Here is a 55,960-nt window from a genome sequence, read left to right as displayed (position 1 = left end):
AGGCCTGCGTGAACTCGACCTCGGCGATCGGATCGACGAGCCCGGCAATGCGTCCGCCGTTGATCGTGAGATACTCCGCCCGCCCCGCATCAGGCCACCCGCGCAGCTTGGCGCCGTAATCGGTCGGCAAGAACATCGCCGGCACCGTGACGATCGCCGGCGCTGATATCCTCGCCCTCATGCCGGCGAGCGGCAGCCCAAGTCCGAGGCGGCTCATTCCAGCTCCGACACGTCGACCGCGACGTCAGCATCGCCGACGCGGATGATCGCGATATGCGTATCCGTCGGCCGCAGCGCAACTACAAGCCGCTCGCCTGCGGCGAGGAGATGGGAGGTCGCCAGGACCGCAACGATGCTGTCCCCGCCGACTTCGTACCGAATGTCGGCCGGTGCGTAGATCGAGATCACAGCCGTCCCACTCTCGAAGGGACCGATGCGGGTAGAGGACGATCCAGCCGTGCCCTTCTTGGCGCCGCCGTTCCGAGCACGCAGAGCCGGGATTGGTGCATTGTATGAGTCGCGCGGCATCATCGGTTTCGGTGAAATGGTCATGTTCTATCCCAGCCCGCTCTATGCGGTTCTCATGATGAAGGCGAGCGCGACGTATGGCGGCAGAACGCTCGGGATGGTGTGGGTGTGAGTACCAGCGGCCGCGATTGAGTGATTATGTGCATCGGCCCCGCCGCTGGGTGAAGTTCGGCCAATGGTTGGCTCTCCAGCATCAGACCGCGATACCGTAAAATAGCCATTGTTGTCGAACCCGAGCGTTGCCGCGAAGGCCGGAGCATTGCCCGCAGCAAGGCCGAGAGAATTTGAGCTGGTTGCCGTGACGCTTGAATATTGAAGGTGCCTGTGGCTAGGCATCTCATTCAATGTGAGGACGTGCGATCCGGTGAACCCAGCATGATTATGCTCGCCGCCCCCAGCCGTCACGCCGGAGACAGATCCTCCGGACTTGGTGAGCGCCCCGGTGATGTTTGTTTTTGCCGTGCCGTCATGGTCGGAGCGTGCGCCGACGATGAACTTATCGCGCAGGTCCGGAGTTCCATTGGTGCCATCGCACAGCCGCCACGGCAGCGGAATGTCGGCGATCAGCCCTGAATACATGATGATGCCGCCGACCGGAGGCGCCGTATCCTGCACGAACGCCGTGGTCGCGAACTTCGTGGATTTGTCGCCGGCCGCCGGCGTCGGGCCAGCCGGCACGCCGGTAAACGTCGGAGAGTCAATCGGCGCGAACGTCCGGTAGGTGTTCTGGACGTATTTAGTCGACGCGATCTGATCGGTGTCGGTAGCGTCCGGCGCGGTCGGCGCGGTCGGGACTCCCGTCAGCGCGACGTTCGTGAAATCCGTTCGCTCGAAATAGGCGTTGACGGCGTCGCAGAATATCGGAGCCGACATCCCACGCACGACCTGGACGCCGGACCCAGCCGCAGTTTTACAGGTTATCGTTCCGGTTCCCGTCGTGGCGTTGACAACCAGCCAACGGTCGCCGCGGGTCGGGAATACGACATTCAAGTTCCCCGTTTGCGCGCCGATCAGGATGATCGTTGAGGCGCCCCATTTCGCGGCCGTCAGCGTCACGTTGGAATTGCCGCTAACGTCGACCGTCACCATGCCCCCAACGGCCGTCTGCACAAACGCCGTGGTCGGGATTTTCGTCGTGTCATCGCCGACGGGCGGCGTCGGGGCAGCGGGGGAGCCCGTGAACGAGGGGGAGTTGATAGGCGCGTAGGTAACGGGAATATTTGAGCCGGATTCCAGCGCATCGACGTGCTGCTTCAGCCATGCCGTCCGGTTGGCGAGATTCAGGAGCGGCTTGTTGTCAAGACCGCCAAGCGCGCCCTGCACCGGATCGGTAATCTCGATCTGGTAGACGCCCTCGTCATATACTGCTTCTTCAGGCTGGTTAGCCACGGCATTCCTCGACTTGCTAAGAGTCGAAGTATCCCGTCACGACGATGCTGCGCGGTGGTTGAGAGTTGATGGTTACTCAACGACCCAGAACGTCTTCCATCCGCTCAACGGCGTTCTCAGCAGGCGCATGTTGGGAATGCCGAACATTTCATCAAGCGCCACCGTTTCACCTGGATAGCTCGGGTTCAGAACCTCGTCGAAAGCGAGAACCGAGCCCTTGACGAGCCGCCCCTTGACCTGCTGCAGCACCGCCTTTGTCGGCTCATAAAGGTCGAGATCGAGGTAGCAGAAGGCGAACACCGCATGCGGGTTGTTCTTCATCCAGCGCGGCAGGGTCTCGGTCACGTCGCCCTTTACAATCTCGAACTTTTTGACGTGTGCCAGGTGAGCGGTGTTCTGGTGGGCGCTCAGGATGTCGGCCAGCGTCTTCTCGTAACCGGCCGCTACGCCGTAATCGCCCGCGCCGTGCATCCCCTCTTTAGGCTTGTCGCCGTGATCTTCCGTCGTCGTGCCAACGAACCCCGCGAAAGTATCGAAACCGACGATCTTCCGGGTGTGATTGTAGGGCTCGAAGCATTCGCGCATCGCCATCAGCAGCGAGAGGTTGCGGCCCCACATGACCCCGAACTCCGCGATGTATCCGGGCACGTCGACGATACGCCGGTAGAGGTCGGCCATGAAAAGGATATGAGCCAGATCCTTCTGCCGAAGGAATAGTCCGATGTTTCTCAGCAACTCGCCGGCGGGCAGGAGGTCCGACCTGGCGATAGCTTCAAGAAGGCCCTGAGCCGCGTCCTCGGCGTCGTTCTGGTTGGAATAGGCCGCGCGATCGCTCATCTCTTAGGCCTCCGTCGTTTGGTGCGAGAAGGCGCGGTCTTTCGGGAATACGATCCTCGACTTCTCACGCCCGGTTGGGAGCGAGTAGTAGTAGAGCGCAATCGACCGCCGGTATACCCCGGCGGGCAGCTTCATCGGTTCCGGGTGCCCGTGATAGCTGGTATCACTGGTCTCGAAGATCGCGGCCCGGTTCGCCACCGGCAAGAAACTGGCGACCGGATTCAGGTCGAGGTCGTAGAGAGAGAGCGCGCCGCCATACTCTGGCAACCAGCCCTCGTTCAGATAGATGATCAGGTTAAGCCGCCGCTCCAGCCCGAGCGCGTCGTGATGGCTGAAATCCGCGTGGATGTCGAGATAGCCGCCATCCTCACTACAATGAAAGCCGCCCTCAGCCAGGTATGGGTCTCCGATGAGGCCCTTGATGCCGGTCAGCAGCTCCAGAAAGCGGAGGAAAGGCCCGCTGTTCAGTTCCGCGAGAACCTGCCGCGCGGCATCGTCGAACAGAAGCTCTTTCAAATCGTCATCGCCGCGGCGAGTGACGTACTTTCCCTTGGTATGGATGTTCTCGGGCTTCTTCCAGACATCGCTCGTTGGGTCCGGGAAGCAACTGGCGATCACTTCGTACTCGGACGGCTCGAAAAGCCCGTCGAGACAGACGCTCGGGAAGGGCGATGCGGTCCTGAAGGCTCCCGCATGCTCACTCCCCATGTCGAACAGGCGCTGATAGTTGATCCGCACGACGGCACCCCCGCAAAAACGCCACAGTGGCGTCAGGGATGGCCGCCGTCAAGCCGCCGTTCAGAGGTTATTGTCTCTCCAACCCGTTGCATAGAGACCAGCCCTGCTATCCCCGCTCGAAGCGTAGTAGATGTTGGAACTTTCGAGGGCAAGGCAGAACTGCCCGCTGGTATCGGTTTCTTCCTTTGCTGGAGCGGCATTGGTCGTGGAGTTATAGGCGCCGTATGTGTTGTTGGGCGCCACCAACGTGATACCCCCGCCGCCGTTAACGATGCCGAGGATATGGCTTGCAGTAGGCGGAACATAATCCGCCACAGCCACCGCCATTCTTGGTCCGGTCGATACATTCCCGCTCGACCCCGAAATCATCTTTGGCAGCGGCGTCGCGGTGCGATATCCCATATTGCCGTAGTGGATCGACCCGACCAGAACCGCCGATCCGCTCTTCGTCAGAACAGCCCCGACATAGGCCTTGTAAGTGTAGCCGGATGGCATGGTCGGCGCGGTCGACGACAGTGACCCCAGCACGTCGACGGTCCCGTCAGCCTTACCGATGATCCACTCATAATACCAATTGCCAGAAGCCACAGAGCCAGTGTCGATACCGCCGTCGCCGGAATTCGCCAGGTTGAGGGTCTTATTCACAGAATCGAACCGCTTTCCGACCCCCCCTGCCCCCTCAAGCGTGATCGCGGCACAGGTGATGATGCTCGACGTGCCGCCATCCGCCGACACGATCTTGAGGTTTCGGTAGCCGCTGACGATCTGCGTTATGACCGTCGCGTCGACATACTGCTTGGTCGCCGCACCGAGCGCTGCGGTGGGATCGGTCGGGAGAAGCAGCTTGCCGTCCGCTCCAAATGTGTATTGCTGAAGCACTGCATCGGCCGCCGAAAGGAACGTCAGATAAACGTCTCCAACCGCGTTTGTCGCACCCCGCACAGACCGAAGCGCCGCCCTGACGCCGGCACCGCTGCCGCGCAGAAACCGCGTATGTTCGACTACTGAATCCGCCGTGTTGTTGCTGTTCCGCAAGGTCAACTGCAGTGCTGAGAGGGCGATCACGAGCGCCCCCGTCATTGTGTCCCCGCTCTTTCCCAGCTTTCCAGCCAGCGCGGTTGCCATCGTCGTGGCAAAGTTCGGATCATCGGCAATGGCAGACGCCAATTTTTTAAGCGTGTCCAGAGTGCCTGGGGCGGCGTCTAGCAGCGCGTCGGCCGCAGCTTTCAACGCGGCCATTGTCGCGATCTGGTCCGTGTTGGTGCCTATCGCTGCCGTTGGGGCGGTCGGCGTACCGGTAAGGGCGGGAGAGTTGAGGGGAGCTACGGTTGGTGGAATAACTGTTCCCGCTTCAAGCGCATCCATGTGCGACTTGAGGTAAGCGGTGCGGTTGGCGAGGTTGAGCAGCGGCGTATTCGCCGGGCCACCGACTCCGCCGAGCGCCAACGTCGACGTCTCAAGCTGGAATACGCCGGCGGCGTATACTGCTTCTTCAGGCTGGTTAGCCATCACCAATCCTCAGAAGGTTATCTGCCAAGTGCCAAGCAGGCTGATGTCGCTCTCTTTATTGAGAGCAGCGGAGCGCACCTTGCGCGCGTAAAGCGTGCCGGCGGCGGTGAAGAGGCCGAATTCCAGAATTGCCTTGCCGTTCGCCTCGCCAGTGCCGAGAGAGAACGCGAACTGGACGGTTCCCTCGACGGGATACGTCACGGCGTCGACAGCCTTGGTGTAGGCGCTCGTGAGCACAGTGTTTCCGCCCGCCGGTGCGGTGCCGCTCGTCCCGAACCCAATCTGCGTGATGCTGCGGTTCGTAACGTCACCACCGATCAACCGCGCGTTTACGGCCTTGCTGCCGTTAACGATCAGGTTCTTGTCCTCGAAATGCTCAATGAGCTTTCCGTGACGGAAGACGTCGAGTGAAAACAGACCGTTCGGTGCCCTCGAATAGTCTTCAAACCGAAATGGGTTGTGCATCGGAATCCTCGGATATGTACCACCCGAAGTATCCCGTCACGACACGGTCAGAAGGCTACAGCGCCTCGGTCACGGCATCTCCGCCTGAGGCAAAGTATATCGACCCATCGTATGACCGGAATCCGTCGAACGTCGTCGAGAACGACAATTCGAGCGATGCGTCCTCCTCAGTATCCTCCTCAACAGTGTCCACCAGCGGCTGCATAGACACTGGCAGCGACGACAGAAGTTCGCTCGCCTCGTCAACGGAGTCGGAAAGTTCCGGGGACACCTGCATTGTGTGGAACGAGTCCACCGCCACCCCAACCGCGTCTGAAAGGTTGCTCCCCTTGAGCACAAGACTGCGCAAATGCGTGCCGGCGGCGCGGAATTTGTTGATCGTCTCCGTCACCCGCGCCGCGAACGGCCCAATATCCTCAGTCCCCTCCAGGTCGAACTGGTACTCGACATCGAAGAGGTTGTAGCTCAGCTTCGCCGTGCTGTTGTGGAAGTTCTCTCCGTCATAGGAGATCGACGCATCATGCCTGGGAATGGCGTCATCATAGAGCGGAGCGTCGACGACGCGCGCCTCCTGCCCGCCAGTCGCGGCCTTGATCGCCATCTCAAGCGCGATGTTGTTGCTGCGCGGCCGCAATACCTCCTGAATGATCCGCGGACCATATATCCAGTCAGGCTCGGGAACGACCTCGGAACTGACGACGACGCTTGACCGCAACACGCCGTAATAATCGCCGAGAACGTCGAGCCAGTATCCGCTCGCATCGTTGACGTTCATTTGCTGCGGCATCGCCGCTATCTGTTGCTCGGCAAGCGCGAGTTCGACGGCGTTCGCCTCAAAATACGAATACAGGAGGCTTTCGAAGCCGTAGAGATGGCCGCCGTTTGTGACAGCAAGGTCTCCAGAGCCGTCGAGCAACATGAGCGCGGACAGGTTTTTCTTCGGACTGCCGTCGATGTAGGCAACCGTGTAGCCATCTTGATCCGAGATGAAATCGGCGAGACTTTGAAGCGTGTAGTCTGCCAGCGCGATTTCAAGCGGAACCACGACTTCACCATCAGGCGTCGCGGTGAATACCCCATCCTGTATGACCCATGAAAGGCCGTCGCCTGCGTATTCCAGACGCAGTGCAAGGAAGGGCGAGGGCTCCGTATCGAACACCCTGTTCAGAAAACGGAGAAGCTTCTTCGTCAGTCTCATGCCGCCTCCGAAATATCGAACGCGCCGGGGACATATTTCTCCGGAACGTCTGAAGTGAGATCGGTTGCCGGCAGAGATGGAACGAAATTTGATACGCCTGGTATCGCCATTACGAGCGCGATCGCACGAGCACGAAGGAACGTCTCCCCGTTATCGAGGCTGCGGATGTAGGTGCTAAGAACAGACTCGGAAAGTGCGATCAGGTTCGAGATGGAATACCCAGGCCTCCCGGTGAGTATCCCCGTGACGTCAATCTCGACTTCCGTCGCCGCCGCAACATTGACGACGACGCCGGCCGCCTTCCATCCCGGAACTGGATTCCCGTTGACGTCCCTGTACCCGTCGACAATCTTCTGGGCTTTGGTGACGAGTTCGGCCGAGGTTCCGCCGACACCATTGTGAATGTAGGCGTTTACCAGACCGGTCGGTTCGGTGATGTCGTCGACGTATGGCTCCACGATTGACGCGGCCGCAACCCGTTCAGTCTGGATACCGTCGGCGTTCGACAGAGAAGCCGTTTTCAGACCGTATTTGATCGACTCTACTGTCCCGCGTTGAAGGGTGGCGATGTAGTCATTGAACCTTTGCTTCCGCTGGTCTGCGGTCTCCTCGTCTCGCCCGTTTAGGAACCCGATCGCGTTTGTGGCGCTGACAAACCCTTGTGGGACCGGATTCACGGTGAACCCCTGACCAGCCTCTACATTTCCTGCAGTTCCCGCCGTGCTGGCGGCCACGAGAATATTCGCCGTCGTGTCTCCGGCGTCGATTGTCGTGTCGCCGATCGACACATAGGTCACTGGCACACCATCGACCTTGAATGACGAGCCGGCCTGAATGATCACGTCATCCTCGGAGGAGGTAACGACCACCTGAATAAGACCAGTCGCCGCCACCGCCTCAAGAGCATCGAAATTGAACGACCTGTACGTCGCCACGGGAATGGCCTGGGTCAGGCCGTTGAACATTTGCTGGTACAGCTCTTCGATTTCTATAGCCGGCGCCTCGACAAGCGTCCGAACGACCGAACCGACGCGAAAGTCGGTGACCTTGTTCTGCGTCCCCTTCATATGGTTGATCATCGACGCGACGATCGACGTGAAGTTCTTGATTTGAAAACCGGCCACTTCTAATTCTCCGATCAGGTGAGCAGGTGGAGGTCGATGGATGTACCGGCTATCGGCATGGCGATCGTTGAGACCTCGATTGCATCCCCCTTCACAGAGGCGATAGACGACTTCACTGTGTCGACGCGGTCATCCGAGATCACTGCGTCCTTCACAAATTGAGCCGAAAGCAGCCCGGACGTTGGTCCATTTGTGACGCCCTTGAGCCGCCACACACCGCATCCGTATGTTGGGTGGTAGAGAAGTTCACGCAGGGCCGTACCGATCTTGTGCGTCAGAGCCTGCCGCAGGTTGGCGCGCCCCCTGATAAGCACGATGTCCCCGTCTTCGGCCTCAAGGCGCCCCTCCGGGAGGGCAACGTCGACGCCATATACGGAGTCTTCGTCGACATCGGCCGCGACCTGTATCGTCGCCGAAGGAACGAGCAGGAGCGATCCGTACAGACGAACCGTGGTACTCGCCGCGCCGGCGTCGCCAGTCAGATATGGATGAGCCAGACCATTTATTGCGATGATTTCCGGCCAGCGCTCCGCGTCGCCCAATTCTCTGGCGGCGATTTCCTGCAAAGTGTCGTTGTGCTGAATCTCTACCAGGCGGAAGCCGGTGAGCGCTTTGTCTGTCATGTGAACGACACTCCGCTTCCGATCGACCGAAGGCGCGATCCAATGTCACTCACCGTCGATGGAAACAGGACAGGGTCAGATTTCTTCAGCCAGATGATGTCCGCCGATGCTTCAGCGGAAACCGATACCGGTGACGAAAAGTCGCTTGTGATTTGGTCGAACGTATTGCCGAAGCGGAGCGGGCTCAGCGGCGAACCACCGCTCGTGGACGAGCAGTTCGAGGCCCCGTAGACGTCGGAATAGTCGGGGTAGAGACGCGTCCTGCGAAAGACGTTCTGGAAGACGCAGAACACGTTCGAAAACGCGCTCGACACCCGCGACACCTGAAACCGGAGATAGTCAGGCATGTTGACGACGGCGTTGTACATATTGAACGCATTGCGGCCAACCGCCGCTATATCCGAGGCGAAGGCAATAAACTGGTTTGCCTGAGCGCTGATGATGCCCTTCGAGGTCGAGATTGCATCCATCGCGCGCGCGATCGCCGTATTGGCGAGGTTCATGAACTCCGTCACAGGGCCGATCAGGTTGGCATCAATGAAGTCGCGCACGGACGCCGCATACTCCTCAAGCCGAGCAAGGCTGTCCGCGAGACTGTCAAGGCCGAGATCGTCGGCGCCGGCGCCTAGTCCGATAGCATCACGCGTTTCATCGTCGAGGCGGTCGGCGAGAACCGTCAACGGAATCTGATACATCATCAGGAGGGGACGATTTCGGTTCCTCTTCAGAACCATTTGTCCCGGCGCGACGACGTTAACGATATTGTCGAGAGCGTCTGAAAAAATCAGTTTCACGACGTCGGGATCCTGCCCAACTTCCTTGGCCTGTTCCCGAAGGCGGTGCCACTCGACGAAAACGATGTCCCGCAGCTTCGCGAAGGAGGCCGCGCCATCCGCCCCGAGCCCGCCGCGCCAGCCGGTGTGACCGGAAATGCTGATGGTTGAAATGCCGGGGCCGAAGCCATCCGCCCACGCCCCGCCGAGAGTCTGCGTCACGGAAAGCCGCGAGGGCTCGATCCTCGTCAAATCCTCGGGCCGTATCACCATCTCAACGCTCGTCAGCTTCCCGGTGTAACCATCGGAAAGGAGGAAGGAGATCGGCCGATCCCCTGCTTTTTGTGACGTTGGAGCCATTTTCTCAGTATGCGATCACGACCCCAATCGCCACCGAGCGGCAATCACTTGGCAGGGACAACGGAATATGGAACATTAATCGGAGAAACCGCCTCATGGGCCCGAAAATGCGTCTCTCAGCGATAGTTGCCTCCCTCCTCATCCTCACCGCAGCGCCGGCGGCCGCAGAGCCGTTCTGGCTTATGGACTGGTCGCGTCAGTCGCCGTCACAAGGATGCCGCCCCTGGTCAAGAGACCTGATTTCAGAAGCCGAGGCGTACATGAGGACTAAATTCAAGGCCGAAGTCGTCTTCGACCGACAAGACATGGTGGACGGTCGGGTGGATGTCGTTCGGTTCACGGCCGTTGGCGACCCCGTTGGGGGACGCATGACGTCCGTCTACGTCTCAGACCTCGGATACTGCCTTGCCACCTTCTACGACTACCGCACAGACGACATGCTATTCAGGGCCGGGAAGCCCATGAACAACTAGCTGGGGATTGGGAGCCCGGATGGGCCGATGCCGCCGCCATTGGCGTGCGGATGCGTCTTCAGGCTCACGCCATCGGCAATCATGTCGCCAGACGACGTGCGCAAGGTGCCGGTGATCGACCCTGCGTTGCCGGTGCCATTGTCGCCATGCCCTATCAGTCCGGCCTCATAGGTGAACAGCCCCTCGACATTCACCCTGCCCTTGAATGTGGCCTGAGGCGTGTCGACGGTGACGCTCACCGGGCAGTTGACAGAGACGGCACCCGACGAATTCAGAACAGTTGTCCCGGCCACGGTGACAGTAGCGTTCCCGCCCGTCTCGCAGGTCAAATCGCCGACATGCTGGACGGTGACATTGCCGTTCGGCGCGGCATCGATCAGGACTTTCGTCTCGCCTGCGCTCTTCAGCTCAAGGTGAACGTGGACCGCCTTGTCCTTGTTCCTCTCGATACTCCACTTCTTGTCGAAATCCTTGCCGGTCAGATCCTCATGCGCCGGCGAGGTGCCCACCCGGAAATATGTCCCGCTCGGATGGTAGAATTCATGGTTCCCATCCGCATCCGTCGTCTCGTAAACATCGCTCGCGTGTCGAACGACACGGCGGTTCATATCGGAGAAGAGCATTTGGCAGACTTGAGGGTACAGGAAGCCAAGCACGATAGGCGTGCCGCCGGCGATGCTGCCGACAATGGCGTAGATGTCCCTTTTCTTCGTCTGCGCTGGATCGTATGGATCTCCGGCTGCCCCGACCGTCGGTGACGCGAGATCGTTGATGCCGCTGTCCGTGCTCGCGGCGCCAGCCATAATCTGAACCATAGGCACGCGCGAGTTGTCGTCGAGAAACAGAATGTCAGCGGCATGGCCGCTCGGGTGAATCTTCGCAACTTTTGCGATACGCAGACCGTCACGCATAGACACCACCCATACGCTTCTCAGAGAGATATGGCGGATTTGCCCCGCCGTCGCGTTGAACGCGCTCTATGAATCCCGTCCCTCGCTCCAGCGTCAGCGTTGTCGTGTAGCCGTGAAACGGAACGAACTCCTGCCGAACGGCCGGGACATAGAACTCTGAGGTCACACCTTCGCCGCGCGCCGCCCCGACGGCATCCGTCCCGCGAACGAGCTTCATCGTCATGCCTGGATTCATGTCCTCGCGGCCGCGAATTCGGGAGAAACCACTTTCAAACACGACATTGTCTCGGTTGTTCGCAACCAGAATGGCGCGGCGATCGGAGATGAACTCCAGTCCGGACGCCTGCCCGGACTCAAAGACCGCCTCCGCCTGACCGTCAATCCGCGGGCCCTGCTGTGTCTGCACCTCCATCCGCCTGAAGCCGTAGAGGAACGGCGAACTGTTCGGATAATCGGCGAGGTAAAAGGACGCGGCCGGCTGTGAGTTTGCGGCCGCGACGCGAAGCATCGGATCGCCGATCAGAGAATATGACTGCGCGTTGACCCAATAATAATTGGACACGGCCGCATCGTCGCGGGCGACACTCAGCACCGCCACTTCCTCGTCATAGACCGTTACCGAGGCAGGTGCCTTTCTCATTTCCTGTATGAGCGTACCCGACGGATCCTTGAACGGATTCGGCCGGTAGACGAGATATGGCGCGTCTTCGCGATCCTCAACGAACATTTCGTTCCAGGGGCCAACGTCGCCGTAGTGGGTGAGCATGTCGTAAATCGTGCCGCCAGGCCATTGGTTGGTGCCGAACGGACTGATGACGCCCTTTGTGACGCTGGCGTCCGCGATAATGTCGAGAACCGGAGACACGCCAGAGGACACGTCGCTTTTCGTTGCGGCCGCGCGCATGTCCGCCAGAAATGGATTCAGCACCTCGCGCACCACCTCTTCGACAAACGCCGACGACGGCTTGTCCGGCTCAGCACCGATGCCGTAATTTTCGAAGAACTTGAAATAGGTAAGCAACCGCTGCCCCGTGACCTCGTTCGGAAGATAGGCAATTTGCATAATCTGCAATATCTTGCCGTAGTCGTGGCCGGTGACGATGATCGCGCGTGTCGGGCCGCTTTCCCCCATGACCTCATCGCGTCCAATGCGGGTAACAAACCCCCGCATCTTGATCGGCATGTTCTTTTTGAAGCCAGCCCCGAGATACTTTGAAGTGTTGCGCGCCATCCGGATTTCAATGACGTCCATAGGCTCGATCAGACCGTAGAGCGACTCAAACTCTCCAGCCGCCATCTTGTCGCCAAGCGTGATCGAGAACATGCCGGCGGGCTGGCGCACGGACTTGTCGACAACGACAGGCCCACTTTCCCAGAGATATGGCGTCAGGTCGATTTCTCGCGCAGTCCCCTTGAACCGTTCGGACGCAGCAATCGTTCCGGCGACCGTCCCGCGTCCGATATTCTTCTTCAGGACAACGGAGATTTGCGGCATGAAGGTAGGTATCGCCATCAGCGAACCCACTGCGATTGGTTGAGCGAGCCGGCCGGGCGACCGGAGACGAACGGACGAATCGTCGCGGAGCCGATTTCAGCGCCACGGCTATCCTTCACCGGCAGGTTCACCTCGCCGGCGAAGCTGACTGTGTACTCGCCGCCGCCATTGCCGCCACCTGGAGCCGCACCCGGCATCGGCGTCGCCCCCATGATCGTGTCGACATAGTCGTTGGTCTCCGTATTGTTCCATTTACTCTTGTCCCAGCCGGCGTTGTAAGCTCGGAGGGCATCGGCGTCGCTACCGAAGCGAGCCTTGTTCTCGCGCATCACCTCGCGATGGATCAGAAGCGCATCCATTGGGTCCGTCGGATCGAGAACGCGCCCGAACCTCTTATTCAAGGCCGCGAGCGTCGACGGCATAACCTGCGCCAGCCCAATCGCTCCGCTCTTCACGTTCACCGCGTTCGGATCGAAGCTGCTTTCCTTGCCAATCTGCCGCGCCGACATGCCGGCCGGCAGCCCGAGCAGCCGATCGGTTTCAGACATCTCATCGAGCCACGATTGAGGCACAGTCGCACTGGAGACCCCGAAATCCTTCTCAATCATCTTTTGCACCGCCTGCCGACGGGCCATCTCATAGGCGTAGTTCGCCGGATCGAGCGTGGCGCGGGCTTGCTCCGGCTTGGCAATGACATCGTCAAGATTGACCGGCCCATCGCCGGCGGCTTTCATTTTTTCGTACCGCGCCTTGTCACCGGCCATTGCGCTGTCCAAGAACCCCGGCGCGCGGCCGCCGCGGGCGCGGTAGATCGCGGCGTAGTCGGTGCTTGCGTCCTTCTGGTCCTGCATCCGGCGCTTGTACTCCTCAGGAGCCAGAGCCATTGACATCATGGTCACGCCGTCGCGAATGGCATTGAGAGGAAACAGCAGAGAGCCACCGATACGCGTGAGTTCATTTTTGAGATCGGAGATTGACTGGCGCGTCTCGCTACCCTCAGTCTTTTCCTGGTCATACGTGCCAACGACCCGAACCAGAGCATGACGCAACTTTTCGACGTCGCCAGTTTTGAAGGCGGCGCTCAGGTTCCCGCGATCGGCGCCTGAAATATCAGAGCGGCCCATCGTCCTCGCGTAGATCGAGGTCAAATCGCCCATACCGCGTGCGCCGGCGATCGAGGAGACACCCTGTATTCCACTCGCCGACAGCCGTGATATGTCGACGCCGGCATTGCCTAGCAACCGTTGTGAGGCGGTCAAATCCGAGGGGTTCATGTTGTCGAGCGCCGCGGCCTGTTGAACCGACGACAGACCGAAGAAATTCTTCATCGCGTCCAGATAATACGGGCTGCTTCCATACTGGCGCCGCATGAGACCGCGCATCTTCTCGAAGTTCGTTACATTGGACGAGCGTGGCGTGGCGATGCCGCGCGCGCCGTACCAGTCCCCAAGCGCAGTGCCAGCGCCGAACGTATTCTCCGTCGTGCCAAAGAGGCCACCACTCATCATCGCCTGGGCAGACACAGGGTCGATTCCGGGAGACGAGCGCCGAATGGCCGCGTAGCTGAAATTCAGGCCGGCCTCGCCCATACCGCCACCACGGCGCACCGATGCGTCGGCGGCATTCAGAAGCGCTGCAGCCCCCTGAGGATCCAAGCCGGGCAGGCCGGTCTTGATCAGGGATGTGAGCATCGCCGCATAGTCACCGACGTTTGGCGTCGCGAGGGTGATCCTCGTGATTTGCGTGGCGTAGTCGGCCACTGCCCCAAGGATTTCATCGGCCTTCCCGAGATACCCGCCCTCGTTTACCGCATCGCCGATCATGAGCGCGAGCTTCCGCGCGCTTTGCTCATCCCCGCCGGTCGCCCCGAGGCGCTTCATGGTGCCGAAGAACTGGACGCCTTCGGTCGGATCGAGACCGTAGGAGCGGCTGAAACCGATACCGGTTCGCACATTTCCAGCGATGTTGACGCGTTCGAGGTTGCCGGCCGTCTTGGCGAATTGCTGACTGAGACGCGCCGCCTCGACATAGGTGACGCCAAGACCGTCGGTCGAGCCGCGCACCTCATCCCGAAGCTTCTGGAAGTCAGTCGTGAGATCGCCTGCGGCCCGCTTCAGTGTGTCGAGGCCGACGTTCTCCTCGGTTGCCATGTCGGCGGCCGATCCAGCCATCCCGACAATGGAGTGCAGTCCGGCAAGCGCGAGCATGCTCTTGCCGAACGCCATAGCCGTCGATTGCGCGCGCTGCACGCCCCTACCGAAGTCCATTCCAACGGGCTGCGACCTGCCGTCGTCGTCGTTATGCGATCCCGTCGGTGCCCCGTAATTCGCGGCGTAGCTCGTCCCCTGCATGCCCATAGCAAGCACGCGCCGACGATGCGCGGCGGCATCGCCGGGGTTCTTGAAAATGCCGCTGTGCCCCTGATACCAGCTCTCGAAATCATTGAAGCCGCGGACGTTTCGGCTTCCAATTCCACGGCCGGAACGAAGGCGGTCAAAACTCTTCAGGAAGTGGTCAGCATCGCGGCTCGAAATGTCTCGGCCAAGTTCGCGCTGCAATATCGACTGAGTGTTCTTGAGACGTTGAGACTGCGTCTCGACGTCCTTGATACCGTCGGCGGCCGCGCGAGCCTGCTTATTGACATTGGCAAGGGCTTCCGCAACGCCGTCAGCCGCGCGCTCAATACCCTTTACCGAGGCTTCCGCCTGGCCGGTATTGGCGTTTACGCCGATGTCAATTTTCTGGGACATTCCCGCTCCGGGTGATCGACGTAATTCTCAAGTCACGACTCTTGGTCAGCAGCGGGAACGTCCGACCAATCGTCCGGATTCTCCTCCATCCTCCGCTTTACCTCCTCAATGTCGAAATCCTCGTCTTCGTATTCCTCGGAGATGTTCGGGTTTGCGTCGTATGACCAAGCCCAGAACTCGACGACTAGCTGCTCAGTCGTCATGTCGAGGAATCGAGGGTCAGTCGGAGCCAGGTTGAACTTCTTTCGGAACCAGAACTCCATCGTCTTTTGGAGGTCTCGCCCCCGGCTTTTCCCCTCCCTCTTGAGCTGCTTTGCGAAACGACAACTGCTTATCGCGCAGCGCGCTCCACACCTTTGTCAACCTCTCCCAATCATTTGAATCGTCCGGATCGAGACCTTCGAGGTTCCACCCATCCGGCGCGCTGACGGTCAGAACCTTCAGGTTCGCGAACGAATTCGCCGCGCTCCAGAGGAAATCCGTGACCGTCTCAACACCTTCGGTCAGGCGAGAATACTCAGCCTCGATCGCAAACTGGTCACGCATTCCCTTTTTTGCAAAGGTGAAGACGCCAATCCCATCGACCGTAACAACAAAATCATTTTGACTTGGTAGACGCGCCATTTTTCGCCCTCATGCGCTGGAAGTGATTGGGGCGCCATAGAGAGGCGCCCCAATGGAAGGTCAGAGACCGGTTCCGGTCACGTCGAGGCAGTTGAACTGCCCGGAATTCATGACGATCGAATGCTTGCTCACGTCGACGTCACCGCTCGCATATGAGCAGCCGATGTACTTGCGAAGCACTGTTCCGTCGTCTTTCGACTGCAGAACAATATCGAACACGAGTCCCTGAAGTGCGCCATCGCCATTCTCGACGGCGATGTTGGCCTCGCGAAGCGACCCGACATTCAGCACCATCGCCGAGACGGAGATGGTGTGGCGTGCCATCGAAGGAACGTATTCCTGCACATGGATGTCGCCAATGCCGCTCGCCGGCTCCGGGCCGTAGTCATCGTTCATCCGGACGTTCTGCAGGAGGCCGACCTGCTTGCCGTCGAGATGGACAACAAGCCTATTGCCGCTCCGGACTTTAAGGTTCTGTGTGGGCATGCTCTATCTCCTCAAGTCCGGCGTTATGCCGACGCCGAGCCGGAATACGGCACGGCGTAGATGGTGACGGGGATGTAGTTGATCGGGATGACGGGCGAGCACTGGAACTGGATTGCGAGAACATCGCCCTCCAACTGCACGCTGATGCCCTTGTACGGCGGGTTCTCAGCATCGCCGGCGAGAACGCCGGGGCCGACCGGCTCGGGCTTCGACAGTTCGCGAAGCGTTGTCTCGACCTTCGAGGCCGCGAGAGCGATCGAAACAGGCGTTCCCTTCGCGCCCTTCAGCCCCTCGACAGCCTGGCGCACGTTGCGTGCCGTGAAATCGAGAGCCACGCCAACCGAGACTTCAACGCGGTTGAAGTTGTCGCTGATGAGCCAGGTCGAAATGCTCTGCACGACACGGTATCCGGTGCGCGTGTTCTTCACGCACAGTACGCCGCCGTTGATCAGCGGATCGGTGTCGGTCGGATCCTTGAGATCACGTTCGAGGCCACGCACCTTGAGCGACTTGTTAGTGAGCGCCGTGCCGGGGTTGACGCCGGAGAAGGCGCCAGCAATCAGAGCCGCCAGAATGTAGGGCGGGTACAGGACGAGTGCGCCGCTGGTGTCGTAGTCGTAGAAGCCGAGATGAACGAGCGAGGTGCGGTCGCTGTTCAGCGCCTTTGCAGCGATAATCGCGTTTGCGTCCGACGTCGTAAGCGCCGTGCCGCAGATAGAACGGCGCTCCATACGACCGACATTGGACATGAACGAGCAGTGCGCATCCGCCATTGCGTGGATCGATGCGTCGGCAGAGACCGGAGCAACCCACTGAACGTCAACGCTCTGCAACGCAGTGAAGGCATTGCTCCACTCAGCGTTTGTGACAGTTCCGTTCGAACCGCCCGACAGATAGGTGAACGGGATATTCGCAGGGACGATGCCGGCCCCAGCCTCGCGGGTTGCCGAAACAATCGGCGAGCCGATGCCGTTGAACCAGTCGACAATGGCCTGCAGATCGGCCTTCACCGTGTACGCGGCAGTCTTGACGTCCTGCGCGGTCACGCTATCGAGTCCGTTGAGGGCCGGCTTCGCTCCATTTCCGTCGAGCACAGAAGCCGAGAAGTCGGCGACCGAGTTGATACGGTCAACGAGTTCCTGAATGGTCGGGTAGGTTGCCAGCGCAATGGTCGCAACCGTGGTGCCGGCGGGCGCCTGGAGAACGAACGAACCGTTCGAAATCGTAATCACGCCGGTCTCTTCGGCGCCGGAATACGCGACGGAAAGAGCGTTCCGATGAACATTGTCCTGCGTGTAGACGTCGTTCTGAAACTGCGTGGTCAGCTTCTTGCCCGCGACGGCACCGGATTCGATCTTCACCTTGATTTGGCCGGTGTAGAGACCGTAGTCGGACGACGTCAGCGCAATAACCGCCGCAGCGGACGCATTGAGGAGCGAGAGGGTTGAGCGCACAGCCGGATTGACGCGCACGCCGATGACCGTTGCGGGACCGGCCGTCTCGGAAGACGGGTCGAAGGCATGCGCGATGCCGTCCACGAGTTCGCCGCTCTTGAAATAGGCCGCCGCTTCCGCGGCGCTACCGAAAGGAACAGCCTTGTTTGGCTCGCCGCCGGTTGACGTTCCGATAACCGCCAGCACGTTGCCGACGTTGAGGTTCGGATTGTACATCGCCGAATCGTCCACGCGGCTCATCACCGCAGGAGACGTCCAGAGCCTTCCGTTATAGAAAAATGACATCGCGTTGTCCCTTAAACTGGTTTCGTGGCGAAGGCCTCGAAGCGGCTTCGATAATTTTCGGCCATGTCTTTCACACGGCCGTTATTCTTCTCGTCCTGGCTGAAGGCGTAGATCAGCTCGACGCGCTTTTCCGACACAGACAGCTCCGCGCAAAACTCATCGACCGTCTTCGGAAACGTCTCGGGCGCCGACGCCGGTGTCTCCACGGTGGCCGGCGCGGTATTTCCCTGATTCTTCGCCATTACTTGTTCTCTCTAAGCAGCTTGTGTGAGGGTGACATCGCCGATCACGTCGACGCTCGACTGAACGACCGACGGGGCGAGACATGTGAAGCTCGAAATGGTCTGGTAGACGGGCGCGCTGTAGGACTCGAAGTCATCGACATCGCTTTGCGACATCTCGACGTTCACGACGCCGGCGTCATCGAACACAGGCAGGTTGCCGATGATCACGGACTTGACGGCTTTCCGCAGCGCGATGCGTTCGTCTGGATTGAGCGCCCACACGACAATCTGAAGGCTGACACGCGAAATCCAGCCTTCGGATTCGTCTATACCGTCATCGTCGTTGATGACGTCGGATTGGATCAGTTCGCCGATGCCGCGAACTTCCGGAGCGTCGTTATTGAGGTGCAGAGACACCACAGGCCATACGGTGTTCTCATAGAGCGGCGGCGCCGTGAGGCACGGAACTGAGCCGTTCTTATGTGAGACCACACCAGCCGCGACGGCCGCCTTCAGGCCGAGAAACAGGCGATCACGGACCAGCGTGAGAACGTCAGCCCCGAAAATTCCGTAGTCGGTATCAGGCGTGGCGGGGACTGACGGGGACGTCGACCAGACGGCGCCATCGAAATCGTAAACCTTGTAGAAATACGCCGCGCCATTAATCAGAGCGGTTGTGTCGAGGGCGCTCGAATTCATCCCCTCGTAAACCACCGCCGCATCCGCGTCGTCATGGCCGGTAAAATTATCCGCCGTCTTCCGAAGCAGCCGCATTTTCTCCGCCCCGGAGGGGGGGGAAAGAAGTACCCGGATGGCGTTGCCAATCGGAAGTGGCGCGATGAAAGCGATCATCCAGCGATGATTGCGTCACGACTTTTTTTCAGTGAGCCGAGAAATGATGTTTCCGTCCCGGAAGTCGTGAGGGGAGGCTTTGTGGGGACGAACGCGCTCCTCCCACCACAGAGCATTCATGGCGACGAGACAGTTATCAGAGGACGAGACGAAGCGGGCATGCCCGAAATGCAGCGGTCAGAGGCTCATTAAAGGGGGAAGAATGGGGGAAAGTGGTCGACAGCGCTGGCAATGCTACGACTGCGGACACCGCACCACCAACCCGACCGCCCCCGAGACGCCCGCCGTCGAATTCAAATCCCAGCTTCCCGATAAGAAGCGCTTCGTCATCACCGCTGCCCAGAACGCAACGCCGATCTTCAAGCCGTTTCTCGACGCGCTCCTGAGATATTGCAAGGTTAACGACGCAGCCCTCATCGTCATCCCATACCGCTACAAGAACCCCACGTCGCAGTGGACGGCGAATAACGAGGATCACGAATGGTGGGACGAGGCCGTCGTTCCCTACCTCTATGATGGCCGGTTCAACCTGAATGACAATCTCGTGGTCATGGCCGACGTCAAGGTGCAGCCGACGGCCGTAACGCCTCTGTCAGGTCTCGACAGCATGACCGGGCACCGCAGCGGCATCGTCGGCCACCCCAGGCTGGAACTGAAGACAGTGGCGACGCCAAGCCACAAACTGCCCAAGATCATGACGACTACCGGCGCAGTCACAAAGCCGAACTACACTGACAGCAAGGCCGGCAAGAAGGGCGAATTTCACCATTCCTACGCTGCCGCCGTCGTCGAGGTGAAGGGCAAGGTTTTCCATCTTCGGCAGCTTTGCGCGTGCGCCGACGGCTCTTTCATCGACCTCGACCGGGAATACACCAAGGACGCCGTCCGTAAGGCCGCGCCGGCCGAGGCCCTTGTCATGGGCGACATCCACGTCGACTTCGTCGACCCGGCCGTGGTCAAGGCGACCTTCGGAGGCTCCAAATCGCTCTTCGCCACCCTGAGGCCGAAGCGCGTCATCCTGCATGACCTCATCGACTTCTATTCCCGGAACCATCACCACGCCAAGAACCCCTTCGTGAACATCGCCAAACGGGCCTCCTCTATGGACATCGTCTCCGCAGAGATCGAGCGGGCATGCCGGTTCATCGACGACAACATTCCGCCGGCGACGAAGGTTGTGCTGGTGCCGTCAAACCACGTCGAAGCCCTCACCAGATGGATTTCAGACGCCGACTGGCGGCTCGACCCGACCAACGCCGAAACCTACCTGGAGACCGCACTGGCCGTCGTGCGATCGATCAAAATGACGCCGAACGGCTCCAGCATGATCGACCCATTCCATTATTGGGCGAGGAAGCTCCTGAAGCACCCGCGCCGCTGCATCTACCTGAAGCGCGGCAATCCCTACTCCGTCCGCGGCGTCGAATTTTCGATGCATGGCGATCAGGGCACAAACGGCACGCGCGGCTCGCGCAAATCCCTTTCCACGATCGGCGTGAAGTCGTTCATCGCCCACGGTCACGGACCCGGCATCACCGACGGTTGCTGGCAGGTCGGAACAAGCACGTTCCTGAAGCTCGAATACACCGGCGGGCCGTCGAACTGGCTTCAGACCCACGGCGCCCAATACGCCAACGGCAAGCGCTCCCTTTTCAACATCATCGGCGGAGAATACCGGGCATGACGACGCTCGAAGAAGAGGAATTGATGCAGACGTCGGAACCGATCGAGGTGATCCTTAACGGAGGGAGCCCCGTCATTAACAACCCAAAGCATGCTATTGGCCGGCTCAAACAGCCATTCCGCCACGTTCCGCCGGTGGCGCTCGCGGCGCTTGGCCGCGTGATGCAGGGAGTTCCAGACGCAGAGCATCCAGGCGGTGCGCTCGAATACGGAGCCTTCAATTGGGGCGACGCCGGCGTCACAGCGACCGTCTACTACGACGCCATCAAGCGCCATCTCGAAGAATGGTTCACGAGCGGATCAGCCGACCGAAAGTCCGGTGAAAACCACCTCGCCCATATCATGGCGTCCTGCGCGATCCTCATCGACTGCGAGGGCATGGGCAATATGGACGACGATCGCCCGATCGGGAAAACCACCCCGGTTGTCTATTCGACGCCCGTCACAGAAGGAAGAAAGCCGTGAAGCTGGTGATACTCGAAAGCCCTTACGCCGGCGACATCGAGGCGAATGTCGAGTACGCGCGCGCCTGCGTCAGAGACAGCCTATCGCGCGGCGAGGCGCCGATCGCATCCCACCTCCTCTACACCCAGCCAGGAATTCTCCGGGACGAGGTTGAGGAGGAGCGCCAGTGGGGAATAGATGCCGGCCTCTCGTGGCGCAGCGTCTCAGAGGGAACCGTCGTTTACACCGACAGGGGCATCAGCACCGGTATGAAATACGGCATTGCCGCGGCAGAAGCGGCAGGTAAGACGGTCGAATTTCGCAGCATCCTTGGAGAAACACAGAAATGACCACCATCGCCTACAGGGCGCACCCAGGCGGCGGCGGCATCATGGCGTCGGACAGCAGATGCTCGGACAATGGCCTGCACCTCACGGACTGTCAGAAGGTGTTCCGACTCCCAAACGGTGCGCTTCTCGGCACCGCCGGCGACGACGACAGCCGCCTCGTCATGGCACTTCTCGGCAAGGCGCGCTCCCCAAAGTCGCTCCCGAGCCGCGAAGAACTTGCCTCAACCAAAACCGACTTCGCCGGCATCATGGTGTTCAAGACAGGCGAAGTCTTCAATATCCGCATCGAGTGCGTCGAGCGCCAGAACAGCGACGAATGGGATGGTGGCATCAGCGAGATCAGGACGCCGTTCTGCGCGACGGGATCCGGGTGGGAACTCGCAATCGGAGCCATGTCCGCCGGCGCGTCCGCCATTGAGGCAGTCCGGGTATCCTGCAAATACGACCTCTATTCCGCCCTACCCGTCCAGTCGATGGAACTGAAGGAACCGACACGGCGCTCCCGGAAGTGACGGTATGGTCGGTACATGGCCTCGTCCTTCGACATATCCATCGACCTTTCCGACGTCCTGAAGATTTCAGCCGTAGCGCGAGCCGGCGTATTCGACAATCTGTCCGCCGCCGTCGAGAGGGTGACAATGGCCGGCGCGGAGCGCTGGCGCGAGGCAGTATTGCGGGCGCCTCTTTGGGAGGGGGAGCGGCGCGCATATGCCGCCACCATCTCCTACAGTTTCGACGGACAGTTCGCAGGCATTATCTCTTCCGACTATAAATACGTCGAGGACATCGAGCACGGGCGGCCGCCGCGCGACCTGAAGCGGATGCTCGACACGAGCATGAAGGTCAGGACGTCAAAGGCCGGCCGCCGATACCTCATCATCCCCATCAGGCACAACACGCCAGGTCACTCCGCCCATGCCTCCGCCATGCCGGCCGGCGTTCACGCGGAAGCCCGCACCCTTTCGCCGAGCAAGATCACAGGCCACGGCCGGCGCGTGTCCGGAACTGGCGCTTTAGACATCAGGACCAAACAGCAATATCTCGTTCGGGCGAGAAAGTATCAGTGGGGAGGGCGCTTGCCCGCCGGCCTCGCGCCAAAGATGAAGGCCAGCCATAAATCAGACCCCTTCGCCGGCATGGTGCGCTTCGACACCGGCACGAAAGGCGCGAAGTCGTCAACCTACATGACGTTCCGCGTCATGGCCGAGGGGCAACCCGGATGGATCGTTGCAGCGAAGCCAGGGCTCAACCTCGTCAAGGGAGTCGTGGACGTTCTCAAGGTCGACGCCGAGAAGATATTCGGCGCGGCCGTTCAGCAGGATTTGTCAGGCTCCTAACGGCCGAACAAATCGAATTTTCTTGCCAGTAATTTTCTCGGAAGCGCCGCGCCGGCGTGCGCGTTGCGATCGCTCGGCAACGACAAGTAGACGAAGAATTCATCGTACTTGATGCCGGAGATGGAATACGCGGCCCCCGCCGGCGGCTCGCCCGTTGTCCACGTGAGCGCGCCGTCGGCGCCGACGGTTGGAATACCGCCCTCAACGATGGCACTGCCGGCGATCCAGAACACCCGCGAGATGCTTTGGATCGACCCCAGAAGCTTGTCGTTATCGCCACGGATCATGGAAGACGAGAACGGATTCGTGGAGTTCAGGGCCCTGAAGCGATCGAACTGGCCGGCGCCGTAGAGAACCGAATTTGATGGGATAGTCAGCGTTGCGTCGCCGGGCTCAAAAACCCCGAACATCGCAAATTGCTTGCGCGGAGACTGTTGCTGCATGGCGGCCTTGCCGGGCACTTCGGCCGCCCATGTCACGCCCTTGCCCGAGCAGAACGGACAGTTCGGGGTTGCGGCGCCGGAGGCTGGACTTATGCAGGGACACGCGGCCGCACGCCGCCACTGGAAGTCCTGTCCGACACCGCCGAGGAAAGCATTGAATGCGCCAGGAGAGAGCTGCACGTCACACCACCACGCCAACGATGCCCATTGGGATGCCATGAATCGCCGTCCAAAGACCGCCGTTGCTTCCCTTCGGGCCGAACAGCGCTTCCTCGATCGGCTTCTCGAAATCCTCAATCTTCACCGTTCTCGACTGCGTCAGCCCATCGGCGGAAATTGATTCCGACCCCGGAAAGAACCCACCCTTGATCAGGCGGAGTACGGCCGACTTCATGATGACGTCGATCAGGTCGGGCCATTCAGTAACCGCATTCTCCAGGCCGACCGTATATTTGACCTGGATCATGGATGGAATCGTGTGCCCACCGCCAAGCGCCTGCATGATGAATGCACCGAGCGGCGCGACGAACGCGCTTGATGCCGGCACCATCCGGATTTGTCCGTACTTGCGGTCGAGCCGCAGCCAATCGTCAGGTATCCGGTAAACTGTCTGGGATGGCGAAGGATATGCAAGCCTGACCTCCTCAACAGAGATGATCGGCTTGTGACGCGTTACGATGTACCCCCAGCGCTCCGCGCGGAAGAATTCAGGATCATAGTCATATCCCGGCTCATCGAGATAAGGCTTACCGTCGAGGGCCGCGATTTCCTCATCCGACGGCGGATATGGAAAGACCGCAGTCGGCTCAAGTTTCACTTTTAGCTTGCGCGAAACGTCCTTCTCGGCAGCCTGAATTTGCTGCAGGAGATACGCATCGCTCCACGTGACGCTGGGAAAGTATGTCGAGATGATCGAGGCGAGACGATCCGCCCGGAAGGCTGCGACGTCGGCGTTCGTGAACAGACTCACCGCGGAACCTCCAGATGTGAATGGCAGCGGCCGAAGCCGCCGCCATATCCATTAACGTGAAGCGAGATCGCCGAGAGCGTCCGCAGTGAGGGCGGCCGCGAACGGCGCAACACCCATCGTGTCGTAATAGGTGACCGTCAGGGAGCCAGTGTCGAGCGCCGTGGTGCCGCCGACGAAGCCGGAGCCGGTAGCATTGTCGACGACGACAAAACCGACCATCGCTTTATTGTCCGGCGGCGCGACAAGAAGCGCCAAGGCCGCGTCATGGGTATCCGCATCGGCGGTTTTCGCGCTCGTGGTGAGGGTGCCGGCCGCATCGATATAGAACGCCCAAGCGGCGCTTTTTGCCGTCGCGAGCGTACCAACCAAGGCAGCCATATCGCCCGCCGCCTTTCGTACCGGAACACCGTTGCAGAGCGCCGCGATCGGGTTGGCATACCGAACCGTGGGGGAGCCGCCCGTTTTGATCGCGAGGCCGGCCTTGGTGAGCATGGAGGTGTTGACCCGCGTGCGAAGCGCTGTCACGTCGGCCAGAATCGCGTTTGCGAAAGCGATCAGCAATACGAGCAGATCGCCGAGCTTGACGCGGAACGATGCCGGCATGGAGCGGTTGAGATGGTCCTGAAGTTGGGCGACGGAGTTTCCGGCGGACATGGCATGGTTCCTTCGATGTTGCAGAAACGGAGGCGGACGCTAGAACGCAGGTGCCTGCGGTTCCGTTGTTTTGGGTTTTGGCTTCGGGCCGGGCTTGTTGCGCGGCTTCGCATCCGCGGACTTCTCTTCGGTTCCAGCAGGAGCAACCGGCGCCGCAGGCTCGGATTCGGTGGCGGTGGCGGTGGCGGCTGCAGCCGACTCAGATGCTTCAGTGGGCGCGACGGGCGCGGATTCAGCGGAGGCAGTCTCCACAGGAGCGTCGGTCGACGTGGGCGCGACCGCAGTCGGCGCCTCATCCGGAATCGGAGCCTCGCTCGGCTTGTGACCTTCCGCCTTCATCTTGCTGGGAGCAGGCGCAGGCGACGTGGGCAGAACTTCGGAAATCTCGTATCCGGGGATGGTCCCGAACATCGCAGCCACAGCTTCATCGACCGGTTCTGCGGTGATGATGGAGCCGTTTTCGCTTTCAAGCTTCTCGAATGCGACACCGTTGATCAGCGTCGAGGCGTTCGGGAGCCTGCAGAGCACATTGAAAAGTTTCACGTCAGTATTCCTTCTTTCTTGGGAAATCGCCGGGGTCAAAAGACCCCGGCTATTCCTGCATCGTCCGATGGATGGAGTTAGACGAACGGCCGCCAGACGTTGCCGTTCGGCAGAATGTTCTTGATGACGACGTGGTGCTTCCGCTTGCCAATCCGGAGGTAACCGAACAGGAGCTGGGCCCACGGGATCACCGCCGACTGCGTCGGATAGAGCGGGAACTTCAGCATCGGGAGAAGCTGCCGCCACGTGATCGCCATCGCCGAAGGCGTCATGTTGAGGATGTACGACTTCGTCGTGCCGGGGATGTCGGCATTCGTGTCCGTCCAGACCGTGGTGGCACCCGCAATCGGGATGCGCGCGACCTGCCGGAAGTCGGAACCTTCTCCGACCACACTGCCGGCGACGACGCCGAGGCCGTTCTGACGCGAACGGTAGATCACGTAGCCGGTTTCGGTTGCAGCAACCGAGCGGGCAATCGTGAGAGCGACCTTCTGGTTCGGCCCGATCGCGACCTGGGCCGACACGACACCCATCGACTCGCCCTTCGCGTTCACACCGGACACGAGGTAGTAATAGTTGCCGGCCTGAGCGGTCGAGAACTGAGAGTTCACGAGGTCAGTCGCCGGCGAGCCGGGAGTGACGGACGCGGGGACGAACGCATTGGCAGCGGCGATCGCCGGGTAACGCACTTCGAACGGCTGCAGCATCAGATCCTCGCGGATGAAGACATCCGGTTCGGTCGCGATGTTGCCGTGGGACGTGCGGACGCCGACCACCGGAGCGCCAACCATGATGTCCTGCCCCGTCTTGGACAGCGACACGCGGAAGGCGGGATCGAGACCGGTGTCGAAGTCGGCCTGCACGAGCTGCGAGTGGAACATATGCGTCGGCGTACCGAAGTTGCCGTAGCGGCTGATGCCGGCGGCAGCCTTGTTGATCAGACCGATCGAGTTCAGGGACTGCCCGCGAGCATCGAGGATGTTGTCCTGATCGACCTGGCCTGCGGCGATACCGGCCGCAAGCTGTGCATAGATGCCGTCGAATTCGGTCGGAACGACAGCGGAGTCGCCCTCGAACGAAAGGAATTCGGCGTCCGTGAGGAGCTGGAGAGCGCCATTCTGCTGCTCGGTCGCTTCCGCCTCAACCTGCGAGTTCTGCAGGGTCGTGACGAAAGACACCTCACGACGGGTCATGAGGTATTTGACCTGGCCGGTGCGACGGGCGTAGCTGCCCGTGGCATCGTTGATGACGCCGGTTTCCGAGTTCGTCGAGCCGCCCATGAAGCCGCCGACGCCGCTCTGCTCGGTCCATTCATCGACCGTCGCCGTCGCACTCGTCTTGGCAAACTGGTTGAACAGCTTGAAGTGCTTGTTCTCCTGAATCGTGGAGAGCAGAGTGCGCTCCAGCGACTGGATACGCAGCGCACCGCCGCCCGTCAGGGAGGCAACGTCGGTGCCGTACCCGGCGGTCAGAGCCTTCTGAAGCTCCTGGACCGCCTCCATGCCCATTTCGCCCGTCGAAGAACGGCCGGCCGCAAGTTCGGGAAGTTTGATTTCCATGGCAAATTGCCCTTCTCAGTTACAGTGACCGGCTTCTCGCTCGGGACCGTGGTGACTACGTTTCGTGACCGGCCTTGTTAGAGGCCGAGAACCTTCTTGATCGTCGCTTCGGGGAGCGGCTGGCCGCGGTTCAGAAGGGATTCGGCAACGGCGATTTCGTGGCCGGTAACCTTTCCTTCGGACTGAGCCAGAAGCGCCTTGCCCATGAATTCGTCGGCGCTCATCGTGGTGGGCTGCTCGACAGCGCTCTTGTTGATTTCCGAGCCAGCCGCCGTCTTCTCGTGAACCGTCAGGACGGCCTTGCGGCCCTTGCCTGCGTCGGAAAGCTTCGCGACCTGGGCCGAAAGCGACTTGACGATGTCGAGCGTCTGCGTCAGCGCCGTCAGAACGACGGACTCGTTCTTTTCGACGCGATCATTGAGCGCCTTGAGAATGGCAGTGGCGTCGATCGCCGGAACCTTCGTCCCGTCATCCAGCGTCACCTCGAAGGACTTCGACACTTCGTCGCCCTTCTTCTCGACTTCGACCGCCGCAGCGTCCGCACCGTCTTTCTTCTCGCCGCCATCGATGGCCGCCTCTTCGATCTTCTTGTCGTCGGCCTTCGTGTCGTCATCGGTCGGAAGTGCTTTCTGCACATCGCCGATTTCAGCAAGAAGCTTGTCGAATTCGTTCGGGGTTTCGCCGCTCATGACGCTTTCCTCTTCAGTCCGGTTTGTAAATCGCGCATGAAGCGCTCTACGTGTTCGGAAGACTCATCAGGCGACATGCCGTAGGTCTCCGAGGCGTACCTGACCAGGTCATCGGAACCTGGGTTCTTGCCGGCGGCGCCAGAGCGCATCGCGGCGGCGATCTTGTTTCTGAAATCGAAATAGTTGGACGGCTTGCCCTCCAGCGACTGCTTTCGAAGCGCGCCACCGCCAGTCAGCGCAGCCGAGTCGGTGCCGTAGCCGGCCTCCAGCGCCTTGGCGACGTCGAGGCCGCCGTTAAGCAGACATTTGTTAAAGGCACCGATCGGAACCGCAGCACACGTGCCGACATGCTGGTTAACCGGCGTCTTGCTCATGCCAATGTTGAACCAGCGAAGCTTTTTGATGACCGCCTTGCGGATTCCGTCAGCATCGACCTCAATCGCTTTTTCAAGCGCCGATCCGCCAACGCTGGGATACCAGCGGGCAGCCGGCTTGAGATCGACAAGGCTTGACCAGAACTGGTTGGCCTTCATCGCCGCAGGGCCATTGCCCTGATAGATTTCAGCCTTCACAAAGGTCTGGGAACCATCGCGGCGCACTTCCTTCGGAAGGCCAATTTCGTAGCTTGAGGAATCCTGAATTCCGAGGCGCGGGCCGATCTTGGTGTAATGGTCGATGTCGACGTTGCCGTAGCGAAGGAAGAAGTCGCTCGACTCAGAGAGCGCCTTGGCGACGATAACCTCGCCCTGCTGGTCGCGGCCCTCGGAGCTTGCCTCCATGTAGACATAGCGCGTGTCACCCTCGGTTACCGGGGTGGCCTTGAAGATGCCCGCGACGCTGATGTAGTCGGGGCAAGCGCTGATGAGTTCGGCGTCGTTCATGCCCTAAGGCTATTGTCACGACTTCTTGGAGAGGTAGTCGGAACGTCAGGAGCGTTCCTGTCCGAGCACAACATCAAGCTGCCCGCGCTCGCGGACGAGCGTCGAATACTCCTCCGCCGCAGCCGGATCAGACAATGTGTCCGGGCTCAATTCCGACATGCGCGCCATGACCGCGCCGTGCCGCTCCGCCGCCGCATTGGAGATGGACTCGCCGGCGCGGGCCGCCTTTACGCCAGCACCGGCAAGCGCAGAGAGAGAAGAACGGAGATCGTCGGGCGTCATTGGTTTACTCCAGAGCCTTGCTCGGTCGAGACAGCCCGCTTCCGCAGGAAATAGGCAAGTCCAGTGTCATCGAGGGATTCCATCGGCGTGGTCAGAGCGTCGCGAAGGCCATACTTCGTCGTCAGCCTTTCCCGAGCCCGCGTCTCGTCCGGATGATCGGCGACCAAGTCGATCAGATCGACATCGTTCTTCTGGCCGATGCGGTTTACGCGGCCGGCGCGCTGGGCATGCGTCTTTGCAGTGTCCGGCGTGTCGACCTGGACAAGCCACTGGCCGCGTTGCACGTTCATCCCCGTCGCCCCGGCGTCGGACGAAACGAGAATATCGGCCTCAGCCTCGCCGACGTCTGGATTGAACATCCGACGCTTCTCAGCCTTCGCTTTGGCAGAGTCCTTGCCCGTGAGGGAAACGACGCGGTATCCATCCTCTTTCAGCCGGGCCGCAATCGACTCGACTGCCTTCAGAGAGTGGGCAAACACCACGCCGGGCTTTCCACGGCGCTCGGCGGCCACCTTTGCCACCTCATCCACCTTCGCCCCGCCATTCAGAATGCCGCGCACGGCGGTATCCTTCATGATCCCGACATTCTTCTGAAGTTCCCGCGCTACCGCCTCAACCTGTCCGGCGTCGACGCCGGCGAAGGATTGCGGAGAGATCGCGCGCATCGCCTCAATGTCGACGTCGCCGCGCATGCGCGCCAGACGTACCTTGGAGAGATTTTCGTCGAGCGACGCCAATCTCTGCTTTTGATCGGCATTCAGCTCGACACGACGCTCGGTTTTCGTCGCGGTGATGTCCGGGTCGATCTTCGACGGATATTGGAAGCGCGCCAATTCGCGCCGCAGCCCGTCCTTCGCCGCCAGAGTGTCCGGGCCATAGCGCCGCATGAACGCGTCCTGGTCCGTATAGCGGTCGGGGTCCATCTTCTGGAGCATGGAGAACGCCTCCGAAACGTCGTTCTTCACCGGATCCGCCGACGCGCTCACGTAATAATTGGAATTGTCTGACATCGCGTCGACCACGTTCGCGAGGGAGGAATTCTCTTTTCCCTGCCTGTTCAACGTGTTGTGGCCTTCGTCAACCGTCAGATAGTCGAAATTTATGCCCTCGCGGCGCATCACTCCGCGCATCCATTCCTTGCGTTCCGCGCGGGTCATGCCGTCAACCGTCGCCGACATGACCGCCGGTGCAACGCCGGCGTGCCCGGCCCCAAGGTGGAGCATGTCGTCTCGGAACGACTGGTGAGTCATCACCGCGAAATGGTTGGTCGGATCCTTGTATGCAGCAATGCGCTCATCGCGCGACGCACCCGGCTTCGCATGCCACTTGAATGTACCTGGCTTCAGGAAGCGCAGCGCCTCGCCGTTGAACTGCCCCTGCACGATAGACGGCACAAGAAAGAGGCCGCGGCTCGCCTTGCCCTTCTGATGAAGGTTGGTGAAGCCGGCGAGAGAAATCAGTGTCTTGCCGCCGCCCGTGCCAAAGGAGAGGATCGTGCGCTTGTTCGCCTCGATCAGCTTGATCGCGCGCTGGCGCGCCCAATTCTTGCCGCCGCTCATGGTCGGACGAAACAGCTTCACAGGCTGGCCGGGACGGAAGTTGTGACCAATTTGAGGCATCATCTCGGCAATACGGCGCTCCGCCTCGTGGCCGACCGTGTAGCGCTCATCGGCCGCAAGGGCACGCGCCTCCGGCTCCGATTGATCGGCAAAGAACCCCATTTGAGACGCTTCGAAGCCGGCTTGCTGCGTCCGCGCCGAATCCAGCTTGTCGCGCACGCTACCCGCCGCATACCGGCCGCCGGCGCGCTCGCGAAGAGAGTCGACCATCGCCCGCTCCTTCGCCAGACGCGCATCGCGCGCCTTCGGATCGACGGCGTCGAGATGGTTCAGATTGTTGCGGACAGTCGTTCGGCCGAGGCTCAAGGCGGCATCCGGCTTGAGCGTGTTGTAGGCCTCGACAAAATGCTTACTTATGCTCGACCGAACGACGTCCTGCATCGCAGCATAGGCGTTCTCAGGCCCTCGCATCGACTCGACATACTTCGACCACGTAATGGACCCGGCGTTCACCTTGGTCGCCATTTCGTCTTGGCGCCGCCGCCACTCTCCCCATTCCGGGTTTGGGACCGTGTCTCCGAACATGTCGGTTGCCTCGCGCTCCGGCTCACCCGCGACATGGCGGTCGAGTTCGTGACGCAGAGCGCCGGCCTCTTCCGTCTCGCGCGCCACGTGCTTGGCAAAATATTCCCGAAGAGCGCCTTGGTCCTGAGGCGTCATCTCGCCGATTTGCTTGTAGGCCGCAACGCCGGCCGGCTCCTCCGCGAGAGCGCGGTGGAGCGCGTCGACAGACGTGTCGTTAATTTCGAATGTCTGGCGGTGGAGAGGAGTCCTGGATGCTCCGTATCGTGACTCGACGAATTCGTCGGCCATCTTCTCGAATTCCGGACGCAGCGACTCCGCCGGCCGCATCTTCCCGTTTTCGTCCTGAAGAGGAGCAATTACATCGAGCGCATTGCGGTATTCGTCGGCCCGCTCCCATCCCGCCTTCTGCACGAAATCAGCGGATTGCAGATCGGCCAGCACATCGGCCAGAGAGTCACCATCCGCGACACGCCCGCCGATATAGTCACGGATGCTGGAATGCAGATCGTCGCCAGGCGTAAACGGTTCTGCGAACTGAGCCGCGACTCCCGGCTTTGCTGCCATATCGAGGTCAGGACGATCAGAGAGACCGAGCGGAATCCATCCCTCCTCGTCATGCGCACCACTGATAATGTCGAGGTTCCGCCTCACCTGCTCAAGATCGCCACGGTTCACGGGAGCCGCAAGGCGGTCGAGGCCTTCCGGCGTCACCGTCAGAACGCGGTTGCCTGCCACCGTATCGAGCATGTAGTCGCCGCGCTGCAGGCCTATGGCCCGCACCTGCCGAATTGCGTCCTCAACCGCGACGCCGCCCAAGGATACCTGAAACGGCTTGTCGGATTTGACGCGCTTCATCGCGTAGACGAGCGCCGCGTTCGCCTCCATCTCCCCCAGAGCTTGCCCGAGAACCTTTTGGGACTCACCTATTGCCGCCATGCGGCGCTTGTTGATTTCCTGAAGCACAGCGAGGTCATGGCCGTTCTCGGCCTCCCCAAGTTCAATCTCGGCCGCCTGCTCGCCGAGTTCCCGTGCGCGCGCAATCGCCTCCTCGGAAGCCTGCATATAATGATGAAGGTGAAACTCTTCCATGCCGTCGGCAACGCTCGCCGCCTCCTCAGGAGAGAGGTCGGTATGCAGGCGGCGGGACAGGACTTCGGCGGCGCCGGCCACCCCGAGAACGTCAACGACGCTCCGGTCAACCAGAGCCGCGCCGCCGGCGGCGAGCGCCAGGGCATTCACCGAATTGTAAGCGCCAACGCCTATCGCGCGCCGAAGATCGGCAGTCGGACTTGGCGAGGACTTTGCGACCTCGGACAGGAATGCGCGCGTAGCGATCGTGCGCATATCGTTTGTCATTTCCTCAGAAACCTTGGCGTCGACGGCAGCATCATCGACATCGATCACATAGGCCTTCGGCTCAGTCGTGGCCTCATTGATCTTTTTGCGGGCATCCCGCGCTTGGCGCTCCTCCATTTTGCGACGCTTGTCGAGCTTCATCAGCTCCAGCGCCTTCCTCGCCTCAACGATCTTGGGCGCGAGTTTCGCCGCCTCATCCTTCTCCCGAAGGACGTTCAGGCTTTCGCCCACCAGCTTGGCAGTCTCGCCGTTCGCGATCGCCGCGCGGCGCTGACCGTCGGAAAGCGGCTTTTTGAAGGCTTCCGCCTCACTCGACACAGCCTCCTCCGTCGCACCGGCGCGTTCCGCCCGCTCGCGATAATCCGCCGAAAACCCGAGTCCGGACGGCAAGGAACGGACAGGGTCAATATCCTGGACACTCAGCTCGTCCGCATCATCGGAATCGAACGGGATTTCACCAAGGTCAACCTCCGCTCTTGCGCCAGCATCGGCCAGTATTCGCTCGCGGTTCAGATTCACGGCCGCCGCCGCGCGCTTGACCATCTCAAGTTCATGCGCTTGGCGGAGCTTGTTGGCGACGTGGGCTGGCTGCCCCTCAACCTTGGAAGAGTCAAATCGGTAGTCTTCTGGCGCCCAGCCCATCGCCGCGGCGACCCCTTCAACGAACAGGCGGTCGGAATCGCGCTTCTGCTCGCTGATGCGGGCATGGGCCTCAGCTTTCGCCTCTTTCAGGCCAAGTTCACGGTCACGCGCACGCTGATGCTTCTGCACCTCGCGCCGCGCTTTCGCACGCTCGGCAATCGCGTCCTTGTATTCAGATTGTGGCTTAACGCCGGTCAGGCGGAGATGGTTTAGTTTGCCACCTGCGCCACCAACGACCTTCATTGAGCCGTCCTTTTGAGGCGCCACAAGGACAGGTTGGCCCTTCGCGTCAGGGCCGTTCGGGTGGACCGTGATCCACCTCTCGCCCGGCTGGAGGGCTTTGAGGAGCAGAAGAATGGGCGATTTCAGAGGCATCCGAAGAGAATGCCGTCACGACGCTATCCCTCGACGTCCGGGTCGATCAGGGTGAAAAACTCCCCGGATGGATCAGAAAGACGGTTGCGGCCGAGATTGAAGGAGGCGTTCTCCTGATACTCGCCGGCGGCCGCAGCCAGAACATCCCCCATATCGAGACCTTCCGGCATCCGGGAGACCACCGACTCGGCAACATAGTTGCCGAGGATTGGCATCTCGTTCCGGTCAAAATACCGCTTCAGCACCGCCTTCACGGCGAACCAGTAGACGCCAAAATTGCGGTAGCGCCGAACGTCCTCGTTGAGTAGCGCACGGACGCTCTCTGCGAATACACGTGGATCAGGCTGCGTCACGGCTCGCCTCACTGTCCGTCGTGGCGAGACGATCGAGAAATTCATTCACTGTGTCGTCATCCCATCCCTCACCAAGCCTTTGCTGCACGTGAGGCGGTAGGTCTCTGAATTGGACCGCATTATCAACGCGCCCTTCGCCGACCTTCGGGTGCTTGGCAATCACGTGCCGGATTCCAGCTACCACGTGCTCATTGTCGACGCCGAGACGGATCAAGCCGGCAACGGCAGCGGCAGGGTCGGGATATGAGGCGGTCATCGCTGCGGCGAGATCGGTGTGACCGTTCGCATGCGCAAGCGTGGTGAGTGCGTTCCGAACCGTCAGGCGGTCGGTTGCAACGCCGGAGCGGCCGTTGCCGCTCTTCGTCGCGAACAATTGCGTCGGATATTTCGGCTGAACCCCGTTCCACTTGGTCTCTTTCGTCGGGATCACCGAGGACATAGGCTCATCAAGCTTCCCCTCGCGCTTGGCGCGCGCCCAAACTATGGCGAGCGACTTCCTGGGCCACGTCACCCCAGAATAGTCGGCAGAGAGCATCGGCACCACAGCATCGATTGCTTCAGTTGTGGTTTTTGCATGGCGCGCTTCCTCGCCTTGGACGCGCTCGAATTCGGCATGGGCCTCATCCGCGAAGTCAGTACCGAACGCGCCTCGGCCAGCCTCAGCCCAGCGATTTCTAAACTGCCAACTATCGCCAGGATACCTCTCGACAAACCGGCTTGATGACTGATTTCTTCCACGCCCCTGAGTGGTTTCATTCCTGAATTCCTTGGCGCGCTCGTCCAAGATATAGGCCGCGATCGCCTTTTTCTTGTGCGCCTCTATCGGAAGCATGATGTCGTGATCATCGAGCATCTTTTGCGCATCGTAGGAGGCGGCGGCAACAGGCTCGCCCCCATGGGAAACCATCGCCAGAACGCTCCCAAAGTCTGGTGACCATTGATAATTCCGAAAGCCGTCCTTGAGCCGCGCCTGAAGCGGCACATAAGCCGACTCGACCACCGCCGACGGCATGCCGTGGAGATCCTTCGGTTTCGTTGCCTCGCCCGCCTTCTCGCTCGATTGCGCCGACAGAGACTCAGCAACAGCCGCCTTCTCATCAGCTTCACTGTAAACGAATGGCTTAACTCCGAGGCCCATTTCGTCAACAGGGAAGTGCATGGTGCGGCCGCTCGCTTCTCCGTATGGACGCACCCTCACTGTGCCGTTCATCGGGTTTGCCGACGTGACGACGAATCTCCGCGTCTCGACCGCAACGCCATTCTCTGTTTTGACATTCTCGAAGGCCGCGCCGGCGAAGAACGGCGTACCAGTTTCAGGATGCAGGATGACGGGAACCTTCGAGTCGAGCGCTTCCTTGGCCTTGAACCATTTGTTGTTGTCGAGCGCGATCCGGGCGCGCGCGATCTTCACCCGCAGCCGCTCGGCGCTCGGAGTATCCTTCTTCTTCAGGCCCGAGTAGCTGCGGCTCATTTCCTGGAACCGAGAGAAATCGGACGCAGCATCCTTATGCTTCATCGCCTCGAAGCGCTGGAGAGCCGCCGCCTTGTTGGTCACCATCTTCTCGCGCGCGGATTCAGGGTCGGCCGACAGCATGACGAGCATATCGTCGCGGCTCAGATTGCCCTCGCGAGACAGGTTTTCGACGCGATCACCGCCGTTCCAGAGCAAATCCTGCCAATCCTTCTTGGCAAGAAGAGACTGGTATCGGTAGCCGTCGAAGCTGCCCTTCGCGAGATAGGAGTGAATCCGTACCGATTCCATGAGGTTGCCCTGCCGAAGGCCGCGGCCGTTGCGCTGCTGAATCGAGGCCGGCTCCCAGGTCAGGTCCATGTGGTGAATGTCGGTGGTGCCCTTCTGAAGGTTCTGGCCCTCGCCCATCGTCGCCGTGTTGCCGATAACCGCCTTCAGCTTTCCCTTGTTGAACGCATCGGCAATGTTCTGGCGCTGCGCCGAAGAGGCGGCGACCTGGGCGTTCATGATCGCGATTTGCTCGCGCGGGACGCCGCTCTTGACCAGAGCGTCGACCACCTTCTGATGCACCGCTATATTGTCGGCGAACACCACCTGTCCGCCGTCTTTCATGCCCTCGACAATCTGCTCGACGGCGGCATGATATTTCGGGCTATCGGCGCCGGCGTAAACGACCGGATCGTACAGTTCAAGGTCCATCGCGGCCTTGCCCATTTTGTCCATGATGGAGAAAATGTGGGCATCACCGGTGGCGTCTTTCCCCTTCGCAGATTTCTCAGCCAGTTCTCGCAGTTCCGCGTACACCGACTTCTGCTCTTCCGACATGTCGACAAGGTGCATCCTGTCATCCCGCTTGGGGAGCACCAGCCCGACTTCCTCGGCCGTCGTCCGGTCCATGTAGCGACGCATGATGCCGCGAAGCTCGTTCAGGTTCTTGAACCCGACCGTGACAAGTGCCTCCTCGATTTCGCCGCGGGTGTTCAGGATGTTCTCGTTCCGGAACTCGCAATAGCGATCAAGGAATTCTTCGCTATTGCGGATGCCGCGCCGCTCGAACTCTTCCGGCGCGATATGCGAGAGCATCGAGTAGATTTCGAGTGGACTGTTCTTCGTCGGTGTCGCCGTTAGGCCGAAGACGTTCTTTCCGCCGTTGTGGTCGCGCACCCAGCGCGCCTTGAAATTCATGTCGAGGGCGCGGTTTGAAAGGCCCTGCCCGCCGAGGAACTTCGGCGCCTGCCCGAACCTGTTCTTCGCGGCGTAGAGGTTCTTGTAGGCGTGGAATTCGTCTCCGATCAGCATGTCGACGCCGAGATCGTCGAAATATATCGCATCGGTGCGCTTCTGGAATTCGCGCCCCGCCATGTATTGGTCATAGGATTCGCGAATCTTGTTGAGGCGCTTGTCGCCGGCGTTGCCGAGCGAATCCCCACGCTGTACCCAGAAATCGTCGTTCGCGTATCCGGCCTTCGTCTCCGGATTCAGGTCGATGTCATTCCACGCCGGCTGGGAGATCAGAATGAAATCGTAATCATTCTGCGTCAGATCGTGCAGTTTTCGGTTGCGTTCGTCGGCCGTGTCCTGTTTTCCCTTGAGCTGGCCGTCCTTGCCCTTGGTGTAGGTCTCGCCAATCACGAGCACGCGCGAGCCGGGAAACCACTTTTCTGCCTCAGCGACCCAATTCGCGAGAACCGACTTCGGCACGATGATCATCGGCCGCTTCGCCTTGCCGGTCACCTGTGCCATGCGGGCGAGGATCAGGCCGCGCACGGTTTTACCCAAGCCAACGTCTGCCGCGATGATGCCCTTGCCGGCCTCCAGCGCCCAGCGCACGCCGGAATACTGATATTCCTTCAGGCCTTCGGTGTTCAGGCCAGGTATCTCGAATGGCACGTTCGAATACTGTTTCTGGCGGAAACCCTGAAACTTTCGGTTGTAAAGTTCCTCAACGCGGTCCCGGTACTTGGAAGCCGTAATCCATTGCTTGAACTCGGCATTCCATGCATCAACCGTCGGCAGATCGTCCTTTCGGACGCCGGTTCGATTCAGGTATTTTTCAAGCAGGCCGGTCTCGTGAATGCCGCCGCTCAGCGCATACACGCCTTGATCGAAGGTGATCGCGAGATTCGCACCATTGCGCATCCACTCGTTGTCGCTCGCGGCATTGCGCTCATTAAAGAACGCAGCCACGACTTCGAGGGGAAGAAACGCGGAATTCAGCGAAATCTCGACGTCTTCCAGCGACTTGGGATCAATCGTCTCTTCGAGTAGCGTGGCCTGGCGCTCAAACTTCGCGCGGTCGGCAGCCGGCAAGTCTTCGGCGCCAAGGGCTTCCTTCACGGAATCGAATTTCGGCCACAGTTCGCCGGAAAGGTAGTTGTCGGACGACGTCCATCCGCCACCGGGCAACAGAGCATAGTCGGGCGAGGCGTAGAGGTGGTCGAGAACGGTTTCTGTGTCGCCGCTGTGCCAGCGCGCCGCAACTTGTTCAGGCGTAAAATCGCCCAATTCGAGAGCGAGAGACTGCGCGGCCGCGTCGAATGTCGACTCGACGGGCGCTGCCTGGCGATTGGAGACGACGTCGGACAGGGAGCCGTCGGGGTTTACCGCGCCGATCAGCCGATAGAGTATCTTGTCGTGGCTTGCCGCCAGCAACAGGTCCGGGTTTTTTGACGGGATACCATGCTTCTCGACATAGGCGTGTATCGCCTCTTCGAGCGCCTGGCGATCGGCAACGCCGCCAGTCATGAGTCGCTCAATCTCTTGAGAGAGCGCGTCGGCTTCCGTCACGGCGTCGACTTGCATGAATTCGTCGACACGATGCCAGCGAGGAGGTTTGCCCTGAAGGATGTACTCGACGCCGTCAACCATCTTGGTCGAGCCGACAACCGCGTGGTCATATGGCCGCTTCAGCGAGGCAGTGAAGGCCTTCGCTTTGCCGTCATCGTCACCGATCGCGTCGAGAATTTCCGTCACAGTCGGACCGGGCGACGCCGGCTCATCTGCGGTGAACGCCGCAATGGCCTCCGGCACGCCGATCATCGAGCCTTCGACAGTGATATCCTCGCCCATGCCGGCTTTCGCGCGCCAGCCTTCCGTCATCGTGCCGAGCACGTTGGCCGCGCCGCGCCCCGTGAAGTATCCGCCGGCAAGGTACTCTTCGTCCCAGACGCCGAGTTTCCGAAGAACATCCTGCTTCACGGTCGAGAGCGCGCCGGCGACGTCCTGCGGCCGCTTGCGGAAGAACACCACGTCGGTTGTGACGCCGGTATGTGAGTGCTCGAATGCCGTATTCGGCATACGCATCGCGCCGAGGAATTCAGCCTTGCGCAACAGCCGCTCGCGAAGCGCGCGCGTGCCGGAGTTGTCCAGGACACCGGTCGGTACGATCATCGCGACAATGCCGCCAGACTTCGTCTTGTCGACCGACGTATCGAGGAAATAGCCCTCAGCCGTCTTGATTCCCGGCTTGTCATCTTTAATCAGAGACCCGCGCAGTCCGAACGGCGCATTGCCGATCACAGCATCGAATTGCCTCTCATCGCCGACCGCGAACCGCTCAAGGCTCGCATTCTCAACGGTATGGCGAGGATGAAGGATGGCCCCGATCTTGGCGCTTGTCGGCTCAAGTTCAACGCCGGTCACACGCGCGCGAGACGATGCCACTTCGAGGAATACGCCGGTGGCACAGCTCGGCTCCAGAACTTCGGCACCGTCAGGCAGCCCAAGGCGTTCGAGCACATTCCACATGGCGGCCGCGACCTTAGGGTCGGTATAGAATTCGTTCAGCGAGGCGCCGCACCCGCCGTTGCCGCTGTACTGGCGCAGGAGAGATCGATCCTCATCCGTGAATTCCAGTTTTGAGTCGATCAGCAATTCCGCGTCAGAATTGATCCGAAGACGAGCATCCTTCGAGATGCCGGCCGGAACGCCGAATTCCGGAACATTGTCCGGATCGAACGGCTTGGTGTAGTCGACCTCGGAGACGGCGACGGCTTCGGCCGGATGCTCCCGAACGGGCGCAGCGGCGGGCTTCGCGCGCTTCTTCTTGGGCTTTTGCTCCTGTACGGGAGCGGCAGCCTCAATCTTTGGCGGCAGGTCGAAGAGATCGCCAACTGCCTTTTCCGGTTTCTTCTTCGACGCCTTTGCGTCCGCCGCCGGCGCTTCCGTTTCCGGTTTCGCCACAAATTCCTTCGGGGCGGGACGAGCCGTCGCATCCTCGCCCAGAACCTTGCGGTGTCCGAAATGAGGCTTTGTGATCACGCCGGCGCTGCTGACGCTGCCGGCAATCGGGACAAGCTTGTCGAAAAGAACGCCCTGATGGGCCTTCAGCAACAGGATCAGCATGAGGAGATTGCCCTATAGGTCATAGGGCAAGTGTTGCGTCACGATTTCCGGCGACGGCAGCTATTCAGCCAAGAAACAAAACCGGAATCGCCTTGATCATCGTCGGCTCGCGTTTCGTCGCGCGGACCTTGTCGACAAACTCGGCAACCGGCATCGCCGTTATCGGCCCCAGAAACCGTTCATCATCATAGCAGGAAAGGAACGCCGCGCGCGCGTCACCCTCGGAATCGAAGCAGATCATCGCCTTGTCTTCGTCGTACTCAGCCCAATTTCCGTATTGGCGCTGGTGAACGACGTAAACCATAGGTGCGGCCAGGTTGGGGCCGAGATAGACGTCGACCTGGTCTCCATCGACGCCCATCGAGCCGTTCACGTAGCCGTATGGGAACAGGATTCTGGTCTCCCAGGTCTCGCCCCTCCGGTTTGTCCCGCGGCGCATCGAGCCGGCCTCATTCTCGATTGAAATCGTGAGACCGTTCCACTTCACTTTGCGCTTGGCGTAGTTCCCAGCCTCCGCTTGAGCGGCAGTCGGCTCGCCCGGCGACGGGAGAACAGACATGAGAATCTGCTTAACCATCAACATCTCCCACCACGCTTCGGCCAAGAACCTCGTCCATCCATGCCGAGAACTTCGGATCGGCGCGCCGCGTCGGTTCAGAGATCAGCACCCAGCTCCCCCTACAGTTCGGGTGCATGACGCCTGCGGCTATCCACCAGCGCTCGCGGGGCTCGCGCTCGACAAGGCCGCCGGCAACGCGCTTCATCGGCGACGCCGAGCGGCCGATATTCGTCTTTCCGGCCCAAATCTGCGTCTCCCCGTCAAGCTTAGGGGCAGACGGTTCGACGATGGTCACTACCCGACCGTCGATCAACCGGCAGAACCCGCAAGCGCCACGATATTTCTCAACGCGTTTTACGCGGCTTCCCGCGGACAGACTTGAGATCATCCCTTGATTCAGGTTCTCGCCGGCTTCCGTTACCGCAATCCGGCGCCAGTCCCGGTTCGACAGTCCAAAGGAATCGAGGAGCTGCGTCTGGAGACTTTCGGCCGTTTTTGTCCGGTCACCGAGCACCTGCGCGCCCTGATAGTCGAGAATCAAATTCCGCATGCGGTGACGAACCGTATCGCTCAGCGCCACCACGTTCTCAACGCAGCGGGCATTGCCGTAATCCAGAAGCGCGCGCTGTGTGACCGTCATATTCCAAGCTGCATCCGCCGCCGCGGCAGAGACCGGGAGCGCCGCAAGCAGGCGATCCGCATCCGGCGCCGAGACATCCCCCATAGCCGCCTGCACCCTGCCCATGAGGTTTGCACGAGTCGCAAGCCATTCTGCCTCAGTGCGCAGGTCAGATGCCGGCAGGTAGCGTTGGGAGAGGTAGTCAACGAGCATCATCCAGTCGTCGACCAGAAATTCGGACGCAGGCAGCGTTTCGAGATACAGCTTCACCAGCCCAAGTTCGGCGGCCGACCACCGTTCCATCGCACCAACCGGGCGCGGAGGACGGGTGGCGCTCGCTTGGTGCATGTCGCCGACAAGCCATTTCGCCATCTCATCGCGCATGCCATCCATGCGCATCAGCCCGCGATGCGTGAATATCTCGATCATGCGCCGAATGAAGGGATTGGGATGCTCTTCCCATATGTCTGGCGGATCCTCGCCGACCGCCTTGTAAATGGCATCGAGGGCCGAATTCGTATGGCCTTCGCAGAGACATGTGAGGTCGAGAATGACTGGCGGCATATTGCCAGTCTGCGGTCACGACGCCGCGACCGTGCTGGCAACAAAAAACCCCGCCAAAGCAGGGTGATGGAAATGGCCGGCTTGCGGGACGATGGCGCCGGTAACCCCTGGAAAGATGCGCGGCTTCGTAAGTTTCGCGGTCTGGTCCCTGCCGTGGCCCTTATTCGGCCGCGACTGCCCGCTTCTCGGCGACCTTCGTGAGGCTCGCCGGCATCCTGACACCCGTCTTGTACCCCTTAGGCCGCTCCTGATAGTCGAAGGCGTCATAGAGGTCGGGCCGCTCGGCGGGAGTTGGGAATTTCTGTGCTTTGGTCATGAACTAGACTTGCTCCCATTCTCGGGTTTTTTCAAGTCAGAAGCGCCGGAATTGTCATCTTTTCCCTTGCCTGTGTCACTTCCGCCACTCTCGGAGATCAGCACCGGAGGCTGGCCTTTGGGCACGTTGTTGTCGTGGAAGCTCCACGCATCGACGTGCTTCCGAACCTCATCAAACGCCTCCTCGTTGCCGGTGTTCCCCAACACCACCTCGACCGGCACATATCGCCCCGTGGCGCCGAGAAAGCGAGAGACAGCGCGCTTCGCCGCCTCCTGCCGCGGCAGGTGCATATAGTGTGCTTCGACCGTGTAGCCGGCGCCCTTGAATTCTTTCACCAGAGCAACCGCCTTGCCAGACGTCTTCATGGTCGCATCGTGAACCAGATTTAGCCCTTGCATGAGCGCAAATTCGGTCATGGCCTCGAACAGGTCTCCAGACTCCTCGTGAACTTGAGCGGCATTCCACCCCTCATATTCAGGCAGCATCGCCTTTATCTCATCCGCATCCAGAACGATGGCTTTCGATGGATCGTAAACCTTCCCCTTCAGAGACGACTTTCCGGAGCCCCCTCGCCCGCCGAGAATAACAAACTTCGGCCGCTCCCCGTCGACCGGCCGGGCAGACTCGATATTCGCCGGCGAAAGGAAATGCTCTACGATCTTGTCGTGGATCTTCGATCGCGCAGCCGTGTAGTTCCCATCCTTTTTGAACATGGAAATAGTCTGCTCGATAGCCGTAAGACGCTGTTGCGCATCCATGATCTTCTGCGTCGTATCGGCCGGAAAGTGAGCCAGTATCTCCTCAGGCGTCACATCAGCCTTATCATGCGCTTTCGCGAAGTCGGCGGCGCTGAATTTGTCAGGCTCCACCGCGTCATGGTCGCCGCGGACTTCAGGCTCGACCTTTGCCTTCTGGCGCTCGCCGCCAGGCCGATGGTCAGTCACCTCTCGCCAGTGAACATTGTGCTCGCGGCCGGCGGCATCGACAACCGTCGCGCCATCTTTGCCGGCGGCAACAACCTTCCCCTCCCCCTTCAGGGAACCCATCTCAAACGAGATACCGTCGCCAGCCTCAATGTTGTGAGTGCCGAAACCAGAACTGGCTCCAGCCTCGGGTGCCGCCTTGTCGCGCACCGCGGGCTGGTCAGGAGACGTCTTTTTCCAGCGTTTTGTCTGGTGGCCGGACTTGTCGGTCACACCCTGAAGGGTCAGCCCGGACTTGTCCTTGATCGCCTTGAACAGGTCATCATCGATGCCAAAGAGCATCAGAATTGGAGAATTCGATTTCCTTACCGGCTCTTCGTGGACCGAGTCGCTGATGAACTTCCGCCGGCCGCCATTCCCCTCGACGACAAGTCCATCCTCCCCATCGGCAAGAACCTTGTACTCTGGACGAACGCGAACCTTGTGCCCCAGCATCCGGTCCCACCGAACCCTGTGCCGGCCGCCATCAGCCGACAGCGTGGCGCCGTGCTTGCCGTGCGCTATCACGCTTCCCCAATGCGGCCCCTTCTTCGGGTGATGGAAGTAAACCTCATCCCCCACCTCGACGTCCGGAATCGACTCTTTGCCGCCTTTTGGCTTTCCCACGCGTCAGACCTCAATGGTGTAGATCGGGAGGCCATACGACTTCCCGAAGTCGGCATCAGAATCTGCGCGCTTGCCGAAGTCCTTCTGCGATGTCACGCCATTGTCCAGTTGCCCTGGGTCATCCCCATCAGCCGCGTCTCCATCACCGCCGCCGGCATCGTCATCGTCAGGCGGCGTGCCAAAGTCTTCATTCTCCGCCTGCAAGGCGGTCTGGCGCTCGGCCGTCCATGCGCCGACCAGCGTGGGATTGAGCGGAGCATCGCCAAGTCCGCCCTCAATCGGGACAAGTCCGATTTCGGCGCGCGCCTCATTCCACGTTGCCGAGAGTTTCCGCTTCTCGAATTGCGTTTTCGCGTCGTCGCCGTCGAGCCCGACGAACCGGAACATGTACTGCGGCGAAAACTCCTGAATGATGAAATCCGAGAACATGTTCTCGTAATACGAGAGAAGCGGCCGGAACCCCTTGTCGTTGGACGAGGTGATTTTTTCCTCAGTGTCGCTCCCGGACAGCGAGGACTTCCCGACCGAAAAACTCTCCATCGAGACCTCTTCGGGAGAGATGCCGTAGATCGCGCAGGCAACGGAGGACAGGAACGTCATCCACTTCCCAAACGCCATTTCGTTGAGCTGGCCGCCAATCTCCTTGAACTCTGCCTTCGACTCGGAATCCTTCGAGACAACAACCGGCAGGTTGAACGCGTTCTGGATGCCCTTCGTCATCGCGGTCCAGTACCGCTTGAAAGCCGCAATATCACTGGCGTCGTAATTGCCGACAAGGCTCAGGATGCCGCGCGGGATCGCGTTCTTGTCGAAGAACGACCCGTTGAACGTCATCGTGTTGAGGAGGTAGGTCACAACCTTGATCAGCATTTCCGTCTCGGAAGTGCCATAGCCGCATGACCGAACGTCGGTTCGAGGATTGCGAACCTCATAGATCAGGTCATCGTATGTATATGCAGTGCGGATGCGGCCCTGAATGACCTGGAGCGCGAAAATCTCATCATCGCCCTGATAGCCTTCCTCAGTGCAGAGCCGGATGGAGCCGCCGTCGACCGCGTAGAAGCCGTCGAGGCCCATCGACCGGTCGCGCTTGAACTCCGTCTCGATCGGCGCCGCGTCGAGCGTCAGGGTGTCGCGCAGCGACTTTGCCATGAAGCCGGAGAAATTGTCGCGCTTCAGACGCTTGCGTTTGCGCGGATTCGTCTCCCATCCGCAATTCAGCATGAAATGCTGAAGGCGGTTGACTGACGCCGTCTGGTCATCGTTCAGTTCGATGTTCTTGTCGACATGACGGATCACGAAGCCCGCGCCGGACTGGTCCATTTGAGGGTGGCAAAAGCGGTTGGCCTGCCGAATGCGGGTCAGGAGGATAGCATTCAGAAGCGGCGTCGCGTCGACCATCGCGCGCATCGAGTCGAAGTTGAGAATGCCCGGCCGGTCCCAATAATAGCCTTGGGCGGAAATCTGATATTCGTCGAGCGTGACAGACTGCATGCCGCGATCACCGCGGCCTTTCGGGGGGAAGGGAACGATATTTCCCTTCGACAGGGCCTTTTGAAACTCCTGTTCCTCGATTTGCTCATTGATGTAGTCGATCACCGGCTGCACCTCAGCCGAGGGCAGCAATGCGTCGGCAAGCGCGCCACGGGTGACTTCGGCCTGCGCGTCATAGCGCTCCTCCGCCGAGGCGGCGGGATTGAGGGCGATAGCGGCGGCGGTTTCAGATTTTTCGGCCATATGCCGAGTGTGTCGTCACGACGATTTGGAGCGGGCCGCGAGAATCGAACTCGCCTACTCAGGGTGGAAACCTGATGCCTAACCGATCGGCCAGACCCGCGTCGGGGCGGCAGGATTTGAACCTGCGACCCATTGCTCCCAAAGCAATTGCGCTACCAGGCTGCGCCACACCCCGAAAATGGTGCCCTGCCTTTCGGCTTTAGAGACGGTTTTCAACGGGCCCTTGCGAGGTGTACCGCCACTACCGCACGCCCGGAGCCAGGCGTCCCATAAAAACTCAGAACGGAATTTCGTCGTCGAGGTCATTCTGTGCGGGTTGGAACTGCTGCCGCTCCTGCTGTTCCTGCCGCTGCCCGCCGCCGTCGCCCAGCTTGTCGAGCATCGTCAAGACCGCGTTGAACCCCTGAAGCACCACCTCAGTCGAGTATTTCTCGACGCCCTGCTGGTCGGTCCACTTGCGGGTCTGAAGCGCTCCTTCGAGATAAACCTGTGAGCCCTTCTTCAGGTACTTCTCGGCGATGCCGGCGAGGCCTTCATTGAAGATCACCACGCGATGCCACTCGGTTTTCTCTTTGCGCTCGCCGGTATTCTTGTCGCGCCACGACTCCGACGTCGCGATACGCAGGTTGACGATCGGCCGGCCATCCTGCGTTCTGCGGACTTCAGGATCCGCACCGAGATGCCCGATAAGGCAGACCTTGTTGAGAGAGCCCATTACGGTGCAGTTCCTTCAGATGTGCGCGACTCGATTTCGTCGCGAGTGAGAACAGAGAGGTCGATGCCGACCGGAATCACCAAGACCTTGCATCCCCGCGGAATCGCTCTGACAAAATACCCTCTGATTGCCTCGGCATCCCCTCTGGTTGGATACGAATTCATCCTCACCACGAGCACATCGCCGGGAGCCATCGCGAGCTTCCCAATGCGATATTCCATCTGTTCAGCGTCATCGGCCATCAGAACACTCTCTCATCACGAATTGGCGGAGGGGGTAGGATTCGAACCCACGGACCTGGATAGGCCTCCGGTTTTCAGGACCGGCGCGTTAAACCGCTCCGCCACCCCTCCAGAGATCAGGACGCCTGCACGGCATCCGAAGTCGGGCCGACCAAGCGCCGAAGGTTCGCAGCGAAGCCACGCGCCTTGTTGATTTCATCGAGCGACGCGGAAGTCTCATCCTGGATTCTGACCGCCTCTTCGGCGAGCGAACTCACGCGCTCACTATGCGCCTTCGCGACGGCGTCCAGATCAGAGATCGTATCGTTGAATGACTCCGCGATGGATGCCACAGACCGCACGCCATACACGAAAGACCGCTTGCCATATACGAGTCGCAGAAAGATAGATTTCTTGAACATGCCGTCCTCTTTTGGTTTGCGCGACTGGCGCGGTTGCCTCATGCCCGTTCGGGCGAATAAATCCGGGCTTTCATACGTGCCCCCGGTGGCGCGCCCGGTGGATTCCGACCATCGGAAGCGCCAGGACCGCCGAGGAAGTTGCCCCGTATCGCCGGGGCGCGGCCGTTACTAGACATTTAGAGGCCGTCTTGAACGACAAAGTCATCCAGCCTTCTCGTGCGCCGTCGCCGGCGAAATCGTGGGGCGCGCTACCGGACTGCGCTACAGGTCGGCGATCGTGCCACCTGGCCGGATTTGAACCGGCGACCTCCCCTTGTGTGGCGCTCTACCAGACTGAGCTACCGCCGAAGCGGGCGGGATTTGAACCCGCGACCGTCCACTATCGAACGCCCCGGAGGGCGAATAGGTTCGCGAGGGCTCTTTATCCCCGCCTTATGGCGACCGGTATTTCCCCAGGCAAACACATCGGACGCTCTTTCGAGCGAATTACTGGCCCCGAGAAACCTGGACGGGGGCTATCCGGAACACCCAATCGTCCGTACCACTCGTTTAAGGCAGCCCGTGTTCCACACGGGCGGGCAACTCAAATTCCTGCCAGGCGCGGCTTGGGCTCATGAAACCCAACCTTATGGCGCCGCCCGGCCTGCACCCTCCTTCGCTCGCGGTGTATTTCAGGCGCGCGGCGGCCACTCCCAATAGAAGTCGCCGTCTTCATAAAATGAGCTGCCCTTCATCGGAACCAAGCCCTTATGGAACGGGTCACCGACGGGCGGGATCACATAGAGGTTCGCGTAGGTCGTATTGCCGTCGGCATCCTCGAAAACCTGCGTCACATGCGCGAGGTACGGCCCAGCACCGACGCCGTTGAACCCGCGACCAGCGCAGTTGTCTTTCATCGCCACGGCTTCGCTGTAGAAATGGACAACACGTCCGACCGACGGTTTGGGGGCTTCCGACATTTCTCATCTCCTATGCCCATGCGGGCGAATTAGTTGGCAGACTATCTCGCCGCCTGCCAGGGCTCCTGCATCGGCGGTCCCGCGGGAACCGCCTCGCCGACGTCGTTGCCCATGCGGGCGAATTTGGTAGCGGGGGCAGGATTCGAACCTGCGACCTCCAGCTTATGAGGCTGGCGAGCTACCAGACTGCTCTACCCCGACATGGAGGCATTTCACCCCTCTTAGGCCGGGTAGGTCCGTGCTCACCCCTACGACTAACCCCCGCAGGCAGGATCCCCATTTTCGGACGGGGACACTCCCAGGACCAGATTAACCGCTGATCCTTCCGGCATCGAGGCTCAGGCCGCGCGATTGCGGTCGAGCAGACCTTTCAGCGCGCGCATCGAACGCGCATGCGAGTGAAGATATTTGTCGTCACGATCATCCGGCTTCCACGCCCTTTTGCGGCGCGCCTCGCCTTCCGTGTAAATCTTCCGCACAACGGCGCGGCGTTCGCGCTCAGTCGTGCAGTGACCTGATTGGCGGTAAAATCTGACGGACGTCGGGCCGGCGGTGCGGCGCTTGATCGCCTTGCGGTTGCCGTCGCCGTCGACACGGATGATATGCGTATCGTTGGATTTGAGACGCGTAGTCGCTCCAAAATACGAGGCAACGCCTCCGAGGGTAAGTGCGGCAGCACCGAGCAAGTTAATCAATCCACGTCTGCGCATTTCGACTCCCGTTCGATCATGAAAAATTCCTGCGGGCCGGATTGGCTACCGGAGATTTTTGATCCGCTTTCACAGACTTTACGTCGGTCCCCCGAACGCTCTCCCGCAGGTACGCACGTCTACTCTCGTCATATCCGGCGGCACTGCGAGGCGACCAACGGATTTCAATTCAATTTGCAGGCGTGGTTACTTGCGCATGGCGCCCTCCCGTTTTCTGCTGTTTCCCAGCCCGCCGCAGCGGGCCTCGTTTTCTTCTCTGTCCACACGATGTTCCGCTCAGAGGGTCACGGTGTCAACGGATTTTTTGTACATCGTACAAGTTTTGTTGCGCCGTTGCGCAACCTCATCACATCACGGCTACCAGCCATTCATGTCGGCGAGGAAAACATGATTCCCGTAGCGCTTGACCTCGGTGTAACGCCGCGGCCATGAAGGCCGACCTATCTTGCGATGATTGTAATAGTGCGTGGCGCGGAACTCCGGCAGATTGTCGAGATCGACGATCGTCGCCGCCGCAATCTCAACGGCCGTGTTCCACGACTTCATGTCTTCAATCGGCCGCTCGGGCTTCAGCGTCCAGGAAAACTGCGCGCGTTCATATACGACGCCGCAATAGCTCGAAGAGAACTCGCCGCTGTACACGCGATTGCGCGTGGTTTGAGCGACAAGCTTCATGCCAGTGGAGCCTTCACCCCGCGCCTCGTGATAGAGGTTCTTCGCCAGGCACATGACTTCGCTTTCCTTCAGGAAATGCGCCGAGTCCGTGTACTGAGGGGCGTAGATCGACATTGCAGCGACGGCCGCCTTGACCGTCTTCATAAGGGCAATGGAAGTGACCATGCTTTTTCTCCTTCTTCGTCCTGCGAAAAGGCTAGCGGATACTCCTTACTGATTTGTACATTGTACAAGTTATGAGACAAAAAAAACACGGTGCCGATGGCGCTATGCCGCGACATGATGCAATTCAGCAACAGCCGGGAATTCGCGGTGCTCACGCCCGTCGAGGAGCGCGCCGGCCCGCTTCTTGCCGACGCGGCGGATACCGGCAAACCCCGCAACATATGGTGACGCGCCCGCTTCGCGAACGGTGCCATCGCGGTCGATCCAATGTGTGGAGGCGAGACCTATTGACCGCCCCCACTCGCCCCATTGCTTAAAGAAAAACGCCACGCCGGCCGCCGCGTGGCTTGTCGGTGAACACCTCGCCGCAGTGGAAGCAGCGCCACTGGCGGTCGACCGGCAGACCTTCGATCATGTAGCGCACCATTTCCTTGGCTTGCTGCGCGTCGAAGAGGTTGGTTCCAACCGGTTCTGATTTGTGCGGATGAGTTGTGCCTTCACCGGTCACCTTCTCGAAGATGATGCCGCCATCAGGGTTGAAGTTCTCCGGCAGCCGCCAGTTGAGAAAACGGTCGACCATGTGCTTGATTTGATCTTCGGTCCCGTTCAAATCTCCGCTTGGTTCGCGACGATCTACCTTGTCCGCTCGCTCATCCGCCGAATGGAGGACGGCGAACGCAGCAGTCAGCGCCGACTCGAGGTCAGCCTGATAGCGCAACCGATGTTCGGTCGCCAAGTTCGATTGGGCGAGAATTTGGCGAAGGACGAGAACGCGTCCGAGTTTTCCACAGATAGAGAAGAAGCGATCTTCCGTCTCCGTTCCCGGGATGCCATCAAGCATTTGCGCCAAGTCGCCGTTTTCAGTCATTTCCCGTCTTCCTTCTCCAGCCTTGCCTTGATCGCTTCCATCTGCCGCTCGTCTTCACCAGCGGCGCCGAACGTCTCGCAATCCTCCCTCAGCCGCCCGAGCCATGATCGGAGAGCGCTCACGTCGCTTTTCATGAGCGGCCCGTCGGCCAAGAGGAGGGATTGCAGGTAGCCCACGGGATCACGCCATCCCGAGCGCGGAGAGGTAGAGTTCCAAGATCGCTTCCGCTTCCTGGCGCTCGGCCTTGTCCTGTTTGCGGATGCGGATTACCTGCCGGAGCGACTTCGTATCGAAGCCGTTGCCCTTCGCTTCCGCGTAGACTTCCTTGATGTCGTTCGCGAGGGCGGACTTCTCTTCTTCCAGCCGCTCGATGCGCTCGACGATGGAGCGGAGCATGTCGGACGCGACCGGGCCGCCGGCGCGGGCGGGATCGGAGCCGGGTTTTTCGTCGACGATAGGTGTCGTTTCGGTCATGTTGCCTCCTTACACCGCGTCGGGACGGTAGTAGCACCCGCCCTTGACGCAGAGTTCTCGAATGAAGAGCGGGATGATGCCGAGGAAAAACCATCCCTCGACAAGCTGACTGGTCGCTCCAGCACCCCGACACCACCTCTTATGAACAATCATTCAGTTCTCCGTCCTGTGCTTGCCTGGCGCGTCTTACGCGCCGTCCGTCTCGCCCTTGTCGCGGTTCAGCGGGTCATGGGTCGGCTCAGCATCGACGTTGTCGCCGTGCGCGTGCCCGCAATCGCAATCACCAGCCGGCGCCGCAGGCTCGGCATGCTCAGCGCAATCGGACGCGTGAGCCACATCGGCGGCGCCGGCGTCGGCTTCATGCTCCAAATCATCGGCCACCATGTTCCAGGACGCCGCGATGCTCGTGAGTTCCGGCTGCAGGTACTCGGAAAGCAGCGCCTGCGAGTCGATCCGGCCGAAATCCATCATGCCCTGGAGATACGGGCCGAGTTCCATGAGGAGAAACGCGTCCTTCTGCGTCAGGCCGAGCGGGCCGGAGTACGCGCCCCACCCGACCACCTTGGCAGTGAACCCGTTGCGCGCGACCAGCTCGGCAAGCACGCGCAGGTGCGTCCAGCCCTCTTTCACAGGCACGACGCCGACGTTCGGCCCACCCTCGCCGATGGCCTCCTTGTACGGAGACGGCGAGTGCAGCCACGACACGATCGGCGCGATCGGGTCGAGAGGATTCAGCTTCGGCTTCACGCCGTTCATTGGTGCCACGTGTTTGTCTTTCCTGTTGATAGCCGCATGGCGGCGTCGATCGAGCCTGTTGCTCATGATGGTCAGTCCCAGAGGTAGATCAGCGCCACTACAAGGACGCCGAGAAGAAGAATCTCAAGGACAGCCTTCCCGAAGAGGATCAGCGGCCAGAGAGCGAGGAAAACGAATGTCCACGCCGCGTATGGGTCGGGAACGCCGTAGAGAACGAGATGCCCGAGCGCACCTATGACGAGATATGCGCCCATCACGTTCAGCAGATTCCAGAGTTTACGCAGCAGCATTGGGCTTCTCCGCCGGTACGAGATGCGCCGGCATTTGCCGGCGGAATTTCCACGAAAGGTCGACCAGGAAGCGCGCCTGAAGCGGCGTCAGTTCCTTGTCTGGGTTACGATTCGCCATATCAGCCATCGCCCCAGCGAAACTCTTGGATTTTGTGCCGGGCGACATCGTGCATTTCGCGAGCGCCACCGCTCTCTCGATTTCTAGCGACGTCATGCGCATCCCCTGCCGACAACGGAAACGCCGTCACGGGTCTCTGAGAAAACCTTGCTGCTACGCCAGCCCTGCGGGCAGAGAAATCCCCAATCGCGGATTTCCGGGCCCGTGATAAACAGGCTCCAAGCCTCAGTCTTTCCGGGGCCGGGCAGGACAATGCGATGAAGGTCGGTCGCGCGGCGGAAAGTCATCGACCATTCCTCGCGCCGCACGGGAATAAGCCGTCCGTGACCGCAAATCCGAAACGAATCCGGGAACTTCGGGACGATGTCGAAATAGTGATTTCGGAATATCCACGACACTGACCACCACGGATGGTCATGAAGCGCCCTGTCATCGTCGTCGCGCATGATGCGATGCACGAAGATGTTGAAAACGCGGTTCTTGGGGACAACGAAGATCCGGTGCATATACGGATCGGACGGGTCGCCGATGATCAGGCCGGGCTCTCTGCCCTTGGCCCATACGATCACCAGATCGGCGATGTCGTCACGAAAATGGATAGCCGCGCCAGCTACGGCCGCGAGCGCGATCAGTGCCACGAGAAGTACGATCATGATAGGAGGTCCAGATGATGGCGGCGCTCATAGACAACATCCGCCTCTAGTGCCAGAATCTTTCCAGTCGCGTATTCGTTGCCGAGTTTCCGCAGGCGGGCGCGATCCTCTTCGGACACTTCAACCCTGTGGCTGGTGAACATTGCACAGGGCGGGCATTCGGTGATGAGTTCAAGGTCAGGATGCCTTGACACCCTCCCAAACCCCATCAATCTCAGAATTGAGCGGATGTAACAGCCCTTGCCCATTCAACATCTCCAGAACACGTCATTTGCGTTCGAAGATGCTGAACTTGTACTGAGTACAAGTCAACTGGCCGGGTGTAATATTTCTGGAACCGGCTATTCCTGTTGCTCGGCAGCAACAAAGAAATGGCATCCCGGATCGGCCGGCGCGACGATCAGGCCTCGCTCGCGACACACCTTGCGCTCGACATCGAACGCCTCGCACTTCCCGCAGACCTCGCCCGCCGGCAGAACTTGGATCATCGCGGCCACGTCATTAGGCAGGCCTGGCATGTTCAAGCCTTCAGCTCGCTCACTCATGGCGTCCGTTATCCCTATGTCAGTGGGCAGAAGGAATGTACCGGTGCCGTGCGCGCGGGCCCAAGCCACGTCGCAGAGCATGTTCGCATAGCTGAAATGCGGGTCGATGCCGACCTTCTTCACCGAGCGACGATATTGGTTCGTCTCATCGTCCTTCTCGGCGACAAGGGCGGTTTTCGTGAAATGGTGGAAGGCGCGCGGCAGCACCGCGACCGCCTGCCGCTGGCCCTTCTCCACAACCTCTTGCACAAGCCCCTGCGGGTCCGGAAACAGGCACAGGGGCTCTTTGGCCGTAAACCTTGCCATCGCCACCTGCATGCACTTGTACTGGTCCATGCGCAGCGTGTACCGGTCGCGCTCATCCTCATCCGTCCGGCGCTCGGAGACGTCCAGCCGCGGCGCGTCGCCCCACTGAATCATCCCCTCGACCATCGAGCCGAAGCTATTGCAGATGAACACTTTTCCCTGATGCCGGACGGCGAAACGCTTGGCATCGTTGTAGTTCGGGTTGATTTCGACCACGCACACCGCCACGCCGAAGGCCCGCATCAACTCACTGCAGCGAAGGAACGGATCCTCGTGGTAAATCTCTTCGACATGGATTACCGCCTGCCGGTTGTCCGGAAGCCGCTCTTTGATCACCACGACGTTGAAATTACCCATTTGGTCGATGCCCATATAGGTATTGCTCGCCCGCGTTTTCCACTGGATGCCGGCCGCTTTGCCAGCCTCTACGCACCGCGCAAGATGCTCCAGCGTCACCGGAACCTGAGACGGGTCGAGATACGGCTTCCCGAGCTTCCGGTTGAAGAAATTCTTCATATCCGTCGCTGAATTGTAGGCGTCGAGGATTTCGCCGGCGGCGATCGTGGGCGAGAGGAACTGCGGAAAGTGAATCGACCGGATGCGCAGCGGCCGCTTCTTCTTCGGGATGCTTACGTCGATCGGCGGATCAGCCTCAGGGTTATCGGCGATCCACTCCCCAATCTGGGTATCCTCGATCACATGCCCGTTCGGGCAGACATACTCATGCATCCGCGTCTCCGCGCTCCAGCGGATGCACTCTGGAAAGTAGTCGTCGAGCGGCTTTGCCTCCCCGCAAGTTGGGCATTTTGTGTGGAACCGATACCGCGAGCCCCGCTTGTACCAGTGGTCAATGTCGGAATCCGGCCAGTTCGCCGTCGACCCCATGAGTGTGAAGCGATAGGTTGACGCCGATAGGCGCTCGACCGTCTTCTCCATTTGGTCGAGCGTCATTTCCTGCACTTCGTCGAAGGACAGGACGTCCATTGGAATGGATTCCGTCGTCGCCCGGCCAGACGTCCACGAGAACACGAACAGCGCCTCATCGATGCGCCGGCGCGTCACGTTGCCCTCGCCAGACTTCCGGCCGGAGCCGTCGGCGGCCTCTTGCGACATCAACTTGTGAACGGACGGGATCGAACGCACGATCGGCATGAAGCGCTCGCTCGACTTCACGCCGGCGAGGTTCATGTCTGGCAGGAACATGCCGACGATGCACGGGCCGAATTTCAGCCCCAGATAGATCGTCGCAAGCATCTCCATGACCGTGAACCCGACCTGGGCGCACTTCATCAACACGAGAATGAAACGGTATGCCTCGTCCTCAGTGCTGGGAATCTGGTCATAGACCCACGCCATCGCCGGCCGGTCATCCAGCGTAAACGGCTTCCCGTCGACCTTCATCCCATCACGGCCGAGCATTTCGCACCACTCGCGGAACGTCATGCCGTCGGGAATTGCCTTTTGCGCAGGCGTCAGGCGGTGCCCGGTTTTCTTCTCAAGGCTGGCGAGCGCTTCAGACAGGCCGGCGCTGTAGTCTGGCTTCCGGCTGGCGCCGCCGCGGCGCGGGAATGCCACCTCACACCACGGCGTTGATGGTCAGGCCGCGCTCATTATTCAGGGCATCCAGCTTTTCCATGATCAGGCGCGCCGTCTCAGGGTCAGCCTGGGAGACCGTGTCGATGATCACGTTGTAGAAATCCGACATCTTGCGGAGATCCCAGATTTCCTGCATCGCCCGCAGCGCCGTCTCCAGCAGCTCGCGCCGCAGGCTGATGGACTTCGCGAAGAACATCGGGTTTTTGATCCGCCGGATGCCGTGCTCATCCATATCGGTCATCGACCACGTCCGGATCATCTCGGCATCGGCGAGGAGTTCCTGAAGGTGCATCATGAAGTCGATGTTGCGCTCAGTCTCCGCCCCGCCAGACGCAATCATCGCGGGCGACGGCGCGGCCGGCACCAGCCGCTTGGCGGCATACTTCGCCTTCTTCACGGCATAGCGAAGGATTTCCTGATCCGGAAGGCCCTGCTTCACCTTCTTCACCAGGCGCCAGAAGTGCCGTTCGTCGATTTCAGGATGCTTGTCCATGACGAGCTTCCACCGCGTCGCGCCGTACTGGCGGTAGTGGGCGCGGATGTCCCCGAGACAAGCGGCTTTCAGTTCTTCTGCGTCATCCATCAAGCACTCAATTCAAGCTGCGTCGGCGCGGCCGGCACCGCAACCGTATGCCGACCGCCCCGCTTCTTCAGATACCGGTCGACCAGCTTCTTCATGTGCGAGTCGTCGCTATGGACGGCCTGCACCCCAAGAGTCGGGTCGACAATGGCGGATGCCTGCGAAGCCTTGAGCCCGAGCACTTCCATAATGGGAGGGTCCGAGCCCTCATCCACCACAAGAAAGATTGCCGTCACGGGTTCCGTTTGCCCATCACGATCTAGCCGGCCAATGCATTGATGGTGAACGCCGGGCGACCAGTCGAGTTCTCCGAAGATCATCGTCGAGCAGTGGAATTGCAGCCCGTCCAGCCCCTCGCCCGAGCGCAGGGACAGGATCAGTATCTTCGACTCCCCGTTCATGAAGGCTTTTTTGTTGGCGTTCTTCCGCGCCGTTGACTCCAACCCCGTGTACATGAGCGGATTCAGATCGGCCAACCGCTCGTTCCAGACGTCGTAAACGTCCCGATGCCAGCCAACCAGCATGATCGACTCCCCGCCCTCGACCACGATCCGCGCGAAATCGGCGACCTGTTTCGCCTTCGCCAACCCGGTGTGATGCCGGGTCAGCATGTCGAGTTCCCGAACCGCCATGCCCCGTTCGGTGAATTCGCCAGTCGTCGCCTTCACCGCCAGCGCATGCGCGAGATCGTCGATCGACCGGATGGAATCCTCGTCATATTCGATTGTGTCGACGATGCGGTTAACGGGCTCGACCTCCTGCCCGCCAGCCCCTAGGCTAAATGTTGATTCGACGGAGCGCCGGCAGTAACCTGTCGGCGTTTCCTGTTTTGAATCGGGGGCTTAGTGTCTGTAGGTGGGTCGAAAGCGGCGGCGAAGGCTCCGAAGAAATCTTCGAGAGTTCAA

General features: G+C 60.4%; 60 protein-coding genes and 4 tRNA genes (1 of these 64 cut by a window edge). 6 read left to right on the top strand and 58 right to left on the bottom strand.

Going from position 1 to position 55,960, the window contains the following annotated elements:
• The 11 genes from Q8S60_RS02930 to Q8S60_RS02880 form a co-directional block, all read right to left on the bottom strand.
• A protein-coding gene (locus tag Q8S60_RS02930) for a hypothetical protein (protein WP_305668358.1) crosses the window boundary here: on the bottom strand, nt 1-217 show its 5' portion. 563 nt of this gene lie to the left of the window's left edge; 217 of the gene's 780 nt are visible here — the first part of the coding sequence; its start codon is at nt 215-217; the stop codon falls past the left edge of the window.
• The gene (locus Q8S60_RS02925) at nt 214-552 is read right to left on the bottom strand and encodes a hypothetical protein (RefSeq protein ID WP_305668357.1); all 339 of its coding nucleotides are present in this window, start codon (nt 550-552) and stop codon (nt 214-216) included. The genes Q8S60_RS02930 and Q8S60_RS02925 overlap by 4 nt, the downstream gene beginning before the upstream one ends.
• Before the next feature lie 18 nt (nt 553-570).
• Nucleotides 571-1,917, bottom strand: a complete 1,347-nt coding sequence (locus Q8S60_RS02920) for a hypothetical protein (protein WP_305668356.1) — start codon at nt 1,915-1,917, stop codon at nt 571-573.
• Between the two features lie 72 nt (nt 1,918-1,989).
• Nucleotides 1,990-2,754, bottom strand: a complete 765-nt coding sequence (locus Q8S60_RS02915; RefSeq protein WP_305668355.1) for a TylF/MycF/NovP-related O-methyltransferase — start codon at nt 2,752-2,754, stop codon at nt 1,990-1,992.
• Nucleotides 2,755-2,757: 3 nt separating this feature from the next.
• On the bottom strand, nt 2,758-3,492 hold the full coding sequence (locus Q8S60_RS02910) for a 2OG-Fe(II) oxygenase (RefSeq protein ID WP_305668354.1): 735 nt from the start codon (nt 3,490-3,492) through the stop codon (nt 2,758-2,760).
• A gap of 60 nt (nt 3,493-3,552) precedes the next feature.
• Nucleotides 3,553-5,001, bottom strand: a complete 1,449-nt coding sequence (locus tag Q8S60_RS02905) for a hypothetical protein (protein ID WP_305668353.1) — start codon at nt 4,999-5,001, stop codon at nt 3,553-3,555.
• Nucleotides 5,002-5,010: 9 nt separating this feature from the next.
• Nucleotides 5,011-5,466, bottom strand: coding sequence for a hypothetical protein (locus tag Q8S60_RS02900; protein ID WP_305668352.1), 456 nt, complete (start codon nt 5,464-5,466; stop codon nt 5,011-5,013).
• 55 nt (nt 5,467-5,521) lie between these two features.
• A complete protein-coding gene (locus Q8S60_RS02895) occupies nt 5,522-6,664 on the bottom strand; it encodes a hypothetical protein (protein WP_305668351.1) in 1,143 nt (380 codons plus the stop codon).
• A complete protein-coding gene (locus Q8S60_RS02890) occupies nt 6,661-7,788 on the bottom strand; it encodes a baseplate J/gp47 family protein (RefSeq protein ID WP_305668350.1) in 1,128 nt (375 codons plus the stop codon). Before Q8S60_RS02890 ends, Q8S60_RS02895 begins: the two co-directional genes overlap by 4 nt.
• 14 nt (nt 7,789-7,802) lie before the next feature.
• Nucleotides 7,803-8,411 (bottom strand): hypothetical protein, encoded by a 609-nt coding sequence (locus tag Q8S60_RS02885; protein ID WP_305668349.1) that lies wholly within the window; start codon nt 8,409-8,411, stop codon nt 7,803-7,805.
• The gene (locus Q8S60_RS02880; protein WP_305668348.1) at nt 8,408-9,457 is read right to left on the bottom strand and encodes a hypothetical protein; all 1,050 of its coding nucleotides are present in this window, start codon (nt 9,455-9,457) and stop codon (nt 8,408-8,410) included. The genes Q8S60_RS02885 and Q8S60_RS02880 overlap by 4 nt, the downstream gene beginning before the upstream one ends.
• A gap of 182 nt (nt 9,458-9,639) precedes the next feature.
• Here Q8S60_RS02880 and Q8S60_RS02875 point away from each other — a divergent pair, with 182 nt between their 5' ends.
• Nucleotides 9,640-10,017, top strand: coding sequence for a hypothetical protein (locus Q8S60_RS02875; protein WP_305668347.1), 378 nt, complete (start codon nt 9,640-9,642; stop codon nt 10,015-10,017).
• On the opposite strand, the gene Q8S60_RS02870 is transcribed toward Q8S60_RS02875, so the two are convergent.
• The 9 genes from Q8S60_RS02870 to Q8S60_RS02830 are packed head-to-tail and all read right to left on the bottom strand — an operon-like array spanning nt 10,014 to nt 19,098.
• Entirely contained in the window at nt 10,014-10,928 is a 915-nt protein-coding gene (locus Q8S60_RS02870) for a hypothetical protein (protein ID WP_305668346.1), read from the bottom strand. The two genes, Q8S60_RS02875 and Q8S60_RS02870, sit on opposite strands and share 4 nt — an antisense overlap.
• Nucleotides 10,921-12,441 (bottom strand): hypothetical protein, encoded by a 1,521-nt coding sequence (locus Q8S60_RS02865; RefSeq protein WP_305668345.1) that lies wholly within the window; start codon nt 12,439-12,441, stop codon nt 10,921-10,923. Before Q8S60_RS02865 ends, Q8S60_RS02870 begins: the two co-directional genes overlap by 8 nt.
• Nucleotides 12,441-15,173: a lytic transglycosylase domain-containing protein gene (locus Q8S60_RS02860; protein ID WP_305668344.1), complete on the bottom strand. Its 2,733-nt coding sequence runs from the start codon at nt 15,171-15,173 to the stop codon at nt 12,441-12,443. The genes Q8S60_RS02865 and Q8S60_RS02860 overlap by 1 nt, the downstream gene beginning before the upstream one ends.
• Nucleotides 15,174-15,205: 32 nt before the next feature.
• Entirely contained in the window at nt 15,206-15,376 is a 171-nt protein-coding gene (locus Q8S60_RS02855) for a hypothetical protein (protein ID WP_305668343.1), read from the bottom strand.
• A 16-nt stretch (nt 15,377-15,392) separates the two neighbouring features.
• Complete coding sequence (locus Q8S60_RS02850; protein ID WP_305668342.1) at nt 15,393-15,797, bottom strand: hypothetical protein; 405 nt, start codon at nt 15,795-15,797, stop codon at nt 15,393-15,395.
• A gap of 60 nt (nt 15,798-15,857) precedes the next feature.
• The gene (locus Q8S60_RS02845; protein ID WP_305668341.1) at nt 15,858-16,283 is read right to left on the bottom strand and encodes a hypothetical protein; all 426 of its coding nucleotides are present in this window, start codon (nt 16,281-16,283) and stop codon (nt 15,858-15,860) included.
• Between the two features lie 23 nt (nt 16,284-16,306).
• A complete protein-coding gene (locus Q8S60_RS02840) occupies nt 16,307-18,022 on the bottom strand; it encodes a hypothetical protein (protein ID WP_305668340.1) in 1,716 nt (571 codons plus the stop codon).
• Between the two features lie 11 nt (nt 18,023-18,033).
• On the bottom strand, nt 18,034-18,264 hold the full coding sequence (locus Q8S60_RS02835) for a hypothetical protein (RefSeq protein ID WP_305668339.1): 231 nt from the start codon (nt 18,262-18,264) through the stop codon (nt 18,034-18,036).
• 12 nt (nt 18,265-18,276) lie between these two features.
• Nucleotides 18,277-19,098 carry a hypothetical protein gene (locus Q8S60_RS02830; protein WP_305668338.1) on the bottom strand — a complete coding sequence of 274 codons (822 nt, stop codon included), beginning with the start codon at nt 19,096-19,098 and terminating at the stop codon, nt 18,277-18,279.
• A 202-nt stretch (nt 19,099-19,300) separates the two neighbouring features.
• Here Q8S60_RS02830 and Q8S60_RS02825 point away from each other — a divergent pair, with 202 nt between their 5' ends.
• The 5 genes from Q8S60_RS02825 (at nt 19,301) to Q8S60_RS02805 (ending at nt 22,912) form a co-directional block, all read left to right on the top strand.
• Nucleotides 19,301-20,782: a hypothetical protein gene (locus tag Q8S60_RS02825; RefSeq protein WP_305668337.1), complete on the top strand. Its 1,482-nt coding sequence runs from the start codon at nt 19,301-19,303 to the stop codon at nt 20,780-20,782.
• Complete coding sequence (locus Q8S60_RS02820; RefSeq protein ID WP_305668336.1) at nt 20,779-21,246, top strand: dATP/dGTP diphosphohydrolase domain-containing protein; 468 nt, start codon at nt 20,779-20,781, stop codon at nt 21,244-21,246. The genes Q8S60_RS02825 and Q8S60_RS02820 overlap by 4 nt, the downstream gene beginning before the upstream one ends.
• Complete coding sequence (locus Q8S60_RS02815) at nt 21,243-21,575, top strand: hypothetical protein (protein ID WP_305668335.1); 333 nt, start codon at nt 21,243-21,245, stop codon at nt 21,573-21,575. The genes Q8S60_RS02820 and Q8S60_RS02815 overlap by 4 nt, the downstream gene beginning before the upstream one ends.
• Nucleotides 21,572-22,087, top strand: a complete 516-nt coding sequence (locus Q8S60_RS02810) for a hypothetical protein (protein ID WP_305668334.1) — start codon at nt 21,572-21,574, stop codon at nt 22,085-22,087. The genes Q8S60_RS02815 and Q8S60_RS02810 overlap by 4 nt, the downstream gene beginning before the upstream one ends.
• A gap of 126 nt (nt 22,088-22,213) precedes the next feature.
• Nucleotides 22,214-22,912, top strand: a complete 699-nt coding sequence (locus Q8S60_RS02805) for a hypothetical protein (RefSeq protein WP_305668333.1) — start codon at nt 22,214-22,216, stop codon at nt 22,910-22,912.
• On the opposite strand, the gene Q8S60_RS02800 is transcribed toward Q8S60_RS02805, so the two are convergent.
• From Q8S60_RS02800 to Q8S60_RS02620, 38 genes are all read right to left on the bottom strand, one after another.
• Nucleotides 22,909-23,535: a hypothetical protein gene (locus Q8S60_RS02800; protein WP_305668332.1), complete on the bottom strand. Its 627-nt coding sequence runs from the start codon at nt 23,533-23,535 to the stop codon at nt 22,909-22,911. The genes Q8S60_RS02805 and Q8S60_RS02800 overlap by 4 nt on opposite strands.
• 1 nt (nt 23,536) lies before the next feature.
• Nucleotides 23,537-24,325 (bottom strand): hypothetical protein, encoded by a 789-nt coding sequence (locus Q8S60_RS02795; protein WP_305668331.1) that lies wholly within the window; start codon nt 24,323-24,325, stop codon nt 23,537-23,539.
• A gap of 51 nt (nt 24,326-24,376) precedes the next feature.
• On the bottom strand, nt 24,377-24,979 hold the full coding sequence (locus Q8S60_RS02790) for a hypothetical protein (RefSeq protein ID WP_305668330.1): 603 nt from the start codon (nt 24,977-24,979) through the stop codon (nt 24,377-24,379).
• A gap of 39 nt (nt 24,980-25,018) precedes the next feature.
• Nucleotides 25,019-25,522 carry a hypothetical protein gene (locus tag Q8S60_RS02785; RefSeq protein ID WP_305668329.1) on the bottom strand — a complete coding sequence of 168 codons (504 nt, stop codon included), beginning with the start codon at nt 25,520-25,522 and terminating at the stop codon, nt 25,019-25,021.
• A gap of 77 nt (nt 25,523-25,599) precedes the next feature.
• Nucleotides 25,600-27,081, bottom strand: a complete 1,482-nt coding sequence (locus Q8S60_RS02780; RefSeq protein WP_305668328.1) for a hypothetical protein — start codon at nt 27,079-27,081, stop codon at nt 25,600-25,602.
• Nucleotides 27,082-27,158: 77 nt separating this feature from the next.
• The gene (locus Q8S60_RS02775; RefSeq protein WP_305668327.1) at nt 27,159-27,770 is read right to left on the bottom strand and encodes a hypothetical protein; all 612 of its coding nucleotides are present in this window, start codon (nt 27,768-27,770) and stop codon (nt 27,159-27,161) included.
• A complete protein-coding gene (locus Q8S60_RS02770; RefSeq protein ID WP_305668326.1) occupies nt 27,767-28,651 on the bottom strand; it encodes a hypothetical protein in 885 nt (294 codons plus the stop codon). Before Q8S60_RS02770 ends, Q8S60_RS02775 begins: the two co-directional genes overlap by 4 nt.
• A 45-nt stretch (nt 28,652-28,696) precedes the next feature.
• On the bottom strand, nt 28,697-28,933 hold the full coding sequence (locus tag Q8S60_RS02765) for a hypothetical protein (RefSeq protein ID WP_305668325.1): 237 nt from the start codon (nt 28,931-28,933) through the stop codon (nt 28,697-28,699).
• The gene (locus Q8S60_RS02760) at nt 28,930-33,318 is read right to left on the bottom strand and encodes a helicase-related protein (RefSeq protein ID WP_305668324.1); all 4,389 of its coding nucleotides are present in this window, start codon (nt 33,316-33,318) and stop codon (nt 28,930-28,932) included. The genes Q8S60_RS02765 and Q8S60_RS02760 overlap by 4 nt, the downstream gene beginning before the upstream one ends.
• Nucleotides 33,319-33,473: 155 nt before the next feature.
• Complete coding sequence (locus Q8S60_RS02755; RefSeq protein WP_305668323.1) at nt 33,474-33,803, bottom strand: hypothetical protein; 330 nt, start codon at nt 33,801-33,803, stop codon at nt 33,474-33,476.
• Nucleotides 33,790-39,618, bottom strand: a complete 5,829-nt coding sequence (locus Q8S60_RS02750) for an SNF2-related protein (RefSeq protein ID WP_305668322.1) — start codon at nt 39,616-39,618, stop codon at nt 33,790-33,792. The genes Q8S60_RS02755 and Q8S60_RS02750 overlap by 14 nt, the downstream gene beginning before the upstream one ends.
• Nucleotides 39,619-39,682: 64 nt before the next feature.
• A complete protein-coding gene (locus Q8S60_RS02745; protein ID WP_305668321.1) occupies nt 39,683-40,195 on the bottom strand; it encodes a hypothetical protein in 513 nt (170 codons plus the stop codon).
• The gene (locus Q8S60_RS02740) at nt 40,188-41,360 is read right to left on the bottom strand and encodes a hypothetical protein (protein WP_305668320.1); all 1,173 of its coding nucleotides are present in this window, start codon (nt 41,358-41,360) and stop codon (nt 40,188-40,190) included. Before Q8S60_RS02740 ends, Q8S60_RS02745 begins: the two co-directional genes overlap by 8 nt.
• Nucleotides 41,361-41,520: 160 nt before the next feature.
• Complete coding sequence (locus Q8S60_RS02735; RefSeq protein ID WP_305668319.1) at nt 41,521-41,676, bottom strand: hypothetical protein; 156 nt, start codon at nt 41,674-41,676, stop codon at nt 41,521-41,523.
• The gene (locus tag Q8S60_RS02730; protein WP_305668318.1) at nt 41,673-43,265 is read right to left on the bottom strand and encodes a zeta toxin family protein; all 1,593 of its coding nucleotides are present in this window, start codon (nt 43,263-43,265) and stop codon (nt 41,673-41,675) included. Before Q8S60_RS02730 ends, Q8S60_RS02735 begins: the two co-directional genes overlap by 4 nt.
• A gap of 3 nt (nt 43,266-43,268) precedes the next feature.
• Nucleotides 43,269-45,002, bottom strand: coding sequence for a phage portal protein (locus tag Q8S60_RS02725; RefSeq protein ID WP_305668317.1), 1,734 nt, complete (start codon nt 45,000-45,002; stop codon nt 43,269-43,271).
• A gap of 26 nt (nt 45,003-45,028) precedes the next feature.
• Nucleotides 45,029-45,102, bottom strand: a tRNA-Gly gene (locus Q8S60_RS02720).
• Between the two features lies 1 nt (nt 45,103).
• A tRNA-Pro gene (locus tag Q8S60_RS02715) sits at nt 45,104-45,177 on the bottom strand.
• A gap of 102 nt (nt 45,178-45,279) precedes the next feature.
• A complete protein-coding gene (gene ssb, locus Q8S60_RS02710) occupies nt 45,280-45,717 on the bottom strand; it encodes a single-stranded DNA-binding protein (protein ID WP_305668316.1) in 438 nt (145 codons plus the stop codon).
• Nucleotides 45,717-45,959: a hypothetical protein gene (locus Q8S60_RS02705; protein ID WP_305668315.1), complete on the bottom strand. Its 243-nt coding sequence runs from the start codon at nt 45,957-45,959 to the stop codon at nt 45,717-45,719. Before Q8S60_RS02705 ends, ssb begins: the two co-directional genes overlap by 1 nt.
• Before the next feature lie 23 nt (nt 45,960-45,982).
• Nucleotides 45,983-46,070: transfer RNA gene (locus Q8S60_RS02700), tRNA-Ser, on the bottom strand.
• 5 nt (nt 46,071-46,075) lie between these two features.
• A complete protein-coding gene (locus Q8S60_RS02695; RefSeq protein ID WP_305668314.1) occupies nt 46,076-46,360 on the bottom strand; it encodes a hypothetical protein in 285 nt (94 codons plus the stop codon).
• A 671-nt stretch (nt 46,361-47,031) separates the two neighbouring features.
• Nucleotides 47,032-47,319, bottom strand: a complete 288-nt coding sequence (locus tag Q8S60_RS02690; protein WP_305668313.1) for a hypothetical protein — start codon at nt 47,317-47,319, stop codon at nt 47,032-47,034.
• 124 nt (nt 47,320-47,443) lie between these two features.
• Nucleotides 47,444-47,520, bottom strand: a tRNA-Met gene (locus Q8S60_RS02685).
• A gap of 137 nt (nt 47,521-47,657) precedes the next feature.
• Nucleotides 47,658-48,029 (bottom strand): hypothetical protein, encoded by a 372-nt coding sequence (locus tag Q8S60_RS02680; protein ID WP_305668312.1) that lies wholly within the window; start codon nt 48,027-48,029, stop codon nt 47,658-47,660.
• A 357-nt stretch (nt 48,030-48,386) separates the two neighbouring features.
• Nucleotides 48,387-48,869 (bottom strand): cell wall hydrolase, encoded by a 483-nt coding sequence (locus Q8S60_RS02675; RefSeq protein WP_305668311.1) that lies wholly within the window; start codon nt 48,867-48,869, stop codon nt 48,387-48,389.
• A 102-nt stretch (nt 48,870-48,971) separates the two neighbouring features.
• On the bottom strand, nt 48,972-49,199 hold the full coding sequence (locus Q8S60_RS18945) for a DUF5131 family protein (protein WP_371134294.1): 228 nt from the start codon (nt 49,197-49,199) through the stop codon (nt 48,972-48,974).
• Nucleotides 49,183-49,737 carry a hypothetical protein gene (locus tag Q8S60_RS02670; protein ID WP_305668310.1) on the bottom strand — a complete coding sequence of 185 codons (555 nt, stop codon included), beginning with the start codon at nt 49,735-49,737 and terminating at the stop codon, nt 49,183-49,185. The genes Q8S60_RS18945 and Q8S60_RS02670 overlap by 17 nt, the downstream gene beginning before the upstream one ends.
• A complete protein-coding gene (locus Q8S60_RS02665) occupies nt 49,734-49,871 on the bottom strand; it encodes a hypothetical protein (protein WP_305668309.1) in 138 nt (45 codons plus the stop codon). Before Q8S60_RS02665 ends, Q8S60_RS02670 begins: the two co-directional genes overlap by 4 nt.
• Nucleotides 49,872-49,917: 46 nt before the next feature.
• Nucleotides 49,918-50,133, bottom strand: coding sequence for a DUF2312 domain-containing protein (locus Q8S60_RS02660; RefSeq protein WP_305668365.1), 216 nt, complete (start codon nt 50,131-50,133; stop codon nt 49,918-49,920).
• A 264-nt stretch (nt 50,134-50,397) separates the two neighbouring features.
• Nucleotides 50,398-51,033, bottom strand: coding sequence for a hypothetical protein (locus tag Q8S60_RS02655; protein ID WP_305668308.1), 636 nt, complete (start codon nt 51,031-51,033; stop codon nt 50,398-50,400).
• Nucleotides 51,034-51,038: 5 nt separating this feature from the next.
• Nucleotides 51,039-51,257, bottom strand: coding sequence for a hypothetical protein (locus Q8S60_RS02650; protein WP_305668307.1), 219 nt, complete (start codon nt 51,255-51,257; stop codon nt 51,039-51,041).
• Nucleotides 51,244-51,471 (bottom strand): hypothetical protein, encoded by a 228-nt coding sequence (locus tag Q8S60_RS02645; RefSeq protein ID WP_305668306.1) that lies wholly within the window; start codon nt 51,469-51,471, stop codon nt 51,244-51,246. The genes Q8S60_RS02650 and Q8S60_RS02645 overlap by 14 nt, the downstream gene beginning before the upstream one ends.
• Nucleotides 51,468-52,028, bottom strand: coding sequence for a hypothetical protein (locus Q8S60_RS02640; protein ID WP_305668305.1), 561 nt, complete (start codon nt 52,026-52,028; stop codon nt 51,468-51,470). The genes Q8S60_RS02645 and Q8S60_RS02640 overlap by 4 nt, the downstream gene beginning before the upstream one ends.
• Nucleotides 52,025-52,276, bottom strand: a complete 252-nt coding sequence (locus Q8S60_RS02635; RefSeq protein WP_305668304.1) for a hypothetical protein — start codon at nt 52,274-52,276, stop codon at nt 52,025-52,027. Before Q8S60_RS02635 ends, Q8S60_RS02640 begins: the two co-directional genes overlap by 4 nt.
• A 93-nt stretch (nt 52,277-52,369) precedes the next feature.
• The gene (locus Q8S60_RS02630) at nt 52,370-54,454 is read right to left on the bottom strand and encodes a phage terminase large subunit family protein (protein ID WP_305668303.1); all 2,085 of its coding nucleotides are present in this window, start codon (nt 54,452-54,454) and stop codon (nt 52,370-52,372) included.
• A gap of 1 nt (nt 54,455) precedes the next feature.
• Entirely contained in the window at nt 54,456-55,058 is a 603-nt protein-coding gene (locus Q8S60_RS02625) for a hypothetical protein (protein ID WP_305668302.1), read from the bottom strand.
• Complete coding sequence (locus Q8S60_RS02620) at nt 55,058-55,723, bottom strand: C-terminal helicase domain-containing protein (RefSeq protein ID WP_305668301.1); 666 nt, start codon at nt 55,721-55,723, stop codon at nt 55,058-55,060. The genes Q8S60_RS02625 and Q8S60_RS02620 overlap by 1 nt, the downstream gene beginning before the upstream one ends.
• Between the last annotated feature and the right edge of the window lie 237 nt (nt 55,724-55,960).

Source organism: Parvibaculum sp., from assembly GCF_030694575.1.
In the GTDB taxonomy this organism is placed as follows: domain Bacteria; phylum Pseudomonadota; class Alphaproteobacteria; order Parvibaculales; family Parvibaculaceae; genus Parvibaculum.
Note: the sequence above shows the minus strand (reverse complement) of the source record. Positions and strands in the feature narration are given on the sequence as shown.

Excerpts from the sequence above, each read along its gene's own strand:
- Q8S60_RS02680 (WP_305668312.1), bottom strand. The coding sequence starts at position 48,029 with ATGCGCAGACGTGGATTGATTAACTTGCTCGGTGCTGCCGCACTTACC.
- Q8S60_RS02775 (WP_305668327.1), bottom strand. The coding sequence starts at position 27,770 with ATGAGCGGCGAAACCCCGAACGAATTCGACAAGCTTCTTGCTGAAATC.
- Q8S60_RS02855 (WP_305668343.1), bottom strand. The coding sequence starts at position 15,376 with ATGACGACTGAGCAGCTAGTCGTCGAGTTCTGGGCTTGGTCATACGAC.
- Q8S60_RS02880 (WP_305668348.1), bottom strand. The coding sequence starts at position 9,457 with ATGGTGATACGGCCCGAGGATTTGACGAGGATCGAGCCCTCGCGGCTT.
- Q8S60_RS02735 (WP_305668319.1), bottom strand. The coding sequence starts at position 41,676 with ATGACCAAAGCACAGAAATTCCCAACTCCCGCCGAGCGGCCCGACCTC.
- Q8S60_RS02725 (WP_305668317.1), bottom strand. The coding sequence starts at position 45,002 with ATGGCCGAAAAATCTGAAACCGCCGCCGCTATCGCCCTCAATCCCGCC.
- Q8S60_RS02670 (WP_305668310.1), bottom strand. The coding sequence starts at position 49,737 with ATGACTGAAAACGGCGACTTGGCGCAAATGCTTGATGGCATCCCGGGA.
- Q8S60_RS02825 (WP_305668337.1), top strand. The coding sequence starts at position 19,301 with ATGGGGGAAAGTGGTCGACAGCGCTGGCAATGCTACGACTGCGGACAC.
- Q8S60_RS02870 (WP_305668346.1), bottom strand. The coding sequence starts at position 10,928 with ATGCGTGACGGTCTGCGTATCGCAAAAGTTGCGAAGATTCACCCGAGC.
- Q8S60_RS02835 (WP_305668339.1), bottom strand. The coding sequence starts at position 18,264 with ATGGCGAAGAATCAGGGAAATACCGCGCCGGCCACCGTGGAGACACCG.
- Q8S60_RS02845 (WP_305668341.1), bottom strand. The coding sequence starts at position 16,283 with ATGCCCACACAGAACCTTAAAGTCCGGAGCGGCAATAGGCTTGTTGTC.
- Q8S60_RS02925 (WP_305668357.1), bottom strand. The coding sequence starts at position 552 with ATGACCATTTCACCGAAACCGATGATGCCGCGCGACTCATACAATGCA.
- Q8S60_RS02905 (WP_305668353.1), bottom strand. The coding sequence starts at position 5,001 with ATGGCTAACCAGCCTGAAGAAGCAGTATACGCCGCCGGCGTATTCCAG.
- Q8S60_RS02665 (WP_305668309.1), bottom strand. The coding sequence starts at position 49,871 with ATGAAAAGCGACGTGAGCGCTCTCCGATCATGGCTCGGGCGGCTGAGG.
- Q8S60_RS02865 (WP_305668345.1), bottom strand. The coding sequence starts at position 12,441 with ATGGCGATACCTACCTTCATGCCGCAAATCTCCGTTGTCCTGAAGAAG.
- Q8S60_RS02770 (WP_305668326.1), bottom strand. The coding sequence starts at position 28,651 with ATGAACGACGCCGAACTCATCAGCGCTTGCCCCGACTACATCAGCGTC.
- Q8S60_RS02635 (WP_305668304.1), bottom strand. The coding sequence starts at position 52,276 with ATGGGCAAGGGCTGTTACATCCGCTCAATTCTGAGATTGATGGGGTTT.
- Q8S60_RS02840 (WP_305668340.1), bottom strand. The coding sequence starts at position 18,022 with ATGTCATTTTTCTATAACGGAAGGCTCTGGACGTCTCCTGCGGTGATG.
- Q8S60_RS02640 (WP_305668305.1), bottom strand. The coding sequence starts at position 52,028 with ATGATCGTACTTCTCGTGGCACTGATCGCGCTCGCGGCCGTAGCTGGC.
- Q8S60_RS02745 (WP_305668321.1), bottom strand. The coding sequence starts at position 40,195 with ATGGTTAAGCAGATTCTCATGTCTGTTCTCCCGTCGCCGGGCGAGCCG.
- Q8S60_RS02895 (WP_305668351.1), bottom strand. The coding sequence starts at position 6,664 with ATGAGACTGACGAAGAAGCTTCTCCGTTTTCTGAACAGGGTGTTCGAT.
- Q8S60_RS02645 (WP_305668306.1), bottom strand. The coding sequence starts at position 51,471 with ATGACGTCGCTAGAAATCGAGAGAGCGGTGGCGCTCGCGAAATGCACG.
- Q8S60_RS02850 (WP_305668342.1), bottom strand. The coding sequence starts at position 15,797 with ATGGCGCGTCTACCAAGTCAAAATGATTTTGTTGTTACGGTCGATGGG.
- Q8S60_RS02900 (WP_305668352.1), bottom strand. The coding sequence starts at position 5,466 with ATGCACAACCCATTTCGGTTTGAAGACTATTCGAGGGCACCGAACGGT.
- Q8S60_RS02705 (WP_305668315.1), bottom strand. The coding sequence starts at position 45,959 with ATGGCCGATGACGCTGAACAGATGGAATATCGCATTGGGAAGCTCGCG.
- Q8S60_RS02860 (WP_305668344.1), bottom strand. The coding sequence starts at position 15,173 with ATGTCCCAGAAAATTGACATCGGCGTAAACGCCAATACCGGCCAGGCG.
- Q8S60_RS02655 (WP_305668308.1), bottom strand. The coding sequence starts at position 51,033 with ATGAGCAACAGGCTCGATCGACGCCGCCATGCGGCTATCAACAGGAAA.
- Q8S60_RS02760 (WP_305668324.1), bottom strand. The coding sequence starts at position 33,318 with ATGAAGGTCGTTGGTGGCGCAGGTGGCAAACTAAACCATCTCCGCCTG.
- Q8S60_RS02695 (WP_305668314.1), bottom strand. The coding sequence starts at position 46,360 with ATGTTCAAGAAATCTATCTTTCTGCGACTCGTATATGGCAAGCGGTCT.
- Q8S60_RS02740 (WP_305668320.1), bottom strand. The coding sequence starts at position 41,360 with ATGCCGCCAGTCATTCTCGACCTCACATGTCTCTGCGAAGGCCATACG.
- Q8S60_RS02820 (WP_305668336.1), top strand. The coding sequence starts at position 20,779 with ATGACGACGCTCGAAGAAGAGGAATTGATGCAGACGTCGGAACCGATC.
- Q8S60_RS02915 (WP_305668355.1), bottom strand. The coding sequence starts at position 2,754 with ATGAGCGATCGCGCGGCCTATTCCAACCAGAACGACGCCGAGGACGCG.
- Q8S60_RS02765 (WP_305668325.1), bottom strand. The coding sequence starts at position 28,933 with ATGACGCCCGACGATCTCCGTTCTTCTCTCTCTGCGCTTGCCGGTGCT.
- Q8S60_RS02650 (WP_305668307.1), bottom strand. The coding sequence starts at position 51,257 with ATGCTGCTGCGTAAACTCTGGAATCTGCTGAACGTGATGGGCGCATAT.
- Q8S60_RS02805 (WP_305668333.1), top strand. The coding sequence starts at position 22,214 with ATGGCCGGCGCGGAGCGCTGGCGCGAGGCAGTATTGCGGGCGCCTCTT.
- Q8S60_RS02660 (WP_305668365.1), bottom strand. The coding sequence starts at position 50,133 with ATGCTCCGCTCCATCGTCGAGCGCATCGAGCGGCTGGAAGAAGAGAAG.
- Q8S60_RS02885 (WP_305668349.1), bottom strand. The coding sequence starts at position 8,411 with ATGACAGACAAAGCGCTCACCGGCTTCCGCCTGGTAGAGATTCAGCAC.
- Q8S60_RS02790 (WP_305668330.1), bottom strand. The coding sequence starts at position 24,979 with ATGTCCGCCGGAAACTCCGTCGCCCAACTTCAGGACCATCTCAACCGC.
- Q8S60_RS02750 (WP_305668322.1), bottom strand. The coding sequence starts at position 39,618 with ATGCTGATCCTGTTGCTGAAGGCCCATCAGGGCGTTCTTTTCGACAAG.
- Q8S60_RS02625 (WP_305668302.1), bottom strand. The coding sequence starts at position 55,058 with ATGGATGACGCAGAAGAACTGAAAGCCGCTTGTCTCGGGGACATCCGC.
- Q8S60_RS02690 (WP_305668313.1), bottom strand. The coding sequence starts at position 47,319 with ATGTCGGAAGCCCCCAAACCGTCGGTCGGACGTGTTGTCCATTTCTAC.
- Q8S60_RS02875 (WP_305668347.1), top strand. The coding sequence starts at position 9,640 with ATGGGCCCGAAAATGCGTCTCTCAGCGATAGTTGCCTCCCTCCTCATC.
- Q8S60_RS02830 (WP_305668338.1), bottom strand. The coding sequence starts at position 19,098 with ATGATCGCTTTCATCGCGCCACTTCCGATTGGCAACGCCATCCGGGTA.
- Q8S60_RS02810 (WP_305668334.1), top strand. The coding sequence starts at position 21,572 with ATGACCACCATCGCCTACAGGGCGCACCCAGGCGGCGGCGGCATCATG.
- Q8S60_RS02780 (WP_305668328.1), bottom strand. The coding sequence starts at position 27,081 with ATGGAAATCAAACTTCCCGAACTTGCGGCCGGCCGTTCTTCGACGGGC.
- Q8S60_RS02675 (WP_305668311.1), bottom strand. The coding sequence starts at position 48,869 with ATGGTCACTTCCATTGCCCTTATGAAGACGGTCAAGGCGGCCGTCGCT.
- ssb (WP_305668316.1), bottom strand. The coding sequence starts at position 45,717 with ATGGGCTCTCTCAACAAGGTCTGCCTTATCGGGCATCTCGGTGCGGAT.